The organism is Formosa undariae, from assembly GCF_042427615.1.
Classification (GTDB): domain Bacteria; phylum Bacteroidota; class Bacteroidia; order Flavobacteriales; family Flavobacteriaceae; genus Formosa; species Formosa undariae.
Genome location: NZ_JBHMEZ010000013.1, coordinates 115,344 through 173,014, shown reverse-complemented (window position 1 = coordinate 173,014; position 57,671 = coordinate 115,344). Strand labels below are relative to the sequence as shown.

Sequence of the window (57,671 nt, the reverse complement as noted above, 5' to 3'; positions counted from 1 at the left end):
TTTTCTTTTGAAGTCGTTTCTCCTATTAGATATTTCTCTAAAAGATCAGAATTTAAAAATGTAGTTATTTTATCATTCATGACTGTTATTTATTCTGGATCGTAAATTTTTCTTAACTCGCGAAGTCCTATTTTTAATCTCGATTTTATAGTGCCTAACGGAATGTTTAATTCGTCGCTAGCCTCTTGCTGGGTCATGCCTTCAAAGAAAAGGGCATTAAGTACAATTTGATACTTCAGGTCTATGGACTTTAGGTGTTTTTTAATGTCCATGACATCTTGATTTAAACCTTTAGCCGATATATTATATACGTTTGAATTCTCGATTTGGACTTCTTTATTTTCTTTATTCGATACAGATCTTACTTTATCGATAGCAGTATTGTAAGAAATTCTGTATAACCATGTAAATAGCTTTGCCTTACTTGAGTCGTAGGACTTTGCTTTCTTCCAGACTTTTATGAAACTTTCCTGAAGCACATCTTGTGCTAAATCTTCGTCGGTGATTACTTTAGAGATCACACCTAATAGCGTGTCGGCATAGTGCTGGTACAGTAAAGCAATGGCTTTTTTATCGCCATGCTTTAATAATTCCACAATCTCTTGTTCGATAGGTGCAATCAAAATATCAGTTTTAGTTTGGTTAATTACAAAAGGAGGCAATTAACCAAAGTTATATAAAAAATTGCGAATTATAAGATATTAACCTCGGATTCGATGGTTATATTGAAGATTCTTTTAATTGTAGTCTGTATAATTTCGGATAATCTCAAAATCTCATAACCAGAGGCTCCGCCGTAGTTCACTAAGACTAAAGCTTGTTTTTCATGAACACCGTAATTTCCCAATCGTTTTCCTTTAAATCCAGCTGTTTCTATAAGCCAACCCGCAGGAATTTTGACTTGTGTTTCCGAAACGGGGTAACTTGGAACATTTGGAAACTGATTTAAAACCTCAAGATACACAGATTTATCTACGACAGGGTTTTTGAAAAAACTCCCACTATTACCTATTTCCTTCGGATTAGGTAATTTACTTTCTCGAATGGCTATTACAGCTTTAGAAACCTCTTGAATAGTAGGGTCCGTAATTTTCATAGTGTCTAACTCCGAAATTATAGCGCCGTAATTGGTGTGAAGTTGGTGGTTTTTAGTGCTTAATTTAAATGTTACCGAAGTTATTATATATTGTCCTTTGGCATGTTGTTTAAATATGGAATTTCTATAACCAAAGGCACATGCTGCTTTGTTAAATGTTGTGATTGTATTGGTTTCTATTTCTAGAGCTTCGCAAGATTCAAACGAGTCTTTCAATTCTACACCATATGCACCAATATTCTGAATAGGAGAGGTGCCGACATTTCCAGGAATTAGAGATAAGTTTTCTAATCCTCCAAAATCATGTGCTAAGGTCCAAAGTACAAAGTCGTGCCAATTTTCACCTGCATTGGCTTTTACTAAAACCGTATTATCCGTTTTAGATATAATAGATATACCTTTTAAACGGATAAGAATGACTAAAGCATCTACGTCTTTAGTTAATAAAAGATTGCTTCCACCACCTAAAACAAGTTTGTTAGGGTAGTTCTTAAGTGTTAAAACCTCCTTTAAATCTTCCAGAGTAGATATTGTTACAAAATGTTTTGCAACAACATCTATTCCAAAAGTATTGTATGGTTTTAAAGAAACATTGTGTTGTATAGTCACTAGTCTTTATAAACTTTTAAAGCTTCTTTTAAAAGATGTACAGCTTTAATTAAACTTTCTTTATTTAAAACGTAAGCAATTCTAATTTGGTTTAAACCCATATTAGGTGTCGAGTAAAATCCTGCTGCAGGAGCAACCATTACGGTTTCTTTGTCTACATCAAACTCTTCTAATAACCATTGTGCAAACTTATCTGCATTTTTAATAGGTAGTTCTACGATACAGTAAAATGCACCTTTAGGGACTCCTATTTTAACACCTTCGATAGTTTGTAATTCAGCGATTAAAGTATTTCTACGGTCTACGTATTCTGTTATTACCTCATCGAAATAACTTTGTGGCGTGTCTAATGCAGCTTCACTTGCTATTTGTGCTAATGTTGGCGGACTTAATCTTGCTTGCGCAAATTTTAAGGCTGTTTTAATAACGTCTTTATTTCTAGAAACAAGACATCCAATTCTTGCGCCACACATGCTGTAACGTTTCGAAACAGAATCTATCATAATGGCATAATCTTCTAAACCATCAATAGACATAATAGAATGGTGTTTTACGCCATCGTATGCAAATTCTCTATACACTTCGTCTGCAATTAAAAACAAATCATGTTTTTTAACCAACTCAGCAAGTTGAAGAATTTCTTCTTTTGAATATAAATATCCGGTTGGATTACCAGGGTTACAAATTAAGATCGCCTTGGTTTTAGGAGTAATTAGTTTTTCGAATTCAGAAATTGGAGGTAAAGCAAAATTATTCTCAATTTTAGAAATTACAGGAACCACGTTTACACCAGAAGATGTAGAGAATCCGTTATAATTAGCATAGAATGGTTCAGGTATAATAATTTCATCATCGGTATCCATGATGCTTCCAAAAGCAAAAAGTAAAGCTTCACTTCCTCCTGTAGTAACAATAATATCGTCGTGTTTTACTTCAATATCATTTTTATGATAGTAATTCGCAATCTTAGTTCTATATTCTTCAGAACCTTCAGAACGTGAATATTCTATTGTTGTAAGGGTGTTGTTTTTTACTGCGTCTAAAGCGACTTGAGGTGTTTTAATATCGGGTTGTCCAATATTTAAATGATACACTTTTTTTCCAGCTTTGTATGCTTTTTCTGAGTAAGGAACCAATTTACGAATTGGAGATTCGGGCATGTTGTGGCCCTTGTTAGATATCTTTGGCATAGTATAAAAATTATGGTACAAAGTTGATGAATTTTATGAGAAAGCGCTAATAATGATGTTATAAAATTAATTTCGTAAATTAAAGAGGGTAAATTCGGTGTATTCATGAAAAATCTGCTCTTTTTTTTCATTTTTCTGTTTTGTGTCCCTTTTTTAGTGGTTTCACAGACAAAATTTAAGCTTCAGAATAATAAGAAGTTCGATAAAGTACGCTTTAAACTGATTCATAATTTAATTATCATTCCTGTTGAAATTAATGGTGTAGAGCTGTCATTTATATTGGATACAGGTGTTGGAAAACCTATTGTTTTTAGTTTTTTAAATGAAAGAGATACTCTTAAAATTAATAATACAGAAGCATATATTTTACGGGGTTTAGGGGAAGGTGATTCGTTTGAAGCCTTAAAATCTAAGAATAATGTATTTAAGGTAGGAGCGGCCATAAATGCAAGTCAAGAAATATATGCTATTCATGATGCGAGTCTAAATTTTACGCCACAATTAGGAATTCCAATTCATGGTATTATAGGCTTCGATTTGTTTAAAGATTTTATAATCGAAATTAATTATAGCAAACGTTATATTAAATTACATGATCCCGATAGATATATTTATACTGTATGTGATGCATGCGAAACTGTAAATTTCGAATTCTATAATAATAAACCCTATGTAAATGCTCACGTAAAAATAAATGACATTTATGTGCCTGTAAAATTATTAATGGATTCCGGTGGTAGTGATTCTATTTGGATTTTCGAAAATGAAAATTTAGGCCTATATGAGAGCGAAAATTACTTTATAGATTTTTTGGGACATGGGCTTAGTGGCAGTGTTTACGGAAAGCGCTCGAAAGTGCAGGAACTTAAAATTAGATCTTTTACACTTAATCAAGTGAATGTCTCTTATCCTGATTCTAACGCAGTACATTTTGCTAAACGACTAAAAATACGAAATGGAAGCATTTCTGGGAATGTTTTAAAACGCTTTAATATGATTGTCGATTACAGAAACGCACGATTAACACTTAAAAAAAATAGATTCTATAAAGATGAATTTAGCTACAACAAGAGCGGTATTGAATTAGAACATCATGGAGAATTATTGGTTTTAGAAGGTGATAATTCTACTTCCAGTGCATTTACAAATACGACTATAAATTTAGATCTCGAATTAAAGCCATCTTATAATTTCCAAGTAAAACCAGCATTTACCATCGTGGAGTTGCGTGAAAATTCTCCTGCAGAACTCGCCGGACTTCTAGTTGGTGATATTGTATTAAGTGTAAATAATAGGAAATCTCATGAATATAAAATCCATGAAATTATTCGTTTGTTTTATGCTAAAGAAGGCGATGATATACGTATAAAAGTAAATAGAAATGGGGTGAAACATAGTTTTAATTTTCAACTCAAAGCACCATTAAAGTAGAGTCTAAATAAAAAGGAGATACAGCTGTTTTAAGCGTGTAGTGAAATGTACAGTGCATTTTATAACTATTTTTAATATGTTATTTGCCTAATCTTATATTTTATAGGTGTAGTATCTAAAAGCAGTTTTTTATATCCTAAAGTTAAAATATGAATAATTGGTTTATGTATTACAATTCTCTTAACCAAATGTTTTTGTAAAGAACAGGCAAGCCGTGATTTTGTAAAACAAGAGGCAGTTTTTCTTTATGGTACACATAATTACTTTCGCCAATAAAAATGGTTGGACCTTGTAGTTTAAAATGATTTTGAACTAAGACACCGTTGTGAAATACAGTAAGGTAGGCAGGCGATATTAGTTCTTGATTTTTATCGAATGTCGGAGCAGTAAAAATAAGATCGTAACTTTGCCAAACATCAGTAGGTTTCGAAGCATTTACAAGAGGTTTGCTTTGCTTATAAATAGAACTTGCCTGACCATTACTATAGGTTGGGTTTTTATAAGAATTAAGAACTTGTACCTCATAAAGTCCCATAAAAAAGATACCACTATTACTATAATCTTGGCCCGTCGCATTTTCTGCCTTGGGAGCTAGCCATTCAATATGCATTTGTACACTTCCGAAAGATTGTTTACTAGCCACAGAACCTGATTTTGGAGCATTTCGCATGGCTTGTTCTACAATCTGCCATTTTGTTGGTGTTCCTAAATAATCAGAAATCAATGCAGGAGAAATAACTTCTGCTTGTTCCATGTTTGCAGGAGTTTGAAGCTGAGGTGACTGCCAAGCATCTAGATTATTACCCGAAAAAAGAACTATAGCATCTTCAGGGACTCCATCCGAATTTACAGAGACTGTTTTTACTTCAGCCCAATCTTCGGTGTCTTTCCACGGTTCTTTGTCTTCTAATACCTTATAATCAATTTTAGGAACGGTAATACTCTGTTTTTTAGATGTCACATCTGTTTGAGCATTTATAAACAAGGGGGACAAACACATTATAATGATTAGCTTTAATTCAATTTTCATAATTTAATTTATTTAATAATATGTAAGGTATGTCGCTTGTTTAAGGAACTAATGTAGGAAATAAAAACCGCGTATATAAATCTAATTTTAGTTTTATGGATGACATGATTCTGATTTTTAAATGATAGCTCTCTACATTTTATATTTTTTTCTGAGAAGAATGATTAATAAATACTAAAAGAAATATAACCAATCATATCTATTTTTTTTCATATTTATAACTTGATGAGAACCACTTTCTCTAATTTTAAGTGTTAAAAAATAAGGTATTAAATGAAAAAAACACATTAGAAATGTGTTTTTTGAAGACGGTATAATCTATTTAAATTCTAAAATAAATTGGATTTTATTTCGATGCGCTATTTTGTTTTTTCCACAACTCGAAAGCCTCTCTATTCTCTTCTTTAGTAAGAGGATATAATCCAATTATCGTATGACCTGCTAATACTCTCTCGGTAACAAAATCTTCGTAAAGCGTCATGTTTATGGCTTCAGTAGCAATGTCATCTGCTAAATCTGCTGGAATAACAATAACACCATCATCGTCGCCTACCAAAACATCACCAGGAAAGACCGCAACATCTCCACAACCAATAGGGACATTTATATCCAAAGCTTGGTGTAACGTTAGGTTTGTTGGAGCAGAAGGTGTTTGGTGGTAAGAAGGCATCTCTAGCTTGGCAATTTCGCTAGAATCTCTAAATCCGCCATCTGTAACCATACCAGCAGCACCTCGAACCATTAGGCGCGATGCCAAAATAGAACCAGCAGAAGCGGCTCTACTATCTTTTCGGCTGTCCATAACTAAGACCGATCCTTTCGGGCAAGTTTCTACCGCGACACGTTGCGGATGTTTAGGATCTTTAAAAACGGTAATGGGATTTAGGTCTTCTCTAGCCGGAATATATCGCAATGTAAAGGCTTCTCCCACCATATTAGGTTTTCCTTCAGCAAGTGGTTTAACGCCTTGAATAAATTGGTTTTTTAGTCCTTGTTTAAATAAAGCTGTAGCTAGCGTTGCAGTACTAACTTTCTGTAATTTTTCACGAGTAGATGCTAACATTTTTTTTTTTTTTTTTTGCCATTATTAGACAGTAAATTGATTAAGAATACCTGTTGAAAAGATCTGGAATTTAGAGTCTAAGTCAATGGTAAAAGACTGTTTTTCTAATTTGCTATGGCACTTTTTTTATGCAATCTAAAATAAGCAATAATTATAAAGTAGAATTGTCTTTTAACTAAATAATTATTGCTTAATCAATTGATGTTTATCGCGGAATCACCTTAAGGATCTTATTCAATTAAGATGTTATTTTATAGGAAATCCACGATCTTTCATTAAGGCTTCAATCTTTGCATCGCGACCTCTAAATTTCTTATAAGCTTCTGCTGGATCCATAGCATTTCGAGGGGCAAATAAATACTTTACTAACTTCTTAGCAACGTCTTTATCGTAAAACCCACCTTCAGATTCTTTAAACGCTTCTGCAGCATCACTGGTTAAAACATCTGCCCACATATAACCGTAATATGCAGTAGCATAACCTTCGCCTGAAAACACATGACCAAATTGTGGTGTTCTATGGCGCATAGGCAGTTCTTTAGGCATTCCTAATGCATTTAAAGTTTCGCGTTCAAAAGTATCTACATCCATGTTTTCAGGATCTGCTAAGTGTATTTTCATATCAATTAAGGCAGAAGCTAAATATTCTGTAGTATTAAAACCTTCATTAAATGTAGCTGCTTTTTTTATCTTTTCAACTAAACTAGCAGGAATAGGTTCCCCGGTTTTGTAGTGTACCAAATAGGTGTTAATGACTTTGTCGGTAGATAGCCAGCGTTCTAATAATTGTGATTGAAATTCTGTGTAATCTCTAACACCTCCGTTTAAAGTCGGGTATTTTACATTCGCCGAAAAGAAATGAAGCGCATGTCCGAACTCATGAAAAAAGGTTATAGCATCATCCCAAGATACTAAAACAGCTTCTCCTGGTGCAGGCTTTACAAAATTAGAATTATTAGATGCTAATACATTGGTTTCACCCTCAAAAGAAGATGAACTTCTATACGTGGTAGCCCAAGCTCCAGAACGTTTACCTTGTCTTGCATAAGGATCCAGATACCATAGACCAATATGTTTTCCAGAGGTTTTATCTGTCACTTCCCAAACCTTTACATCTTCCTGAAATACAGGAACAGTCCCTTCTGGTACTGGAGTAAACTTATAATTAAACAATTCGCCGGCAACAAAAAACATAGCTTCTGTTAATTTATCTAATTGCAGATATTGTTTTACCTCGTCACTGTCTAAATCATATTTCTTTTTACGCACTTTTTCGGCATAATATCTATAATCCCACGGTTCTATAGTGATATTGTCTCCAAGTTCATTTGCTACGGTTTGCATATCTGTAACCTCTTCTTTTACTCTTGCAATCGATGCAGGCCAAACAGCCATCATTAAATCCATTGCGTTTTCTGGTGTTTTTGCCATACGGTCTTGTAAACGCCATTCTGCATAATTATCGTAACCCATCAGGCCAACACGTTCTTTGCGTAATTTTAAAATTTTGACAATAATCTCGTTATTGTCGAATTGATCTCCATTATCTCCTCTAGAATAGTAGTTTTCCCAAACGCGTTTACGTAATTCACGATGTGTTGAGTAGGTTAAAAACGGATCTATTGAAGAACGCGTATTTGTAATTGCATATTTTCCATCTTCTTCCTTATCTGTTGCAATTTTTGCAGCGGATTTAATAAAACCATCAGACAAACCGCCCAATTGGTCTTCGGTTAGATACGTGATGTAGTTTTCTTCGTCATGTAAAATATTGTTTCCAAAATCGGTATATAATGAAGACAGTTCCTTGTTTATTTCGGCATAACGTTTTTTCTTTTCAGCATCAAGATTTGCACCATTCATTTCGAATTGCTTATACGTTAATTCTACTACGCGTTGTTCTTGATCTTCTAGAGGATTCTCTAAAGCAGCTTCGTAAACGGCTTTTATCCGTTGGAATAATTTTTCGTTCTGTGAAATTTGAGATCTAAAATCTGAAAGTTTAGGAGCTAATTCTGCTTGCACAGTTCTAAATTCTGGGGTAGATACATTGGAGCTCATAATGCCGTAATAGGCAAAGACGCGGCCTAAAGGCTTTCCAGCACGTTCCATAGCCGCTATGGTGTTTTCGAAAGTTGGCGGTTCTTCATTATTAGCAATAGATTCTATTTCTATAAGGTTAAGAGCCATTGCTTCTTCTATTGCCGGTTTTACAGCTTCTATAGACATTTTGTCAAATGCCGGAACACCGTCATAGGGTCCAGTCCACTCTTGAATTAAAATATTCTCGCTCATGGTTTTTTTAGTCGTTTCAGAGGTGTTTTTTTTACAGCTAACAAAAATAACGAGACTGCAAAAAATGAAAGTTTTAATGAATTTTGATATCATAAATAATTACGTTTTGAACTTTTGAATACAATTAGAAGTATTGAGATTACAATATACTGCAATTACAATTAGTGGGATTGAAATTTATAATGATTTTAAGACCTTTATCTGTTAAGCAATTTTAGCTCAGAGAAATTAAAAGTAGATGAGATACCTATTTTAGTTTTATTCCATAAAAAAACCTCTTGAGTATGAACTCAAGAGGTTTAGTATATTATAAGTTGAATGAATTATTCAGCTTTTATTTTGTTGCACTCGGATCGATAACTTCACCTTTAATTTTTAAAGCTACTGTTGGTGTTTCTGCGTTAGAGATAACAGTAATTGTTTTTCTAATAGGCATTACACGGTTTGTATCATATTTTACAGAAATTTCTCCTGTAGCACCTGGCATAATTGGAGCATCTGGCTTTTTAGGTACAGTACAACCACAGCTAGAGGTTACTTTAGAGACAATAAGAGGGGCATCTCCAGTGTTTGTAAATTCAAAAACACGAACACCATCAGCTCCTTTATTAATAGTTCCGTAGTCGATAACATCTGTTTTAAATTCAATCTTAGCCACTTTGTTTTGAGCCTGAATTGAGAATGTTACTAATCCGATAAATAAAATAGTTATAATTTGTTTCATGGTAATTTAATTTAATTTAGTGTAAACGTAAATACTTTTTACTCATTATGCAAGATTATTAGTGTTATTGATATAGATATAACAATATATTAAGCTTGTAATTCTATAAACACTGAATATAATTTCACATCAAAAGAATAATAAGTACTTTTGCAACCTATATTCAAAAACTATTCCAAAGTGATTAAATAAACTTAAAATAATTGCCTTAAATAACTATTAATTAAGGCAGAGAGTTTTCACTTTAAGCAATACAAAGATTCAAAATTATGCCGATGGATATTCCTTCAAAATATGATGCTAATTCAGTAGAAAGTAAATGGTACGATTACTGGATGAAAAATAATTATTTTCATTCTACACCAGACGAAAGAGAACCGTATACTATTGTAATTCCGCCACCAAACGTAACCGGAGTGTTGCATATGGGACACATGTTAAACAATACCATTCAAGATGTATTGGTGCGTCGTGCGCGTTTGCTAGGTAAAAATGCATGTTGGGTACCTGGAACAGATCATGCCTCTATTGCTACCGAAGCAAAAGTAGTTGCTAAATTAAAGGAACAAGGCATAGATAAAAACGATCTTACTCGCGACGAATTCTTAGCACATGCTTGGGAGTGGACAGAAGAGTACGGTGGTGTGATTCTTGAACAACTTAAAAAATTAGGATGTTCTTGCGATTGGGATCGGACGAAATTCACAATGGACGACGACATGTCTGAAGCTGTAATTAAAGTATTTGTCGATTTACATAACAAAGGCTTAATTTACCGCGGTTACCGTATGGTAAACTGGGATCCAGAAGCGCAAACGACATTGTCTGACGAAGAAGTCATTCACGAGGAACGTCAAGGAAATTTATATTATATAAACTATAAAATTGATGGTAGCGACGATACGTTAACAATTGCTACAACACGTCCTGAAACTATTTTCGGGGATACTGCAATTTGTATTAACCCGAACGATGAGCGTTTTACACACTTAAAAGGAAAGAAAGCCATTGTGCCAATTTCTAATCGTGTCGTGCCTATTATTGAAGATGAATATGTCGATTTAGAATTCGGTACAGGATGTTTAAAAGTAACGCCTGCTCACGATGAAAACGATAAGAATTTAGGAGATAAGCACAATTTAGAAGTGATCGATATCTTTAATGCAGATGCGACTTTAAATAGCTTCGGATTGCAATTTCAAGGTCAAGATCGTTTTGAGGCTAGAAAAAACGTAGCTACAGAATTGGAAGCTTTAGGGATTTTAGTAAAAACTGAGGTTCACGTAAATAAAGTAGGAACTTCTGAGCGTACAAAAGCGGTTATCGAACCACGATTAAGCGACCAATGGTTCTTAAAAATGGAAGATTTAGTAAAGCCAGCAATCGAAGCAGTTTTAGGTGAAGATGCCGAAATTAAATTATTTCCTAAGAAATTCGAAAACACATACCGTCACTGGTTAGAGAATATCCGCGATTGGAATATCTCTCGTCAGTTATTATGGGGACAACAAATTCCTGCATATTTCTATGGTGATGGAAAAGAAGATTTTGTTGTTGCAGAATCTATTGAAAAGGCAGTAGCATTAGCTCAAGAAAAAACGGGTAAAACCGATTTAAAAGCGGAAGATTTAAAACAAGATACAGATGCTTTAGATACATGGTTCTCTTCTTGGTTATGGCCAATGAGTGTGTTCGATGGTATTCGTAATCCTGAGAATGAAGAAATCAAGTATTACTACCCAACCAACGATTTAGTAACAGGGCCAGATATTTTATTTTTCTGGGTTGCTAGAATGATTATTGCTGGTTACGAATACAAGGACGAAAAGCCGTTTAACAACGTGTACTTAACGGGATTAGTTCGTGATAAGCAACGTCGTAAAATGAGTAAATCTTTAGGAAACTCTCCAGACGCTTTAAAACTAATTAGCGATTATAGTGCAGATGGTGTTCGTGTTGGATTATTGTTGAGTAGTGCGGCAGGAAACGATTTAATGTTCGACGAAACACTTTGTCAGCAAGGAAAAGCATTCGGAAATAAAATTTGGAATGCCTTTAATTTAACCAATATTTGGGAAGTTAGTGATGCTATCGAGCAACCGCAATCTAGCAAAATTGCCTTAGAATGGTACGAAGCTAAGTTCCAGGATGCATTAGTAGAAATTGAAGACCATTTTAGTAAATACCGTTTAAGCGACGCTTTAATGAGTATTTATAAACTGATTTACGATGATTTCTGTGGCTGGTTACTAGAAATAGTAAAACCGGCTTATCAGCAACCAATCGATGCTACAACATATAATAGTGTAATGGCTCGTTTCGAAGATAATTTAAAAATTCTTCATCCATTTATGCCATTCTTAACTGAAGATATTTGGCAATATATTGCTGAACGTACTCCAGAAGAAGCGTTAATCGTTGCAAAATGGCCAGAAGCGAAACCGATAAATAAAGACTTAATTTCTCAGTTTGAATTTGCTTCTGAAGTGATTTCAGGAATTAGAACAGTTCGTAAAGACAAAAATATTGCGTTTAAAGATGCGATTGGTTTTTCTGTAATTAATAACGAAAACGCGAATACTGCTTTTGATGCTGTAATTTCAAAATTAGGGAATTTAGAAACTATCGACTACGTTACGGAACCTGTAGAAGGCGCTATGACATTTAGAGTGAAATCTAACGAGTATTTTATTCCTATGGAAGGCGCAATAGATGTTGAAGCTGAAATTGTAAAGCTTGCGGAAGAATTAAAATACACCGAAGGTTTCTTAAAATCTGTTCAAAAGAAGTTATCTAACGAACGCTTTGTTGCAGGAGCACCAGAGCAAGTTATTGCTAACGAACGTAAAAAAGAAGCAGACGCTTTAGCTAAAATTGAAACTATTACATCGAGTTTGGCTAGTTTAAAGTAAATAGGTCACTCTGAAATTATTTTAGAGTATCATTATAAATCAAAAACACCTCAGCAGTATATGTTGAGGTGTTTTTTTTATGTCTTGGATTGGTGTGATAGCATCTAGTGTGATGCGTTCTCGACTCCGCTCGAACACCAAGGAAACACAAAATGTTATTAGAATAAACTTCAGATATATTCTTGTTTTTGTAATATCTTATAAAATTCTAAACATCATTATAACGGTCTTCGAGCGTAGTCGAGAATCATATAGTATCCCATAAATAAATTTTAATTCTCGACTCCGCTCGAACACCATGGAAACATAGAACGTTGTAGTATGAATTAAATAGTATGATATAAACATAGTCTTTGAAAAGAATTCAGCATGATATGGCGAAATAGTTTTTCACTTTAAGTTGAGGTTTCGTCAACTAGAACTTGTTTCAAATTCTCATTATAACGGAAAGATTACGGCTATTGATTTTAGTTAAATATGAAGGGATGAATTTTTGAATGTATACTGAATTTATTTTTTTCCACTAACCACTAACCACTAACCACTAACCACTAACCACTAACTAAAATCCAAACTTCTTCAACATGCCATTCCATCGCAATTTTCTAATAAAATCACCTTGTTCTGGAGTGACTAAAGGTTCTGTATTTTCGTTTTTAGCTTTAAAATAGCCCGACATATAATCGTTAAAAAGAGAAAGGTTTTTTTTCTTTATGGCTAGTTTCAGTGCAGAAATAGCTGTAATAGAGAAGCCGTAGCGCATCTTGTACATGGCTTCACCTTGCATATATTTTGAAGCTTTATTATAACTTGCTCCAGTAGGTTTTAGGTGTTTTACGTGCAACGATTCATCGGTAAGAATTTCCCAATGATTAAACTTTGCTAGTAATTCGTCTATCGTGTCCCAACCCATGGCAGGTTTTAATTTTCCAATATCTAGAAAGCATTGTTTTCTGTAGGCTTTCAACGCGCCACGAATGTGATCTTTGTTGGTTAAGTCTTCTAATGCCCAATGCTCATCCTTTTTAATATAGCAAAAACCAGCGGCCATACCCAATGTTGGATTTGCTTTAAAATGATTAGAAATTGTTTCTAAATAGTTTTCAGGGAAGATTAAATCGGCATCAAACTTACACATGATGTCGTAATTATCGTCTAACGTATCTAATCCCTTGTAAAATGCATTTATAATTTTAGAACCCGGTAAATGTTTATCCGAAGATTGTGCGTTCACAATAGAAATCCATGAATGTTTTTCAATGTAAGATTCTACGATATGTTGGGTGTTATCTGTAGAATGGTCATTCACAATAACAAGCTGTTTAGGCAACAGGGTTTGTTGTGTTAACGATTCTAAAGTACGTCCGATAGAATCATCTTCATTATGTGCGGGAATGACGATGTAAAAATTCATGCAATGAAATTTAATATTTAAATTTTATATCGCAATTATTACGACAGAATTTTTTCAAAAAAAAGGATTTTATTTTGAAATCCGTTCAGCATAAATAATATAGTATCGCGGTGTAAAACGTCTAAGAATAGGACGGATACCAATTTTATTTGTGGGGTTAGTCCATTTATGGCGTGCCTTAATTTCCCATCCAGCTTTTTCTAACAACCAATCGAATTGCCAATCTTCAAATTCATGGTAATGTCTGTCTCGCATATCGGTTTTACTTCTATACGCCTCGGCAAACCATAATTTAAGAGGTACACTAGCCACCAATTTATCAGCTTTAATAGCTTTTAAAACGGTAAAAGGCGAGAGTAAGTGTTCGAAAATTTCGAAAGCAGTCACAACATCTGCATTAGAATTTTTTAATGCAGATGTGTCTATATCTAAATCTTCACCAGATGTATTTGTTACTTTAAAACCATGTTCTTCCATGACCGTTGTAAACGGATTTACAACACCTAAATCCAAAAGTTGTGACTCTTTTTGGACGTGTTGCTCTAAGAATTCAATGGTATTTTTATAACGCTTATGCGGAAAATGGCTTTCGTACATACTATTCTATTCCCGCTTATGCGGTGCTATTTAATATTTGTAAACTATCGCATTAATGTGCATTCCTGCACCAACGCTCGCAAATATAATAACATCACCTGTGTTAAGACTATGATTTTCTAATTTATTATGTCTAACCATATCAAAAAGTGTAGGGACTGTAGCAACAGAGCTATTTCCTAAGTTACCAATGGTCATTGGCATCACGTTATCGGGGATAGGCATTTTAAACTGACGGTAGAAACGCTTTAAGATGGCATCGTCCATTTTTTCATTGGCTTGATGAATAAAAATCTTCTTTACTTCTTTTATATCTACGCCACTTTCATCTAAACAGGCTTTCATGGCGGCAGGAACATGCTTCAATGCAAATTCATAAATTTTGCGACCATCCATTTTAATATATTTCGTATTAGGATCTAAGTCTGGATTAAAAGATTTTCCTGATGATAAATGAAAGGCATTATCGAGAGTGTAGCTTTCTGTAATGTGAGAAAAGATACCACTAGCTTCATTGGTTTCTTCAAGAATACATGCACCAGCACCATCGGAAAATATCATCGCATCTCGGTCGTGTTTATCTACAACCCTAGAAAGCGTTTCAGAACCAATTACTAGACATCGCTTGGCAATACCTGCTTTTATAAACGCTTGGGCTTGAATAACACCTTCAATCCATCCTGGGCAACCAAAAAGTAAATCGTAAGCGACACATTTTGGGTTTTTAATGTGCAGTTTGTTTTTAACGCGAACAGCTAAGCCTGGTAACATATCACTTTGGATAGTTCCAAATTTGATGTCTCCAAAATTATGAGCGAAAATGATGTAATCTAAAGTCTCTGGATCTATATTGGCGTTATCGATTGCTTTTTGAGCAGCAAAAAAACCAATGTCCGATGAAGTGTATTCTTCCTTGACATAACGACGTTCAGAAATACCAGTTATGGATTTAAATTTATCAATTATGACAGTATTGTCATTTTCGAAGGGAGTTCCATCATTATTTAGGAAAGAATGATTAAGAAAACTGTCGTTTTTTTGAACAATAGAAGGTATGTAACTTCCTGTTCCTGTGATTTTTATGTTCATTAAATAAAGATTGCCTCTACAGCATGTTTTATATCAATGAAGATACTGACATTTACTATAAAGGCAATCTTTTTTTAGAGGTAATTTACGATGTCCAAACCGTGATTCTGTTACATATAATCCTCTATAGGCGCACATGTACAAATTAAATTTCTATCACCAAAAGCATCATCTACACGACGTACAGTTGGCCAAAATTTATTGGTACGTACGTGCTCTATAGGATAAGCTGCAATGTCTCTAGTGTATGGTAATTCCCATGTATTGGCAGTTAACATTTCTAAAGTATGTGGTGCATTTTTAAGTACATTGTTAGGTTCGTCCTTAGAGGCCTCATCAATTTCCTTTCTAATAGAAATTAGTGAGTCACAGAAGCGATCCATTTCTTGTTTACTTTCACTTTCTGTAGGTTCAATCATTAAAGTTCCTGCAACAGGGAAAGAAACCGTTGGTGCATGGAATCCGTAATCTATTAAACGTTTAGCGATATCTGTAACTTCGATTCCGTTTTCTTTAAATGGTCTACAATCTACAATCATTTCGTGTGCGGCACGTCCACATTCTCCAGAATATAAAGTATCAAAATGACCTTCTAAACGGCTTTTAATGTAATTCGCGTTTAAGATGGCTGCTTTAGTAGAATCTTCCAATCCTTTTGCACCTAACATCTTAATGTATCCGTAAGAGATTAAACACACTAAAGAAGAACCATAAGGTGCTGCTGAAATAGATTTAATAGCTTGCTCGCCTCCAGTTTTTATAATAGGATTTCCAGGTAAAAATGGAACGAGTTGTTTCGCAACACAAATTGGTCCAACACCAGGTCCACCACCACCGTGAGGGATAGCAAATGTTTTGTGTAAGTTAAGGTGACAAACGTCTGCTCCAATATTTCCAGGATTTGTTAATCCAACCTGAGCATTCATATTTGCACCATCCATATATACTTGTCCGCCGTTATCGTGTATAATTTGAGTAACTTCTTTAATGGCAGATTCATAAACACCGTGAGTAGATGGGTATGTAACCATTAAACAAGATAAGTTTTCTTTATGCAATTCTGCTTTTTCACGTAAATCGTCAACGTCGATATTTCCTTCAACAGTCGATTTTGTTACCACGACTTTCATCCCTGCCATAACAGCACTTGCAGGATTAGTACCATGTGCAGACGATGGGATTAAACAAATATTTCTATGACTATCGTTACGCGATTCGTGGTATGCTCTAATTACCATTAAACCTGCATATTCTCCTTGTGCCCCTGAATTAGGTTGTAAAGATGTTGCAGCAAAACCAGTAATTTCTGTTAATTGATCTTCTAATTCTTTTAATACCGTTTGGTAACCTTGTGCCTGTTCGATCGGTGCAAACGGGTGAATAGTTCCCCATTTGGCATAACTTAAAGGCAACATTTCTGCAGCAGCATTTAATTTCATTGTACAAGAACCTAAAGAAATCATCGAGTGATTTAATGATAAATCTTTACGTTCTAACATTTTTATATAACGCATTAATTCAGTTTCTGAATGGTGCGTATTAAATACATCTGAAGTTAAAAATTCGGTTGTACGTTGTAAGTTTTCGTTAATGTTATTGGATTCAGGAATAGTATCCAAAACAATAGGCTCTACTTCTATAATTTCAGCAAAAACAGAAATGATGTCATTTATATCTGAAAGCGATGTCGTTTCATTTATTGAAATCGTTACTGAATCAGCATGCGGATAGTAGAAGTTAATAATTTTAGCTTCGGCAAGAGGTTTAATTTTATCTGCATCTGCTTCGATGTTTAAAGTATCGAAAAAAGTATCGTTTTTTTGTTTAAATCCAAGAGATTTTAAAGCTTCTGATAATGCTGATGCTTTATCGTGAACTGAATCTGCAATAAACTGTAACCCTTTTGGTCCGTGGTATACGCCGTACATACCTGCCATAACAGCAAGTAAAACCTGTGCAGTACAAATATTAGACGTCGCTTTATCACGCTTAATGTGTTGCTCACGAGTTTGTAAAGCCATACGCAAGGCACGGTTTCCATTCATGTCTTTAGTCACACCAATAATACGACCAGGAAGATCACGTTTGTAAGCTTCTTTGGTTGCAAAATATGCAGCATGAGGACCTCCATAACCCATCGGGATTCCGAAACGTTGTGTTGTTCCAACAACTACATCTGCTCCAAATTTACCAGGAGCTTCTAATTTTACTAAACTTAAAATATCGGCAGCAACAGCAACTTTAATATCAGCAGCATTAGCTTTTTCAATGAATGTTTTAATATCACTAACTAATCCGTCTTTTCCTGGATATTGAAGAATCGCACCAAAGAATTCTGAAGAAAAATCGAAAGTTGTCTCGTCTCCAATGACTAATTCAATGCCGATTGGATTCGAACGGCTTTGTAGTAAAGCTAAACTTTGAGGTAATATGGCATCGGAAACAAAGAATTTATTAATTCCTTTTTTCTTCTGATCACGACTTCTTACAGCAAATAATAAGCTCATGGCTTCGGCAACCGCAGTACTTTCATCTAAAAGTGATGCGTTTGCTATTTCCATTCCCGTAAGATCTGTAATCATGGTTTGGAAATTTAACAAGGCTTCTAAACGACCTTGAGCAATTTCTGCTTGATACGGTGTATATGCCGTATACCAACCCGGGTTTTCTAAAACGTTACGCTGAATAACTGCAGGAAGAATAGTTGGGTGATACCCTAAACCGATATACGATTTGAAAATGTGATTTTGTTTTGATAATTCGTGAATGTGAGTTAAGTACTCATACTCTGTCATTGGTGCATCTAAGTTAAGAGGCTTTTTTAAACGGATACCATCAGGAATAGTTTCGTATATTAGTTGGTCTAAACTGTCTACACCTATAGTTTGTAACATTTGCTGTTGGTCCGCATCTCTAGGACCAATATGACGCAATGAGAAAGCATTTGTATTCATCGAATTATAATTGTGTTTTGTGGCGCAAAAGTAAGGAATTTAGGGTGTTTGACGATATGATTCTCCTAAGAATTTTGTTAAAGATTGCTGTTAATTTTTGTTTATCTACTTTTGTGGCATGACGATATTTCAAAAGCTCTTCAAATTTTATCTAAATGCAAGTATTCATGTCGCTATATCGGTGTTTTCATTGGCATGGATTACACTATTGAAATTCGAATTGCCTTTCGATAAAAATGTGCTGTGTTTTATCTTTTTTGCAACTATAACAGGTTACAATTTTGTGAAGTACTTTGGACTAGCGAGAAATCACCGTAGAGCCATGGCTAGCTGGTTAAGAGCTATTTTAATATTTACTTTAGTCAGTTTTATTTTGATGAGCTATTTTGCATTAAAACTAGAACTGAATACCATTTTAATATTATCTGGTTTTGGGGTGGTTACTTTTATGTACGCGATCCCATTTTTGCCACATCGTTTTTTTGTGGATAAACATCAGAATTTAAGAAGTATAAGCGGATTAAAAGTCTATGTAATCGGATTGGTATGGGCAGGTGTAACTGTGTTATTACCTTTAATTAATGAACACTATACTTTCGATTTCGATGTATTTCTTACCTGTATGCAGCGATTTATATTTATAATCGCTTTGATGTTGCCTTTCGAGCTTCGGGATTTAAAATACGATAGTTTGAAGTTAGGCACTATTCCTCAGAAAATTGGCGTACAACGTACTAAGAAGTTAGGCGTTGTACTTTCTCTAATGTTTTTCTTTCTAGAATTGTTTAAAACAGAACTGATAGGGAGTTTTATCTTGATCCAACTAATAGTGGCGTTAATTTTAATTGGATTTCTTTACTTTTCAAAGGAATCTAGGAGCGATGTGTATACGTCGTTTTGGGTAGAGGGGATTCCTATTATTTGGCTGGGATTAGAAATTTGCCTTATCCTTTAGTATTTTGATTTTTTAGTTCTTCCTCAAAACATTTCTTCATTTCCGATTTCGATTTAGCATCTAAACATTTTATATTAGATTGTTTAATCGACTCAGTCAGTTTCATATTGGTAAACATATGTTTCTTACATAGTGTACAAATAGTGATATGCATTTTAAACTTCAAGCGCTCAAAAAATGTAGACTCGTTGTATTGAAACTTGTCACAGATGTGAGAAGCTTCTTCGCATGACAAAAATAATTTACTCATAATTAATACCAGTTTTTTTCTAGACAGCTTGAAAGAGATGTTCTCGCTCGATGTATAATAACCCATAAATTAGACGGAGTAATATTTAATTCATTACAAATAATATCTGTCTCAAAATTTTCGATAGTTTTCATCTTAAAAACTTGGGCTTGTTTAGTTGGTAATTTATCTAAACAATTATAAATAGCTTCGCTAAGTTCTGTGTTTTCTAAGACGTCTTCTGCGTTTTTGTATGAGCTGTCTGCCACGCGTTCTTCTAACCAATCGCCTTCGTCTTCGCTTTCTGCAGTATAGGACATGCGGACTTCAGCTTTACCTTTTTTAGAATTTATTTTTCGGTAATGATCAATTATTTTTCGTTTCAGAATAGAAATCAACCACGTGCGTTCACTAGCTTCTCCTTTAAAGTTTTTCATAGATTTTAATCCTGCGAAAAATGTGTCCTGAACCAAATCTTTAGCAATTTCAGCGTCACTAACTCTAGAAATAGTGTAGTTGTATAGATAGTCGGAGTATGAATCTATCCATTTGGTTGCATCAATCTTGTGTTCTGGCATAAAGTGAATTGTCGGTTTAACTCATCAAAAATAGGAAATCTATTTTATTAAAATATTAAAGTTTTTATAAGGTTTTAAAAATTAAAATGAAATTTCCTATAGTATTGGCCTTGTTCTTTTGTTACTAATCACAATTTTTCAGTAAGATCAATAATTTCTTGTTTGTAAATCAATGCGCCTTCCTGATTCATGCCATTAACAGTTAATAGAATGTTCTTGTGTTGACCTTTGTAAATTTTTAAAATAGTTTCTCGGTTCGGTGCTAACAATACATTAGGTTTCCAGTCTAAAGCCTCGTAATATATCTTGGATTGTGTACTAATAAATTGCATGGGGAAATTAGAATACATTTGGTTAGCTGCAGTAAATCCTATATCTAAGGTGCTTTCTTGATAAAGTGGAGGGACAATGCTATCTGAGCCTCCTCCCTTTTTAGTATTTACATGAAGCACGCCATCTGTTCCTCTAAAACCATACCCGGCTCCCAGACTGTTAAAACTAACATCTTCCACCTGACTCATTCTTAATCCGTATAGAACATCATGGTCTATCATGGGTTGACCATCAAATATAAGTAGCATTTTTGGTGTAGGTGTATTTCCAGTACTATCAACTTGAGTACCATATCCACCTAAAAAAGAGCTAGAACCTCTTGTTGAATTTACAATAACGGACGCGTTAATTACAGAAGCTGATATACCAGCTTGTCTGTTTAGGAAGTCTACAAGTGTTGAAAGGCGTTTGTCTTGTTCCTCAATAATATATTGTTTTGTAAATCCAGCGCCTAGGGTATGTGGCTTATTGGAGTGTAAATCTACAAACTTAGGTTGTTTATTTTCTTTACCATAAAGTTTAACTTCTTCTAATTGTTCTGCATCTTTAAGAAATAATGGTTTTTGGGGATGATAAAAATTTTCGTCATTGCTTTTTAGAATTCGAGGTGTATTAGAATTATAATTTAAAACAATTTCATCTTTATAATTTATTTGAGTATTGTACACAAAGAAACGAGCTTTTTGAATGCTTCCTGTTTTATCAATTAAAGCTAGGTTATACTTGGAATCTTTTTGCATCACTAAATTGTCGAACACGAACTTATTATCCTGTTTGAGGTCTACGACTTGTAAAACTGAACTAGTGGTAGAGGTTAACATGACTTTATAGCTTTCGTTTGCTATTAAATTAGCATTTACAGAACCCGCTATTTTAATGCCAGTTTCTGGTTGAAAAAGTGGTTCAGCAGATTTAAAAGGATTTCGAGTTGTTTTTGTGGCATAAATTTGCGTAATCAAATCAAGAGTCTGCTTACTTAATGTGTCTGTATTATATGTAGGAAGAACATCTAAGTATGGTTCTAGCAAAAGGGATTCGCTAATATTTTTATTATTCTTATTTAATTTGCTTCCTTCAGGCACAATGGCAATACTTAAACGTGCAGGCCCCATACTTTTAGGCATTTTCACAGCGAGTTCCATGCTGTCGCCTACCACAGCTTGGGGTAAAATAGTTATTTCAAGGTTTTGTTTGGTTTTGCTAAAAAAATGGCGCTCTGCTACAGGTTGATTGTTTTTATTAAAAATACTAAGCGTGTTTACGCCATTAAAAAAATGATCTTCCGAAAAAGGTAATTTGTATTTAGTGTATTTTTTGTTAATGACAACGGGTAACACATAACGTGCTTTTTGGTTTCTGTGTATTATGGCAAAAAACGTGTCGTTATGATATTTAGATATCAAATCTTTAGAAAAATGTATGGTAAATCCAGCTTCTACATCAGAACCTTTCAGATCATCATGCTCTTGAATGATAATTCCTGATGTATTGGCAGAAGGAAGATCGAACTTAACAGCTTTATTTTTGTAATTTATTTGGGCGGTGTAGCTGTGTTTTGGCTGGTACACAAAACTCACAGAACCTAATCCTAAATGATTTGTGGATGATCTTGCAATGGCTTGACCTGACGTATTATCTATAATAAAAACAGGCAAGGCTTCATGCAGACTCAGGGCTTCACTGTTTAGTTTAAAGTTTATAGTATTTTTTATACCATTTAAAATCGTACCACTTTCGGGATAAAAGTCAATATTTAAGTCACCGATTTCACTAGTCAGTTCATTATCTGATGACGTGTTTTCTTGAACACCTTCGGGTTTTATATTAATAATTTGTAGTTCTCTGATGTATTTGGATTTAAAATTTTTGCTCCATTGGGTATCTACACTTAAATAATAAGTTCCAGAATTTAGAGAATCAGAAAGTTTTAAATCGCCATAAGCAATACCATCATTAGAATAAAACATGGTTTTCTGCAAAAGTGTTTTGTTAGAGTCGTAAAGGGCAATATGTAGGTTTACGGTTTCCAACATGGGTTTATTACTAAAATCGCTAACCACGTAAGCTTGCCACCATATTTTTTCTCCAGAGAAATACATGGTTTTATTTGTATGTAAGAAGAATTTTTCTTGTGCGTAGGTGTTGAAATATTCTGGATTGTCTGAAGCTAAATCGGAATTAGACTTTTCTTGAGCAAATAAGCCTAGAGCGAGTAATGTAAAGGCAAAATTTATGACGTATTGAAAGATTCTTTTTTTTGCGAGCATAGCGGTGTTTTTTGCCGTGTGTTTATCTAATTTAATAAAATTCATAATAATTTTATTAAATTATTTAAGTTAATCGATTAAAAGCAGCTATTTGTCAGAGGTTTGTTAGTAAAAGGCAGGAGAGTCGTTTGTTTTATTTAATAGGGTTTATAAACATAAGAGCCAAGAATTTATATAATGAATGCATTCTTAGCTCTTCCGTCTATAATATGTATGGTGTGTAACTAGAAAATTATAAGGTTTACACCAAAATGTAAAAGGGTGTAATTATTTTTTAATTAAACCCGCACGTCTTAATAACGCTTCGGGCTGAGGTTCTTTACCTCGGAAGCGTTTATATAATGTCATTGGATCTACAGTACCACCTTGCGATAGTACATTGTCTTTAAATTTTGTAGCGACTTCTTTGTTGAAGATACCAGCTTCTTTAAAATATTCGAAAGCATCAGCATCTAAAACTTCTGCCCACTTATAACTGTAATATCCTGCAGAATAGCCACCTTGGAAAATATGAGAAAATGCTGTGCTCATGCAGTTCTCGGCAACATCTGGATATAATTTTGTGTTTTCGAAAGCTTCCGATTCGTGAACTTTTACATGTTCTATTGCTGAAGGGTCTTGTCCGTGCCAGCTCATATCTAATAAACCAAAACTAATCTGACGTAAGGTTTGCATCCCTTCGTGAAATGTAGCTGATTCCTTTATTTTCGAAACCAATTCCATAGGGATCACTTCGCCAGTTTTATAATGTGTTGCGAATAATTCTAGCGCTTCTTTTTCGAAACACCAGTTCTCCATCACCTGACTTGGTAGCTCTACAAAATCCCAAAATACGCTCGTTCCTGAAAGGCTAGGGTAGGTGGTGTTTGCCAACATGCCGTGTAATGCATGGCCAAATTCGTGAAATAAAGTGGTCACTTCGTTAAACGTTAATAAAGACGGTTTGCTTTTTGTAGGTTTTGTAAAGTTGCACACTATAGAAATATGCGGACGACTATTTTCGTTGTTTTTAATGTATTGAGATTTATAAACCGTCATCCATGCGCCGTTACGTTTTCCTGCTCTTGGAAAAAAATCGGCGTAGAAAATAGATACTAAATCACCATTATCGTTAGTTACTTTATATGTCGAAACTTCCTCATGGTACTTATCTATAGTATCTACTTCCTCGAAATGTAAACCATATAATTTTTCGGCAATTTTAAACGCACCGTTGGTTACATTTTCTAATTGAAAATAGGGTTTCAGTTTTTCGTCGTCTAAATCGAATAACTTCTGTTTTAGCTTTTCAGCATAATAACCAGAATCCCATTTTTCAAGGCGGTCAATATTATCTAATGCTTTAGCGAAATCTTCTAGGTCTTTAAGTTCACCTAGTGCAGCCGGTTTCGCTTTATCTAATAATTCGTTTAAAAATTCTGAAACGTTTTCTGGCGTTTTAGCCATGCGTTCTTCTAATACAAAATTAGCATGGGTTTTATAGCCTAATAAATTAGCGCGTTGATAACGTTTTTTTACAATGTTTAAAACAATGTCTTGATTATCGAATTCGTTATTACCAAATCCCCTTTGACCAAAAGCAATAGCCAGTTTTTTTCTTAACTCACGATTGTCGGCATAAGTCATAAACGGAATATAACTTGGGTAATCTAAATTAATTAACCAACCATCTTTGTCTTTCGACTCCGCTAATTGCTTTGCAGCTTCTTTAGCACCTTCAGGAAGTCCGCTTAAATCGTCTTCATCGGTTATAAGCATTTCGAATGCATTGGTTTCTGCCAATACATTTTCGCCAAAACTTAGACTTAGTTTGCTTAAGTCCTTATCTAAATCACGAAGAGTTTGTTTTTTGTCTTCCGCTAAAAGGGCTCCGTTTCTAGAAAAACTTTTATACTGTTTTTCTAAAAGCATCATTTGTTCCGCATTTAGACTTAAAGAGTCTCGCGTATCGTAAATTAATTTTACACGCTTAAAAAGTGCTTCGTTTAGTGTAATGTCATTTCCGAATTCAGATAATAGTGGAGATACTTCTTGAGCTATTTTTTGGATAGCATCATTTGTTTCTGCAGAATTTAAATTAAAGAAAATACTAGTCACGCGATCTAGCTGTACACCTGAGAATTCTAAGGCTTCAATTGTGTTTTTATATGTAGGTACTTCAGGATTAGAAGTAATGGCGTTTATTTCAGCTTTGGTCTCTTCAATTAAAGATGTAATTGCAGGTAAAAAGTCTTCGTTTTTAATCTCTGAAAACGGTGCAGTGGTAAATGGCGTTTGAAAGGGATTTAATAGAATGTTCATTTTTTGAGCTGTTTTTCGTAAATAAATGTTAAAAATTGTGTTAAAGCGCTATATGACTAGGAAATAATCATACATTTGTGCAGATTTTTTTTCATAAAAGAGCTGGTTACTCTGAAAAAATTTATTGATTAATAGCGATAAAAAGCCTCTATTTATAGAGGCTTTTTTTGTGCTTATAAGTTTTTAGCAGTCTCTAATACAGCCTGTTTTAAACCTTCTTTATATTTTAGAATTTTTTCGAGTACTACAGGATCCGAACTTCCAATAATTTGAGCAGCCAGTATTCCCGCATTTTTAGCACCGTTAAGTGCTACTGTTGCTACAGGTACACCTCCAGGCATTTGTAATATAGATAATACAGAATCCCATCCATCTATAGAGTTACTGCTTTTTACAGGAACACCTATAATAGGAAGCGGAGATAAAGACGCGACCATTCCAGGTAAGTGAGCTGCACCACCAGCACCGGCAACAATAACTTGTATACCACGTGTATGTGCATTTTTTCCGTAATCGAATAATTTTTCTGGAGTACGATGCGCCGAAACGATATCTACTTCCACTTCTATATCAAATGTTTTTAAAATGTCTATTGCATCTTGCATAACAGGAAGGTCACTTTTACTTCCCATAATAACGCCTACTTTACTCATAATATATATGTGTTTTGCATTAGTAATAAATGCTTTGTTTTTTATTCGGTAATAACTTGAATGCTGTTTTTTACGTTTTCGGCAATTTTTCGTGCCTCAACAATATCTTCATTTACTATAGTAACATGCCCCATTTTTCTAAACGGACGCGTTTGTTTCTTACCATAAATGTGAGGTGTTACACCATCCATAGCCATAATATTTTCGATGTTTTTATAAACCACATCTCCGGTATGTCCTTCTGCTCCCACTAAATTGACCATAATACCGTTTAATTTATTTGCAGTATTCCCTAATGGTAAATCTAAAACGGCTCTAATGTGTTGTTCGAATTGAGAGGTGAAACTCGCTTCGATGGTTTGATGACCCGAATTGTGAGGCCTTGGAGCGACTTCGTTAATAATAATTTCGTCGTCTTCAGTCTGAAACATCTCTACAGCTAATAAACCCACGTGATTAAAAGCATGTGCAGCTTTTAAGGCTACTTCGGTTGCTTTTTTAGTAATATCTTCGCTAATTCGTGCAGGACAAATTACATATTCTACCTGATTGGCTTCTGGATGAAATTCCATTTCTACCACAGGATATGTTTTAACTTCTCCAGATGGATTTCGTGCAACAATCACTGCCAATTCGTTTTTAAACGGAATCAGTTTTTCTGTGATACAGGCTACATTAGGTAAATTTTCAAGGTCTTTTAATTCACGCACAATTTTTACGCCTGTTCCATCATATCCAAACTGAGCACTTTTCCAAACAAAAGGATAATCTAATCCACCGTTAGAAATGGTATCTTCAATCTCAATGGTGTAAGCAAATCGAGAAAATGGTGCTGTTGGTAAATTATGGTCTACATAAAATAATTTCTGCGTTGCTTTATTCTGAATGGTGCGTAATGTTTTAGAAGACGGATACACGCGTACACCTTCTTTTTCTAAATCTTCAAGGGCATTAACATTTACATTTTCAATTTCGATAGTTAAAACATCAACATGTTTCCCGAAGTTAAAAACCGCATCGTAATCCATTAAATCACCGATTTGAAATTCGTTACTACCCACTTTGCAAGGGGCCTCTTCACTAGGATCTAAGACACAAGTGTGAATGTCGAATTTTCTGGTTTCATTAAGTAGCATTTTACCTAATTGACCACCACCTAATATTCCTAATTTAAAATTTGAAGAAAAATAATTCATTATATTGCTTTTTTACTCGTGTTTTAGACGTGACAAAAATACGTTTTAATATGAAATTAATTCTAAAATTAAGAAATCAATAGTATGAAACCTTTTTCTAAAATTAGATTATAGGTCTCATTTGATTATCTTTGCCAAGAATTAACGAAAATCAGGATATTTTATGATTAAACTTCATGACAAATATTTTAAGCCATTTATTACAGCAAAGCAAATAGATGATGCTATTACTAGAATGGCAGAACAAGTAGCTGTCGATTTTGCCGATGAAGTTCCTGTTTTTGTAGGGGTTTTAAATGGTTCGTTTATGATTGTAAGCGAGTTTGTTAAGAAATATCCAAACCCTTGCGAGGTTACTTTTATTAAATTAGCGTCTTATGAAGGTGTGAAATCTACAGAAGACATTCAGCGTTTAATAGGTTTAACTCAAGATTTAAGTGGGCGTTCAGTAATTATCCTTGAAGATATTATAGATTCAGGGCGGACGTTAGCCGAAATTCATCGTATTTTTAAAAATGAAAACGTTAAATCGCTTACTATTGCGACCTTATTTTATAAACCAACAGCCTATAAAAAGGATTTCAAACTGCACTATGTCGGTATAGAAATTCCAGACAAATTTATAGTTGGTTTTGGTTTAGATTACGATGGATTAGGTCGGAATTTACCAGAAGTATATCAAATAAAAACAACTCAACATATGACAAATTTAGTCTTATTTGGACCTCCAGGTGCAGGTAAAGGAACACAAGCAAATTTTTTAAAAGAAAAATACAATTTAGTACATATTTCTACTGGCGATGTATTTCGTTACAATATAAAGAATGAAACCGCTTTAGGAATGCTAGCCAAATCTTTTATGGATAAAGGCGAATTGGTTCCAGATAAAGTTACTATTGATATGTTGAATGCTGAAGTTGAAAAAAACGCCGGTGCTAACGGATTTATTTTCGATGGTTTCCCAAGAACCAACGCACAAGCAGCAGCTTTAGAAGAATTAATGAAGAGTAAAGATTCTGAAATTAATGCCATGATTGCATTAGAAGTAGAAGACCAAATATTAATAGAACGTTTATTAGAACGTGGTAAAACTAGTGGGCGTTCAGACGACGCAGACGAGTCTATTATCGCGAACCGTATTAAAGAATACTATTCTAAAACAGCGATTTTAAAAGATTACTATTCTGCACAAGACAAATATTTTGGCGTGGACGGTGTAGGTTCTATCGAAGATATTACAGTGCGTTTAAGCCAAGTAATCGATAAGCTATAATTGAAATATTTCAATTAGATTTTTATAACATTTTAAAGACTTCATATAAGAAGTCCAAGTAATTATGACTGAAGGAAATTTTGTAGACTATGTGAAAATCCAATTAACATCCGGGAACGGAGGTAAAGGATCTACGCATTTACATCGTGAGAAATATATTACAAAAGGAGGTCCCGATGGGGGAGATGGTGGTCGAGGAGGTCATGTTATTATTAGAGGAAACGATAATTTATGGACTCTTTTTCATTTAAAATTTAAACGTCATTTACGTGCGGGTCATGGAGGACATGGAAGTAGTGGACGTAGTTCTGGTGCCGATGGGGAAGACGTGTATTTAGATGTGCCGTTAGGAACTGTGGTTCGTGATACTGAAACTGATAATATACTTTTCGAAATCACAGAAGTTGGAGAAGAGCGTATTGTGAGCCAAGGAGGAATGGGTGGTCGTGGAAACTGGCATTTTAAAAGTTCCACAAACCAAACGCCTCGTTACGCACAACCGGGTATGCCATTAGAAGAAAAATATGTGACTTTAGAGTTGAAACTACTTGCCGATGTTGGTTTAGTAGGTTTCCCTAATGCAGGGAAATCAACGTTATTGTCTGTAATTACTTCAGCAAAACCGAAAATTGCAGATTACGAGTTTACGACGCTAAAACCTAACTTAGGTATCGTTGAATATCGTGATTTCCAAACCTTTGTAATGGCCGATATTCCTGGTATTATTGAAGGTGCTGCAGAAGGAAAAGGATTAGGATATTATTTCTTAAGACATATAGAACGTAACTCGACGTTACTGTTTTTAATTCCTGCTGATGCCGACGATATTAGCAAGCAATATGAAATTTTATTAGACGAACTTAGACGTTATAATCCTGAGATGTTAGATAAAGATCGTCTTGTTGCTATTTCTAAATGTGATATGTTAGATGATGAGTTACAAGCAGAATTACGCATGGAACTTGATAAAAATTTAGGTGTAGAATATATCTTTATTTCATCGGTTGCCCAACAAGGGATTACAGAATTGAAAGATAAACTTTGGAAAATGTTGAACGTTTAAGTCGAAGTTTTTCAATATAGAGTATAAAAAAAGGAGCTGTTAAGGCTCCTTTTTTTGTTTGTAAAGTTTTCTATGAGTTAGTTGTGGGATGCTGAAACGAGTTCAGCATGACGCTAGTTTGTAATTTAAGTTCTAATTTTAATTAATGCTGTTCGTCACCCTGAATTTATTTCAGGGTCTCATTCGAGTAATCACATTCGAGTAAGTGGTGGGATGCTGAAACGAGTTCAGCATGACGCTAGTTTGTAATTTAAGTTCTAATTTTAATTAATGTTATTCGTCACCCTGAATTTATTTCAGGGTCTCATACGAGTAATCACATTGGAGTTAGTAGTGGGATGTTGAAACGAGTTCAGCATGACGCTAGTTTGTAGTTTTAGTTCTGATTTTAATTAATGTTGTTCGTCACCCTGAATTTATTTCAGGGTCACACCTGAATAATCACATTGTAGTTAGTTGTGGGGTGCTGAAACGAGTTCAGCATGACGCTAGTTTGTAATTTAAGTTCTAATTTTAATTAGTGTTGTTCGTCACCCTGAATTTATTTCAGGGTCCCATCTGAGTAATCATATTGGAGTTAGATGTGAGATACTGAAACAAGTTCAGCATGACCTTAATTAATGATTCTAGCTTTCTTTTTAACTACTCTACCGAAATGCGAACTCCTTCACTATGACTACTAAATTCAGGAGCATACATGCTTTGAATGGTCGAAACGCCGTTACTCATTTTTCCGGCGTTATTTACGCGTAAATCGTATTCGAATACATATACCCCTTTTTGGATGTTATCGAAAAAGAAGTGCATTGCCGCATCTTTTGTACTTTGGTAGTAACCCAATCCATCTTGCCATTTGTATTTAGAAATAACGTCTATGGGTTCTAAACCGGAAGCTCTCATATCTTTCATATGCAGAAACTCCATATCACGGTCTGTTTTTAATGTGATTCTTACTCGAATTAAATCACCTACTTTTAAAGTGGTTTCAGAAATAACTTCGGTTAATACTTCACCTGTATCAGTATTAGATTTAAGGAATAACTTTTTGGTTAATTGTAAAGGGGTTTCTGCGGAGGTAATGGCATCTAAATCTTCAAAATATTGCCAGTACAAACTTCCCCAAGCCATACCCTTATCTTTTTTAGTTAAGGTGATTTCTGACAATTCAGGTGTAATCTCATCGGCAGTCCAAGTGGTTTTAAAGTAACCTGTGCCTGCTTCAACTTTAGTATCTTTTAATTTATCTTCAGGAATTGGTTGTCCGCCAACCGTGATATCTAAAGATTCTGTAACCGATAACCAGTCGCTACCTTTTAATAAAATAGCATATACAGCATCTGTGGTAGATTTTGTAGTAGACCAACGATTGGTCTGTTTGTTTTTTAATAACCATTTTGTTAAATTATCTATGGTTTTCGTGTCCTTTTCAATTTCCGAAAAGGCTTCAATTAATAACGATTGAGTTTCGATTGGCGATTCGTACCAATACCACGATGCTGTGTTGGCTTTCCAATACATACCCAATTCATTATTGGTGATACTATTTTCTTTTAAAGATTTAATAATGGCAGTTGCAGTTTTTTTATCTCCTGAACGCTGCGCTATTAAAGCCATTAAGCCTTTGTTATATAACGAACCTTTTGTCCAATATGTTTTAATTTGAGTGCTATAATAATTAATGATATTTTGAAGCTCTTCAGAAGGTTTGTTTTCAGAATAGAAACTCCTCATATATAAATAATGCAACTGTATGTTGTTTAAATGATAAGCGTCATAATCTGGTTTTGCATTGTATTTAGCAATGTCTTTATAGGTTTCTATAAATTCGGCATCGGTGAATTTAAGAGCCTTAGATATCATGTTTTTCGAATCTTTAGTATCTACACCCAAGTGTTGTAAATGTCCGAAACCTGTAACGATATGTTGTGTGATGTATCTGTTTTCGCGTCCGCCAGCAAACCAAGGCCAAGCGCCAGAACCTAACTGATTACTTTCCAGTTTTTGAAGCGTGACTTGCATTTTAGCACTCATGGTATTCATATCGAATAATAAGCCAATACGTTTCTTTTGCTCCGTTTCACTTTGGGCGTCACGCAGCCAAGGCGTTTCCTCAATAAGAATCGATTTTAATTCGTCGTTCTTCTCAAGATTACTTATCAACGCATCTTTTGAAGCCCATAAATTAAATACCTCTTGAATCCTCGGATTAGAATTCACTATGTGACTCGCTAAGGCATTCCCATAAAAACGAGAAAATATTTGTTCGTTACAGTCAAACGGATACTCAATAATATACGGTAAGGCTTGAATGGCATACCAAGCTGGATTAGACGTAATCTCTAAAGTAAGTTTGTGATGTTTTAATGTCTTAGACGTGTTGTTTTTTAATTTATCTAATTGGAAGGTACGCGATTCATTGCCGTTTACCCACATGGGTATACTTTCGGTAACCAACATACGGTTAGATAACACGGGTAAAACATTTTGCTCACCATCGCTAAATGTTCCTGCTTTGGCAATGATTTTATATTGCACAGCATCGACAGTTTCTGGAATTTTAAGAGTCCAAGAGACTTGTGTATTGTTGTTGGTGTCTACAGTAAAAGATTTTACTGCATTTGTGTTTTCTAAATTTATATCTATAGGTGCATTGGTAACCGCATCGAAAAGTTGTAAAATGGCTTCACCTTCTAATTGTTTGTCAGACAGATTTATTATTTTACTACTAATGGTAATTGCATCGCCATGACGTAAAAATCGAGGAGCATTTGGCTGAACCATCAATTCTTTTTGAGTTACGGTTGTTAATGTGCGTTCTGCACTTTGCATAGTCGATGTATGCGCCAAAAGTTGTAGTTTCCATTGGGTTAATGCTTCAGGCGAAGTAAAACTAAAACTAACTTCGCCGTCGCTATTGGTTTGTAACTGTGGAAAGAAGAAAGCGGTTTCTTTTAGATTTTTTCTGATTTTTACGTCGTTAAATTTAGAACCGTTTTTGGTTGTAATGATAATGACGCCGTTTGCTCCTGCAACTCCATAAAGAGCAGTTGCTTCATTTGGTTTTAAGACTTCAAGCTTTAAAATGTCGTCTTTATTAAGATCATTTGTTTCAGAAACTACGCCATCAATAATATAAAGTGGTGCTATGCCTTCGTTATCTTCTGAACCAATACCACGAATAGAAAATGGTACTTGTACCTTTTCCATTACAGTTTCATCAATTTCCGTTTCATTGGACACATTTTCTACATCAGAGACTGACCCAGTTATACTTTTTTTGCGTTGAGTACCATAACCCATTACCACAACTTCATCTAAAGACGCACTATCTTCTGCCATGCGAATTACAAATGTGTTTTTATGATCTACATTAAATTCTGAGGTTAAAAACCCAATATAACTTAGGGTAATAGTGTCTTTATCATTTGCTTTGATGACGAATTTTCCATCAAAATCGGTTTGTGTGCCTTCAGTACTTCCTTTAATAACGATGTTTACACCTGGAAGAGGCGAGCCCATAGCGTCTAATACTGTACCGTGAATATATCCTGCGGGAATAGAATCATTATACTCTGCTATATTTTTTATTTGAATACGCATTAAATATTGCCTATTCGCCCAATTGTTTCCGTTGAAATTAAAACCAAATGCATCTAAGGAATCAAAACCTTGAGGGATTATGTTTAAGTCTGATATATTAAAATTTAAATTTGAATAATTAGTCCCAAAGGCCTCGTTAGCTCTCCAGTTGTTGTAAGAATAATACATAGGTTTATAAGTCGAGTTTATACTCCAACTGTGCGCAATAAACTGATCTAAAGAAGTATCGTACATGCTTGCAAGAACTTCTGCCGTTACCTTTTCGCCTTGAGGTCCAGATATTTTAAAACTCCATGTTTCTTTTTCTCCCGGCTGTATTTTGTCTCGGAATGTTTTAGTTTCAATCTGTAAATCTGTTTTCGGATAGGGTACTCTTATATTTACTGTGCCGGTTTTAAACGTATTAAAGACAGCATAGCTATAATGAATTGCAAATCCGCCTAAATCTGATTTCGATACGGGAATCTTAATTGTTTTCTTATCCTGGTTTAGGGTAATAGTATGTCGCTCAAAAACCTCGTGATTCTTCTCAACCTCTAAAGTAATAACTATGTTTTCTGCAGCAGAAGCTAAGGTTATTTCTGCAACATCATCAGGATTATATTCGGACTTATTAGTTTTTATTTCAAATATTCCATGATCTGAAACAGTTTTATCATCTAAGCTATATAACTCAAAAGGTGTTTCATCTTCTATAATCTGATTATGTTTGTCTTTACTTTCAAAAATAGCCGTGTATTTTCCTGATTCCCATCGCCTTGTTTTATTAAGAAGAATCGATTTCGTATTTGCCGTATTTATAGTCTCTTCTAAAACAAGAGTTCCTTTTTTCCAATTTTCAGGTTTGTCTTCATTGGTATAGGCCTCGTTAGGGAAAAGTGAGTTAAAAGTGGTTTTATCAATAACTTGATAATCTGGTGCAGACCATGGGCGTTCACGTAACACCTGATTTGGAGCTTGTAATTTATATATTTTTAGAGTTCCTGTAACAGGTGTAAATTGTCCATTTAAATTAGTTGTATATATACTAATTTGATTGGTTTTAGCTTTTTTGTCTAATTTGTTATCAACCTGTAATTGCACTTTTACTGTGTGGTAACCTACAGAAATAGTAGTTGAGGTAGAACGTGTTTCTCCATTAATATCTGTGATATCGGCTGTGACTTCATAACGAAAAACAGGTAAGTCTTTTTTACTGAAGTCCAGGTTAGCTATCGCTTTAAAATGGATTTTGAAATTTCCAGAATCATCTGTTTGGCTTTCTCCATGCGCGATTTCTTGCGGTTCACTGTAATTTATAGGTTGCGTTCTGTAATACCTATATGGTAAATCTACCATCCGTTTTACGCGATATACAACATTAGCGTTTGTAATGTTGCTCCCTGTAAATGCAAGCGCTTCTCCGTTAATTGTGATCGAATCGTTTACGGTATAGGTTTCAGTTACAGGCTTGAAATTAGCTTCAAACGTTGGCCGTTTATAATCTTCTACATTAAAATAAGCTCTAGAAAGCATGTTAATGCTATTAGAACCTGTGTTTATTTGAATATGATACTGTCCGTTTAAACCTGAGTTTGGCAAGATAAACTCCCCATGAATTGAACCAAATGCATTCGTTGTAAAGCTTTGTTTATTGACTTCTTCGTAATTATTATTGTATAATGTGGCGGTTACATTTTTGTTCTCTAAAACGGCATTCACCCCATTTTTTGTTTTCATACCAATGGCTTTAAAATACACGGTTTGGCCTGGACGATATATACTTCGGTCGGTAAAGACAAAGGAATTATAAGTTGTTTTGTTAGTGTTTTTCTCTCTGTTATCGTAATAATTTAAATAAAAATTATCGAAATAGGCTGTGTCATTTCCAGTATTAAAAACTAAATCAAAACGTGCATATTCGCGTCTTGTCGTTTTCCGAATTTTTACATTTCCGTAGGCATCGGTATATTCTTTTTCTGTTTTTTTCTTAACGTTATCGAATCTGTAATTTATAGTCACTTCAGCATTAATAAATGGCTTTCCCATATTTCTATCAATAGCCTGAAAAATAATATATTTAGAATTTTCTTTTCTTACAATCGCAATATTAGAAACCTGTAGCGTTGTGTATTCTATAGTTTTTGAAGCAGTATCTGTAATCGTAATTAAGTAAATACCATTATCAAATTCGGGAGTTATAATCTCGGTTTTGTGTTCTTGGTAGTCGTTTTCGGTTTTTAAATCGGCTGTCCACGTTTTATTAAATTGTAAGGTACTTGCAAAACTGTCCTTGTCTTTTGTGGTATAATAGTCATTGAAGGTTTCAAATGCATTATGACTTATTTTTGCAGCTTTAAAATCTAAGTGCTCAGTGTTTTTATATGTGATTAAGAATCTAGATTTAGTACAGGTAGGTAGTATTAATTCGTTTCTAATAGAAACTTTAGGACGTAATATTTCTGATTTTAAAAGTTTACAGTGTTCTGCTATTTTACTGTTAGGAAATTTAGAAATAACAGAATCGCACAACGCTAGGGCGTCTTTTAATTTCCACCTTACCTCTGTATTCGATTCTGGACTGTAGCTGTCTCCTTGGGTTTTTATCATTTTGGCTAGTTCGAAATCGTAGTATGCACTTGCCAATGTATTGTTATACTTTTTACTGTAATCACGTAAGACTTGCATAAATAATTCGTCAGATTTTTCGAAAACAGCTTTGTCTTTTATAAATAATAAGCGTTCGATATCTACAGTTACTAAGGCTTCTGTGTTTTTATCTTTTAGATGAAAAATGATTAAATTTTGATAGATTTTTAATGCCTGAAATTCTAGCGACAATGAGTCCTTTGTTTCTAGTTTTGATTTAGAAAACTCATGAGCAGGACTTAGTAATTTGGAGTCATCTATTTCAAATTTATAAGCAGGTTTAGTAATGTTACGATCTGTGCTTTTAAAAAAGGCTAGTGCATTATGGTTTAGTAAATCGTATAGTGTTGGACGAAAAATTTTAGAATCTTTCTGTTCTAATAATATATCGGAAAAATCATCTATAGGAGTTTGTTTTAAGACCGTTTCATTAGCTAAACTATTTTGAAAATGTAACTGAATATCTTCATAAAGGGTGCTTAAATCCCAAGTTCTAAAATCAGTTTTATCTATTTTTTCTTCAGTTCTCGTCCGGTTGTAAAACTTATAGCGGTTTTGCTTAAAGTAATCCCAATATAAATTGGCCAACATGCTTTCTAATATGTTTTTTGTTGGCGCTTTGCTTTTGGCTATTTCAGATTTAAAGTTGTTTATAATACTAAGTTGAGCGTCTTCTTCGAGTACCAAAGCAAATTTGCTCTTGTACAACATCGACTTAATGTGCTGAGGTTGATTGTTGTATTTAATTGCAAGTTTGTCAATATTTTCAACCTTCTCCAATGCCGATTTTGGTAAATCTGTAAGCTCTAATTTTTCGACTTCATACCATAAGCTTTCAAAATTGGGTTGTTGTGCCAGTATGCTATTTGTGAAAATTAGGCTTAAAATTAGGGGCTTTATAAATTTCATATCGAGATATTGGTTAATGCGTATGCTGTTTGATTATTAGGTTGAAATCAAAAACAGTTCCAATTTGAGTTTAAATGAGAAAGTTACTCTTTTTTTAGTGGTTTGTGTTTTAAGAATTAGATAAAAGGAAGCGATTAATCGTTATTTTTGCGTTATGAAATTTCGTTACGTTTACTCTTTTGTAATTCTTTTAGGACTTCCGCAGTTGCTGTATTCGCAAACGCGTTTCTCTGAGGCGCAGACGTATTTTGATAAAGGAAACTACACTAAGGTCATTTCAATTTTAGAACCACTAACTGATGGATTCTCGGAAGACCAATCTAAGTCGGTCGAATTGTTAGGCGATGCCTATAGCCATACAAAAGATTGGGATGCTGCAATTACTCAATATAAAGGTTTAGTTGATTTATATCCTGAAGTTGCTAATTATCATTATAAATATGGAGGAGCTTTAGCAATGAAAGCTTTATCGGTAAATAAACTTATGGCTATTCCGTTGATTTTGGAGGCGAAATCAGAATGTATTGAAGCCTCAGAATTAGATGCAAATCATATAGAAACCCGTTGGGCTTTAGTGAAAATTTATATGGAATTACCCACTGTTCTTGGTGGGAGCACTTCAAAAGCCATAATGTATGCCAACCAATTAGAATCATTGTCTAAAGTAGATGGCTATCTCGCAAAAGGCTATCTCTACAACAAAGATGAAGACTTTAAACAAGCAGAACAGTTTTACAAACAAGCTGTAGCTATTGGCGGTTCGAAAACCTGTTATATGGCTCTTACTGAATTTTATTTAAATCGAGACCAGAAAGATAAAGCTATTGTTGTTTTAGAGATGGGGTTTGAACGATTAAAAGCCGAAGAACTTCAGCAAAAATTAGAAGAGATTACCCAATAATCTTTCAGAAAAACGTACTAAAACGTGTATATTTACGGTCTTCAAAATAAGTTTATGAATGTACATTTTATAGCCATTGGCGGAAGTGCGATGCACAATTTAGCCTTGGCCTTACATAACAAAGGATATCAGGTAACAGGAAGTGACGATGTGATTTTCGAACCTTCTAAATCAAGATTACAAACAAAAGGATTATTACCGGAATCTTTCGGGTGGTTTCCAAAAAAAATTACAACCGATTTAGATGCTGTGGTTTTAGGAATGCATGCCAAAGCCGATAACCCGGAGTTGTTAGAAGCTCAAGAATTGGGGATTAAAATTTACAGTTATCCTGAATTTTTATACGAACAATCTAAAAATAAAACGCGTGTAGTTATTGGTGGAAGTCATGGAAAAACAACAATTACCTCAATGATTTTACATGTTATGGAATATCATGACCGCGATGTCGATTATATGGTTGGTGCGCAATTAGAAGGTTTTGATGTGATGGTAAAACTTACCGACGACAATGATTTTATAGTGTTAGAAGGCGATGAGTATTTAAGTTCGCCTATAGACCGACGGCCTAAATTTCATTTGTACAAACCAAACATTGCCCTGTTAAGTGGTATTGCTTGGGATCATATTAATGTGTTTCCAACGTATGAGAATTACGAAGAACAGTTCCAGATTTTTGTAAATAGTATAGTAAGCGGAGGAAGCATTACTTATAATGAAGAAGACGAAGCTGTAAAACGTGTTGTTGAAGCGTCTGTGAATCCGATTAGAAAATTACCTTATCATACACCTGAGTATACTGTTGAAGATGGGGAAACCTTATTAGAAACAGCAGAAGGTCCGTTGCCAATCGAAGTGTTTGGAAAGCATAATCTAAATAATTTGGGAGGTGCAAAGTGGATTTGTCAGCATATGGGAATTGATGAAGACGATTTCTACGAAGCCATTTCTACATTTAAAGGGGCAAGTAAGCGTCTTGAAAAAATAGCGGAAGGGCAAAATAGTATTGCTTTTAAAGATTTTGCACATTCGCCAAGTAAAGTGGAAGCGACTACCAAAGCTGTAAAAGAACAGTTTGAAAACAGAAAACTAGTAGCATGTCTAGAATTACATACCTATAGCAGTTTAAATGCTGAATTTCTAAAGGAGTATAAAGGGACTTTAGATGCTGCCGATGTCGCTGTGGTATTCTATTCTCCGCATGCCGTAGAGATTAAAAAATTAGATACTGTAACCGAAGCACAAATCGCTTCAGCTTTCGAGCGAGACGATTTAATTATCTACACCAATCCAGAAGATTTTAAAACCTTTTTATTCGAGCAGAATTTCGAGAATACATCCTTGTTATTGATGAGTTCAGGGAATTATGGTGGGTTAGATTTCGACGATGTGAAGTCTCTGATTAAATAGATTCAAGAACAAAGATTGCTTCGCTTTTAGAATCAAGAATCAAGAATCAGGAAGATAGGGCTTTGTTTAAACTACCATTAAATTCAGTTTTAAAAAATATAACAAAGAAGCGAGATTTGGATAATTCTAAATCTCGCTTTCTTTATGCCTAGAATTGTATTCTATTTACTGTCGTCGGTTTTAGATGAATCATCAGAATCTACATCTGTTTTTACAGGTTCGATAAATGGTTTTTCTAAATTCTTATTTAAAGGTTCTTCAGTAATAGGTGCTTTAAACTCATTTTGAAACGATTTAAAATTCAAATTTTCAGGTATATTTCTCACATTTAAATCACGTTGTGGGAACGGAATTTCAATGCCTTCTTCTTTAAATTTGTTGTAAATATTAATAGAAATATCACTTTTAGATTGCATACCAATTTCGTAATGTACCCAAAATAATAATCTAAAATTTAGCGAGCTATCCCCAAAATTGCTAAAAAGCGCTTTGGGAGCAGGGTCTTTTAAAGTAAACTGATAATCTTTTGCAATTTCAGTAAGAATTTCAAGGACGCGGTTGGGATCTGAATCGTATGAGGTTCCGATTAAGATTTCGATACGTTTAATATTGTTGGAGAGTGTCCAGTTTATTAAGTCGTTAGAAATTAAATTGTTATTGGGTACTACTACTTCGGCGCCATCGAAGGTGCTAATGCTCGAAGATCGCACACCTATGCGGTTTACAGTTCCTAATAAGTTATTGACTTCTACGGTATCTCCTGGTAAAATAGGACGTTCAAAAACTAAAATTAAACCAGATACAAAATTGGAAATTACTGTTTGTAATCCGAAACCAATACCCAAACCTAAGGCTCCTGCCATTAAATTAAATTTGCTTAAATCGATACCTAATGCACCAAGGGCTAAAACCGCACCAAATGCCATAATAAAATATCTTATAACTAACGAAATAGCTGCAGGAATTCCTTTTGGTAATTTTAAGAGACGAAGAACACCATCGCCATCATTTATTAAAAATGAAATGATTTTTGTTATCGTATATGTTAGTATTAAAGTAAAAATAAAACCTAGAATACCTTCTAGCGTAAAGGTTAAACTACCTATTTGGTAGGGTTCTGTAATCGTATCCTGAATAATATCAATCATGGGTCTTAATACATCTAAAATATTAAGAAAGTATAATGTCCAAATAATTGCAATAAGGGTTCTAGTAACTTTTAAGGTTATTTTTTCGATATCCCAGCGTTCTGTAGGGATATACGTTTTTTTTACTCCAAAATGACGGTTTATTAGCCCTAACGAAATGCCATTGAAGACCATTAATAGACTGTAGAAAAAAGTAGTGCTTATTCCACTTTGTGTACTAATCTTTAAAGTGATATCCGTTAGATTAGTATATCCGAAAATATTAGAAATTATAGAGATTATACATAAAATATAGATTACCGGCGTTAAGCGAATGAGTAATTTTCCAAAACCATCTATTATTAATTTTTTGGTTTCTAGATATGGATTTGTATATCTGTAAAGCATATAGATTAATAGTGAAGCTTCAAATAAGATATAAATTCTGTAAACCGAAGACGAAAACCATATATAAGATTTAGTGGCATTTATTATAAAGAATATAATGACAAAGAAAATAATGTCTTTAAATTTCTTGTGCATATAGGGTTTTATTAACGGGACAGCACAGATAAGTATAAGAAGCGTAGTTATATCTATAAATAACTTAGGTGTATTCGAGAACATCGATTTAGAAACCAAAAGAGATAAAAACACTATGCAAATGGTGCTTTTATTTAGAATAATGTCCTTAGCTTTTTTATAGGTTTTTGATCTTTCTTTAAACGGAAAATTCAAATATCCAGCTTTTAATCGCGTAATAAAAAGGGTTATAATACCAATAAAAATGAAGTAAAAAAAGAGTACCCCAGTACGATCTCTTAAATAGTTGTACGTAGTGGAAATATTGTTTTTAATAGATTCTACATCGTCGCTTTCACTTGGTACTTCGCTTTCTCCGGTAAAAGAGATGTGCCATAACGCTGCGTGGCGTTGATGAAAAATATCGTAAACATCGGAGTTCTTTAATGTCAACAACTCATCCATTACTTGCTCTATAATGCTAATTTGTTCGTTTATTTTAGTTTCGAGTACGAGGTAGTAGTTATTGTTTTTAAGAATAGCTGCTTTAGTATCTTTTGTTTTCTCCCATACAGTATTAATTGACGTTAAAATTTCTTCAGGAGCACTGGTGTCTAAAGCATCTTGATAACTTAACCCCCAAATTTTTTCCTTATTAATAATATCGCTTACAAATCTTGAATTACGAACTTGCTGATCGTTTACAGAGGTTTGCCATGCCGTTAATGTTTTTTTATAACCGTTCCATTTGGTAATAAGGTTGTTTATTTTTTGAAGGTTGGGATTAGCCTTCATAAAATTTTCGACCGTATTAGATTCCTGTAATATAAATTGATAATGCTTGATATGCGCAGAATCAATTTTTATTATGCTAGTTGGAATTTGCGTTTTTTTCTGAATTAGCTTAAGTTCACTATTCGCATTGTCTATTTCCCGAACAAGATTAACAGAAGAAATCGCCTTTAGTTTCTTAACGCTTAACGAATCTAAATTTTGAGAACTAGGTTCTATGCCATTAAGTAAATCTGTTTGTGCATTGATTGTGAATACAGATAAACACAGTAATAGTGATAAGAAGTATTTTATACGAAGACTGTTAAGTTTCATGTTGGGCGATATAAATTTATATTATAAATATAGTTTTTTAGACGTTTATGTTAACCTAAAATTAAATAATCCGGTCTAAAAAGGGCGTAATACTTGATTCGTTTTTCGAGATTAATTGCTGCTTGGCAATGTCTCGAGCTTCTGGTGTTTTATTTTGCGATAGTTTAAACTTTCCTTCCCATTGCCGGATGTCTATTTCAAATCCCTTGACGTAATTAACAAACTTATCCATGCTTGGGTTGTTGTAATCTAAGACGTAAGCCTGTTGTGAGGCTTCTAAAAACGACGTCATATCGACCATAGATTGCTTTACTTCATTTTCATTTTTAATTTCAGAAACGGTTCCTTGTAAGTGCACTTTTATATAGTTCCAAGTAGGCAGTTCTGCTTTTTCGAAAAGGCTAGGAGAGATATAGCAATCAGGACCCGAAAAAATTATAGTAACAGGTGTGTTCTCTTTTAATAAGGATGCATGTGGATTACTTTTATCAATATGACCTATCAATTTTCCTGACTTGTAAATAAGTGGTAAATGCGTAATAAATGGTAGATTGTTTTCTACAGAAATAACCGTTGCTAAGGGATATTGCTTAATCACTTCAATCATGCGATCTTTATTGTCGTCTTGATGAATATTTGGAGGATAACTCAATGATAAAATTATTTAGTTAGACATTAAATTGGGTTAAATGATGATCCAAATGTTTGTATTGCATTTGACCCCATTGTTCGGGTGTAAAATAACCAAAAAGTGGATGATTAGGCCAAGTTTTTACATCGGTTTTTTTAGAAAAAGTTTCTATACGTAGTTTTAAGTTTTTTTTCTCTTCTAAGAATATTTGTGGCGTTGTTATTCTAAACTCTTTTGCTGTAGGTAAGTTTTGTTTCCAAGGTTTGTCGTTAAATAATAATGGTTTATAAATAGATAGCATTATTTTTTGAAAAAAGTTGAGTTTCGTATGTAGAACCTGGTTGCCTAAAGCAATATCTAATGGGCCTTGACAATGTTTTAGCATTTGCCCAACATCCATCTTTCCCCACTTGGCAATATTGGTTTCCGTTAAATTATCGAGTCTCCTCAGAATGGTCTCTGCAGATTCAATATTAAATAAAGTGTTCATTTTCAGTGGTTTTAATTGTTTCAGAAATTTACAATTTTTATATTTATAGTATGTTAGATAAAAAGATTCCTTTTTCAATTAAAAATTGGTCGCAAGACGATCGGCCTCGGGAGAAGTTGCTTTATAAAGGTCAAGCAGCTTTAAGCGATGCAGAATTGGTAGCTATTCTTATAGGAAGTGGCAATCGCGAAGAAAGTGCTGTAGATTTATCCAAGCGTATTTTAGGTAGCGTAGATAATAATTTACGGGCTTTAGGAAAATTATCTATTAAACAATTAATGACATTTAAAGGGATTGGAGAAGCGAAAGCCATAACTATTGCTGCGACTATGGAACTCGGTAGAAGACGAAGAGGAGAGGAGGCTGTAAAGCAAAATAAAATCACCTCGTCTGCCTCTGTATTTGACGTTATGCAACCCGTTTTAGGAGAACTACCACATGAAGAGTTTTGGATTATTTACCTAAATAATTCCAATACCATACTACAAAAGCAACAATTAAGTAAAGGCGGCATTACGGGGACGTTAGTCGATGTGCGCTTAACCTTAAAAATGGCTTTAGAACTAGGAGCAACAGCACTAATTTTGGTTCATAATCATCCTTCAGGGACTTTAAAACCTAGTGTGGCCGATAAACAAATCACTCAAAAACTAAAAACTGCTGCTTTAAGTTTAGACATTAAAGTGCTAGACCATATAATTATAACCGAACGTGCGTATTTTAGTTTTGCAGACGAAAACGAAATGTAAGATGCTTTAAGTAGTGTTATCTGTGTTCTTAACTGTAAAATCATTACTTTTATTACTTAAAATCAATGTGTGCTTCTAGTATATACTCATAAAATAACACCACGTATAAATTTTACGTTTAAACATCTCTGTACCAGAATTCTTGGTATCCCGGTGCGGTTTACTACAACTATAGAAGAGTTTATTGCTCACGATAGTTTTAAAATGTCGTACACTAAAAAACCATTAGGGAATGAGGTGTTTATACGTAGTCACGATTTATTATTTGAGCAAGGATTATCAGATCCAGATTTAAATGTAACCAAATGGGAGGATACTAAATGCTTCTTTTTTACTGGAGATAAAAGCGCGATTCCTTTTGATGTTTTTGCAGCGTCATTTTACCTGTTAAGCAGATACGAAGAATATTTACCTCATGTAAAAGATGAGTATGGACGTTACGGTGCTCATGAAAGTTTAGCGTATAAACATAACTTTTTAAAAGAGCCAGTGGTCGATATTTGGGCCTACAAGTTTAAGTCTGTTTTAGAAGCGAATTATCCGAATGTTGAATTTCCAAAACGAAAATATAGTATAAAACCGGTTATAGATGTGCCGGCACCTTACGATTTTAAATTGAAAGGATTAATGCGAACTTTAGGAGGAAACATTAAGGATTTATTTGCCTTTAATTTTAAGAAATTGTACTACCGCCAAATGGTTTTGTTTGGTTTAAAACGCGATCCATACGATACGTTTAAATATATATTAAACAAACAAAAACAAACAGGTTTTAAGTTTCATTTTTTCTTTCTAATTGGAGATTTTTCAACTTACGATAAAGGGATAAGTGCCCTTAGAAAAGACTATGTGTCTTTAATAAAATCTGTTGCAGATTATTGTAGGGTAGGGCTAAAAGTTTCTTATTTTGCTATTGAAGATAAATCTATTTTAAAGAAAGAACAACAACAAATGGAAGGTATAATTAACACGTCTCTTTTAGAAACGCGTAATTCCTTTTCCAAACTAAATTTACCGGATTTATACCGGAATCTTGTAGAATTGGAGGTCCAGGACGATTATACCATGGGATATGTAAACGAACTCGGGTTTAGAGCAGGAACGTGTACTCCTTTTTTCTTTTACGATTTAGATTACGAGGTGCAAACACCACTGCGTATTAATTCCTATCATGTTATCGATTCTGCATTATTAAAGAATGTCTCTTTATTAGATAAAAAAGAATCGCTTCAGTATATTATTAATCAGGTAAAGCGTGTTAATGGAGAATTCGTTCCTGTGTTTCATAATTACACGTTTAGTGGCATGGGGCAGTGGAAGCATTTTAAAGAATTATTCAATATTATTTTAGATTCAACAGAAAATGACAAATAAAATAAAGGATGTGTTTTTCGATTTAGACCATACACTTTGGGATTTCGAAAAAAATTCGTCTTTAACCTTGCAAAAAATATTCGAAGTCAATCAATTAGAAATCGATTTAGATGTGTTTTTAGAAGCTTATGTTCCTATTAATTTCGAGTATTGGAAGCGCTTTAGAATGGGTGAGGTCGATAAAGAAACCTTGCGTTTTGGAAGGTTAAACGATACTTTTAATCAGTTAGAAACTCCTGTATCTACCGAGGTTGTAAATAAATTATCTGATGATTATCTGGCGTATTTATCCTCATTTAATTATCTTTTTGAAGACACTATTTCCATATTAAATTATCTAGAACCTAAGTATAATCTTCATATTATAACCAACGGATTCGAGGAAGTTCAAACTTCAAAATTAACAAATTCCAATATTCTTAAGTATTTTAAAACAGTGACTAATTCTGAAGAGGCAGGTGTTAAAAAACCGCATCCAGATATTTTTAATTATGCTTTAAACAAGGCAAATGCTGAGGTTAATACCAGCATAATGATTGGGGACAACCTGGAAGCCGATATTCTTGGAGCCATTAATACAGGGTTTCAAGCAATATATTTTAATGAAATTCGTTTGACAGAGCATCGTCATATAACTCAAATTGATAAATTAATCGATTTGAAAAAATATTTATAAAACTTAATTACCTTTACTTAAAATAATTTAACCCATGAAAAAAATAATTTTATTGTTAGTTGTGAGTGTTTGTTTTAGCTCTTTTGCGCAATCAAACTTAAACGATTATAAATATGTAGTTGTCCCAAATAAATATGATTTTTTAAAAGAATCTAATCAATATCAATTAAACGAATTGACTAAATTTTTATTTGAAAAGAAAGGCTTTTCTGCAATGATGGAAGGCGATGAAATGTCGGTTGAACAAGAATTTAATAGATGTTTAATATTGCGATCTGACGTTAAGAATGAATCCAATATGTTTACAACAAAACTAGTTGTTGTTTTAAAAGATTGTAAAAACAAGGTTGTTTTTGAAACAGCTATTGGAGTTTCGAAAATAAAAGAATTTAAAAAGGCGTATCATGCAGCATTACGCGATGCGTTTAATTCTTTCGATGCTGTAAATTATAAATATACAGAATCTTCTGCTAATTTAGGAGTCGCAATTCCGGCTGCCGAGGCGGCTGTAACAACTGCTGCAGTACCCTCTAATGCTGTATCGAAAGCTGTGGTTCCGACATCTAATGTATTATATGCGCAACCTACTGCTAATGGTTATCAACTAGTAGATAGTACACCAAAGGTCGTTTACAAGTTAAAAAAATCTAGTGTAGAAGACATGTATTTTGTTGAAGGAAAGCAAGCCACAGTTCGTAAAAAGGGAGACCAATGGGTAATCGAATATTATGAAGGTGATACGTTAAAAGAAGAGGTTTTAAACGTTAAGTTTTAACAACTCGTTTTTCATATTTGAATAAAATAAAAGTGAGATTCTGATTTATATCGGAATCTCACTTTTACTTTTATATATGTCTAGTGTGAATTTTAATCAGGTATAGAACAACCCTGTACACACATCAAAAATTTAGATACGGTAGAAACGTTTAATATCCATATTTAGTTTTCCAACGTTGTTTTAAAAAATTACGATCGGAATTCTCTCTGGGATTTGCTCCAGGCTCGTAGAGTTTTGTATTCTTTATCTCGTCTGGTAAAAACTCTTGTTCTGCAAAATTATTAGCATAACTGTGCGCGTATTTATAGTCTTCTCCATACCCTAATTCTTTCATTAATTTGGTGGGTGCATTTCTAATACCTAAAGGCACAGATAAATCTCCAGTAGCACGAACCAACTGTTGCGCTTTTCCAATGGCTTCATAAGCCGAATTGCTTTTAGCCGAACATGCTAAATAGGTTGTGCACTGACTTAAAGTAATTCGAGATTCTGGATATCCAATTGCAGAAACTGCCTGAAATGTATTATTAGCTATTACGAGTGCTGTCGGATTTGCATTTCCGATATCTTCACTCGCTAGAATTAAAAGGCGACGTGCAATAAATTTTACGTCTTCACCACCTTCAATCATACGTGCTAAATAGTATACCGCAGCGTTTGGATCGCTTCCTCTAATCGATTTTATAAAGGCCGAAATAATATCGTAATGCTGCTCCCCAGTTTTATCGTAGCGTGCAGTGTTATTCTGAATTTTTGCCAGTACAATCTCGTCGGTAATCACAATATCTTCTCCTTCGAAACTATTCACTAACAACTCGAATATATTGAGTAATTTCCGACCATCACCTCCCGAGAGACGCAATAAAGCAGCTGTTTCTTTTAGTTCTATGTTTTTTTCGGATAAGTACTTATCTTTTGCAATTGCACGGCTTAAAAGGTTTTCTAAATCTGTTTTATCGAAGGCATTTAAAACATAAACCTGACAACGCGATAATAGCGCGGGTATAACTTCGAAACTTGGATTTTCTGTGGTTGCTCCAATTAGCGTAACCCATCCTTTTTCTACCGCTTGTAAAAGAGAATCTTGTTGCGATTTACTAAATCTATGAATCTCATCGATAAATAATATCGGGTTTTTTGTTGTAAAAAGGCCTCCACTTTGTTTGGCTTTGTCTATAACCTCACGAATATCTTTTACACCGGAATTTATGGCACTTAATGTATAAAAAGGTCTGCCGGATTGCGAAGCGACAATATTGGCTAAAGTCGTTTTTCCTGTGCCCGGAGGTCCCCAGAATATCATAGAAGAAATTAAACCTTGTCTAAGTTGTATACGCAATGGCCCTTGCGGTCCCACAAGATGTGATTGACTAATATAATCGTCTAAAGTTTCTGGTCGTAAACGTTCTGCTAAAGGTTCATTCATACTGCAAAATTACTTTATTTTTTAGAGCTATTTAATAATTAGCGACTGACATTTTATCATATTAAATAAAATGGTTTACAATTTGATTATCTTAAGGAAATTTAATTCATGAAAGAACACGACCATTTTAAATTTTCTAACGGCGTCATTGCGTACCCGCTAGCATTTATTTTAATATTATGGTATGTGTTTTGGTTTGAAGTGGAAACGAATATATTTTTTAATAAACACGGTATTTATCCGCGTACATTAGAAGGTTTACAAGGCATAATTTTTAGTCCGTTTATTCATTCGGGTATTTCACATTTATATCATAATACCATTCCGCTTTTTGTGTTAAGTGTTGCTTTATTCTATTTCTACAGACCCATCGCTTGGAAAGTGTTAGGTTACGGTATCTTAGTTTCAGGATTTTTAACGTGGTGCATAGGGCGACCATCGTATCATATTGGAGCGAGCGGGTTAATTTATGTTTTGGTAAGTTTTATTTTCTTTAAAGGTGTATTTGCGAAACATTTTAGATTAATTGCGCTTTCACTTTTAGTTGTATTTTTATATGGGAGCATGATTTGGTATGTTTTACCTATGGAAGAAGGAATTTCTTGGGAAGGACATCTGTCTGGGTTGTTAACGGGTTTGTTTTTTGCACTTGTTTTTAAGAGAGAAATTGCCAAACCCAAAAAGTATGCTTGGGAACAACCCGATTATAATGAAGATGATGATGATTTTCTAAAGCAGTTTGATGCCGATGGAAATTTTATAGAGCACAAGCCTGTCGAAGAAGAAGTCACTGAAGAAACCCAAACCCCTACAAATGTATCTATAACCAACTATCATTATATATTTAAAGAAAAAAAGTCAATAGATTAATTTTTATATTAATCTATTGACTTTTTTAAATAAAGGATATAAAAAAAGGAGATTGATTTAAAATCAATCTCCTTTTAGTATCTATAATTTATTTAATTACTCGAAAACTTGAAATGAAGTTGAAGTTGAATCACCAAAATCTCCTCCACCCGAAGCATATTCTTTTCCATTTAATGTTAAAGAGAATTCTCCAGGAGTAGCTAATCCGTCTCCGTATACATCGTAAACTACTAAACTATAACATCTTCCATCACATAAAGTAACAGGAATACTTGAAGAAGCGGTACCGTCTGCAAAAGCTTCACTAGGCCCAGAAGTAACTACGTTTCCTTCAACGTCAAGAATTTCATAAGATATTTCACTAGCATAACTATCAAAAGTAAAATCAAGAGTACCACTTACTTCTAATTCACAAGTGTCACTTGGTTTTTGATAATATGTTAAAATAGATGTATTACCAGGATTTACTCCTTCATAAGGCATCAATTTAAGTCCTACATAATTGAAGCAATCTAAATTAACATCGGCTAAATTAATGGTAAAAACACCTTTGTTGCTATTTGCTGGTATTGTAACAGATGTAGGAACTTCATAAGAATTAACATCTCCTGTTGTTTCATCTAAATCTACAACAATGTCAAATACACGATCTGTACTAGATATTGATGTACTATAAACTGTAATATCTTTAGAAGCTGTACTACTAGGATCTACAGAAGAATTATAAGTAACATCACTAAATGATACATAATCTAGAGACGATTCAAACTGATCTTCTTCACAATTAAGCAATAGAGTTGATGAGAATAATATTAAAAAAATATGTGCTATTTTTTTCATGAGTTTTTATATTTTTTGATTCGTAGTATAATGCTTAGTTTTGATCAGCATCTGTCATGTAAGGATTTGCATCAATTTCTCTTTGTGGAATTTTAAAAATCCAATCATCATTAACAGATGGTTTTGCCTGTATGAAGCCGGCTTGATATAGCGTTGAAGATGCCCCAGAATTTGTTTGGTCAATACCTTCATCCCATCTAATATTGTCATGGTAGCTAAATCCTTCACCCCATAACTCAACTCTTCTTTGCCATTTAATTTCATCCATTAAAGAGTTTTGACTTGTAAATGCCGTTTTATCAAAAGCACTATCTCTTGCCGAACCTAAAATATTTAAAGCATCTTGTGCACCAGGAATATCATTTAACATTGCTTTAGCTTCAGCTTCAATAAGAACCATTTCTGAAGATCTCATGTAAATTACATCATCAGGATCAATAGAACCAGGATTCTTTGGTTTAAACTTCACATTCATATATGGGTGCGTGTTGTGTCCTGTTGTAGCACCATAAGTTTCAATTATATCTTCCCATGCTGCATCAAAATCTGCTTTATTATCATAGTTAGGGTCTGTTTCATAACTACCTCCTTGGTCGTTAGACGCTGCAGAGTTTGTGTTAGGAGCTAAAGGTAACCACCCTTGTGTTCTGTAATCTGTAGCAGGAAGTCTATCGTATAATTCTTTACTAATAATTTTTGGATTACTTCTGTTTAAACTTCCGTTAAATGAAAATGCAATAAAATAGAAGTATGATTGGTAGTAATTTGTTTCTGTATCAATAACAGTACCTCCCCAAATAACTTCTGGTAAGATATCAGAGTCTGCAGAGTTGAAACCAGTTAACCATTGCGCTTCTGTTAATATAGGGTAACCTTCTCTTGCTAGTGCAGCACTTTCTGCAGCTGTAGCCCAATCTCCTTTAGATAAAGCAATACGTGCCTTAATACCATAAGCTGCATTAAGAGAAATGTTAGAATTATTATCTGCAGCACTCCCGTTTTTTAAATAAGTTATAGCTGCGTCAATATCGCTTTCCATTTGTGTATATACTGCTTCTACAGTGCCACGCGGGCCTCCTTCGTAAGGTGCTCCTGCTTCAGTTAATACTGGTACTCCTGGATCTGTAGATGGAGTTCCTATAATGTATCCTTTAGAGAAAGTACTTACTAATTTTAAATATGCCCATGCACGGTATGCATAAGATTGCCCTAAGACTTTATTTAAATCTTCTGTTTCAACAAAATCACTTACAGCAACTTTATTAATTATTGTATTTGCTGTTTCTACAAAGTGGTAACGTTGGAACCAAAGATTAAAATTGGTTGTTGAACTTGCGTTTGTGTGAGTTGTCCATTTTAAATCAGATGTCATCCAACCATTTCCTGGAGAAGAGTGAATTGTATTCCCTCCAATAGCATCAAACGAAGGGATAAAGTAGCTCTCTCCAGATCTACTAGATTCTGCTCCTTCTAACACATTTTGTGCGTACATCATTCTGTGAAGACCATTTAATACAAGATCCATGTTTTCGGTACTTGAAAGCGCATCTTCTTCTGATATTGAATCTGTAGGAGTTGTTTCTAGGTAGTCTTCACTACAGCCTACAAATACGACCATTGATATGGCAAGTAATAATAGAATTTTATTTCGTATCATTTTGTATATTTTTTTAATTAAGAATTATAATTTAAAATGCAACGTTTAAACCAACAGAAATCACTCTACTTGGATTATAGTCATTACCTTCAGGTGTTCCTGCTAGATTGTACTGAGGATTTAATCCTTCTCTTTTTGCAAACGTAAATAGGTTTTCTCCTGTAACAAATAATCTTAATTTATCTAATCCTATTTTTTCTGTCGCACTATTACTTAAATTATAAGCAATATTTACATTTCTAATAGCCAAGTAAGAAGCATCTGTTAACCATCTAGAAGATAAGCTTGGACTTAAATTTGTATTTCCATTTTCTAAACGAGGTACATTAGTAATATCTCCTGGGTTTTTCCATGCATTAAGCGCATCTGGGTGTAATGAAGAACCGTAATCTCCTTCATGCATCATTGCAGCATAACCGTAATCTAAAATATCTCCCCCAATTTGGTAAGATAATAATACGCTAAGTTCAACTTTTTTGTAAGAGAAAGTGTTAGATATAGATCCAATTAAATCTGGTACAGCACTTGCTCCTGTAAAACCTTTACCAGCATCTGCCCAAGCGTTAGTTGTTGCATGAGTACCATTCTCATTTAAAACAGGAATTCCTACTTGTCCGTCTATTTCTTCATACATGTAGAATAAAGCATCTCCATTACTAGCATCTACACCAGCATAATCGTATAAAAAGAAATCGAATCTAGATCGTCCTTCTTCCCAACGTTTAGATCCTGTAGTAAAAGGGTCAGGAAGTGAAGTAATTTCATTTTTAAGTGTAGAAGCTTGTATTCCAAAATTCCAGTTAAATTTATCAGATTGGATGATAGCCGCATTTAAACTAATTTCAAATCCTTCATTGTATAAGTCTCCTACGTTATCTGGAGCTTCAATTTGACCTTCAGAAGCAGGAATTGGTACATTGTATAACAGGTCTGAAGATATCTTTTTATAGTATTCAAAAGAACCTGATAAACGATTATTAAGTACACCGTATTCTAGAGCAAAGTCATAACTTTCTGAAGTTTCCCATTCTAGGTCTTCGTTTCCTGTTGTATTCCAGTAAATACCTGGTTCTCCTGCATTAGAATAAATGGCGTATAAGGGTTGAGAGATGTAATAATTCCCTAATTGATCATTACCAACTTCTCCATAAGATGCTCTTAATTTTAAACTATTAATGAAAGATACGTTATCCATAAAATTTTCTTGATCAATTCTCCAAGAACCACCTACAGAATAAAAACTACCCCACTTGTTGTTTGTGAAAACAGAAGATCCATCTCTTCTTGCAGAAGCACTTATGTAATATTTATTATCGAAATTATAATTTAATCGTCCTAAATAACCTTCTAGTCTGTAATCAGTACTACTACCAGAAGCATCTAATACTACAGAGAAATTGTCTAATTCGTAAATTCCTGTTACTGTTTGTGTACTTTTAAATGCTCTGTTTTCAGAAAAGTTTCTGCTGAAACTTTCATGTCCTACCATCACATCAAAATTATGCAAACCAAAAGATTTGTCGTAAGATAATATCTGATTAAAGTTTTCTGTTGTTCTTTGGTATCTGTTGTCGTCAAACCTTGCTGTAGGTGCACCATCTCCAACTTCTGCATTTTCATAACTTTGGTTTACACCGTCCTGATAATCTTGCCCGTAAATTAAGCTAAGTTTAAGCCCCTCTAAAGGTTTAATATCTGCATTAAATCTATATCCATAATTATCTGTAGTTGTTAGCTCGTTGTTTAAAATAGCTTCTTCAAGAGCGTTACGACCTACATTTGTTGGTCTAGATTGAATTCCTAATGAAGAAATACTTTCACCACGATCCCAAATTACATCACCTGCTTCGTCTCTTAAAATTTGACCACTTGTTGGGTCTAGCAAATAAGGAGAATAAATAGATCCCATATTTTTAGCAAAACCAAAAACGTTTGCAGTTGAATTATCTCTTGAAGGTGGACCATGTTGTTTTTCGTTAGAAATGTTTACGTTACCACCTAAAGAAAGCCAGTCTGTAGCATCGAAACTACCACTTAAACGGCTAGTTACTCTTTTGTAATCACTTTCTATAACATAACCCTTTTCATCTAAATTAGAAACAGATAAGAAGACAGTGTGTTTTTCTCCACCACCAGATACATTTAAAGAATTACTAGATCTTGATCCTGTTCTTTCTAATGCATTATACCAGTCTAAATCTTGTGCTATAACTTGGGCATTAGGGTTTAAATTTCCATTAACGTCAACGATTTGATCGTTTGCAACATTAAACGGGTTACGTCCTAAACGATTAAAGATAGATGAAGAAGCCTCTATAGCCGCATCTGCATCACCTCCTAAAGAGTTTTTGTATGATTGCCACATTAGCTCATAGTATTCTCCTGGAGAAACAGCGTCGTATTCATTGATTCCTTTAGTTACCACTCCATATTGACTAGTTACATTTACTGTAACGCCAGTACCTTTTTTTCCTTTTTTAGTTGTAATTATAACAACACCGTTCGCTGCACGAGAACCGTACAATGATGTAGAAGCAGCATCTTTAAGTACAGTCATAGATGCTATGTCATCTTGGTTTAAAGTACCTAAACCACCTTCGTATGCAATACCATCTACAATAAATAAAGGATCTGTGTCCCCGTTTAAAGTACCAACACCTCTAATAACAATTTCAGGAGAAGATCCTGGTTGCCCTGAAGATGATATGAATTGTACGCCAGATACTTTACCTTCTATTGCAGAAATAGGTGAAGTTAATGGTCTTAATTCTAAATCTTCTGAACTTACAATACCTGCAGATCCAGTAAATGCTTCTTTTGTTGTAGTACCAAACGCAACAACTACAACTTCGTCAAGAGATGTAGCATCTTCTTCTAAAGTAACTTTTAAAGTGTTTGAAGAACCAACAGTAACTTGTTTAGATATAAAACCTATGAAGCTAAATTTAAGCTTGCTGCCTACTTTTGCTTCAATGCTGAAGTTACCATCAAAATCTGTCGATGTACCAGAGGTTGTTCCTACAACCGAAACAGTTGTTCCTGGTAAAGGCAAACCGTCATTACCAATTACATTACCTGAAACTGTTTTTTGTTGTGCGAATGTAAGTTGCACAACAAATGCTAGAAATAGTGTTAGAATTCCACTAAACTTTGTTTTCATATTTATTTTATTTGAATTAGTCTGCTGCAAAATCATACTAATATGTTAATAAAACAATAATATTTTATTAAAAAACCTACCACTCGGGTTTTATTGTTAATAATGAAATAATTTGGTGATTTTTAATAGAAAACTTGATAATATATCTAAGATCTTTGCAACTTGTTAAGGTTTATATCCTATGCGACTACTAGGGTTTACGTCTTTTTCGCTATTTACAGCTTTTATTTTGACACAATTGTCTCTTTTTTTTGATGGATAGCGCAGGATGGGGGCTAAACGTTGTTTTTTTCCTGTTTTTTTAACGTTAAAAAGTACGTTATTAGAGGTACTATTTTATGAATCTTGGTCGTTTTAAATGGCATGAAATTTTGGGAAGAAGAATAGCTATTTAAATAGTTGTGAAACGTAATTGAAACATCAATAAGGCAATAATATAATGTGGTGTATATACTGAGAAAGAGATTTAAATTAAAATACCTCTATCTTACTTTTAAAAAAAGTAAGATAGAGGTATAGAGTATACTTATAAAAGGTTTGCAGTGGCGATTAACGTCTTTGTCGTACCGCTTCGTATAAAAAAGCACCACAAGCTACAGATACATTTAAAGACTCAATCTCGCCAAGGATAGGCAGTTTGGCTTTAGCATCTACAAGTTTTAAAACTGAAGGATTTATTCCTTTTCCTTCAGACCCCATAATAATAGCACAAGGTTCTTTAAAAGATACATCGTATAATACATCTTCTGTTTTTTCTGTAGCAGCAATTACTTTTATCCCTGACGCTTGCATAAAAAACATAGCATCTTTAATATGATCTACTTTACAAATAGGCATTTTAAACACGGCTCCGGCACTTGTTTTAATTGTATCACCGTTTACAGGAGCTCCTCCTTTTTTTTGGATAATTATACCATCGACACCTGTACATTCTGCAGTACGAATAATGGCACCAAAATTACGGACATCGCTTAATTGATCTAATAAAAGAAATAGGGGAGTCTTTCCAGATTCTGTTACTTTTGTAACAAGTTCTTCTATGTCCCAGAAGGTGATTGGTGCGATTTGTGCAACAACACCTTGATGGTTTTTAGAGCTTAACTTGTTTAGTTTTTCTATTGGAACATAAGAAAAGTTTAATCTTTGTTTTCGTAAGACACTTTCAAGTTCTTGAGATAGTTCTCCTTTTAGTCCTTTTTGAACAAAAACTTTATCTATATTTTCTCCGGCCTGAACTGCTTCTATAACAGCACGAATTCCAAAAATCTGAGTTTCTTTTTCCATGCGTCAAAAGTACAATAATTTATGAATAGGTAAATAAAAGTTGGGCATAAAAAAACCACCTCGTAAGAGGTGGTTTTTAAAATTATAAAATGCTATCGAAAAATTATTCGTAAGGCGTTACAACAATACTTGTTCCACCTTCGCTAACTATTACAGTTGCTACAGGGATCTGTGTACCAGCTTGAGTAGATAATAATAATCCATCTATTGTAATTGTACCAGAAGAATCTTGATTAGCTACGCTCCAGTCAAGTGTTAATGGAATAGGCTCGTCAAGGAAAAGGTTAGCGTCGTTGTTTTCATAAATATCGGCTAATATAGTCCATTCTCCGTCAGGTAATCCTTTACCTCCTGCTTCGAAAGCAGAGTGCTCAGGGCAATCTCCTGTTGCACCTCCTCCAAGGTTGTATGTACTACCTTGGAATACGTATGCGATATCAATATCGATATCACAGAAATCTACAGTTACTTCAGCATTAAAACCATCTGGAGTGTAAACGTAAGTTCCTTCCCAAGATAATGTTAAATCTAGAATTTGAGAAACGTAATCATCAATAATATTAATTTGTACAGAAAAATCTGCTAAATTAAAATTAGCTCTTGATGTTGCTGATATAACAAGTGTTTCATCACCTTCTTCATAATCATTAGCATCAATAAAAATTGCTCCAGTTGCTGTTGTTGATCCAGCAGGTACAGTTACACTTGAAACATGGAAATCGTCAGCATCTGCTGTTCCTCCTGTTTGTGCTAAGTCTATTACAGCATCTGCTGTAGATGGCTCTGCTAAAGTTACAGTGAAAGGAATAGATAATCCGTCTTCAGCTAAGTAAGCATCTATTTCACTAACGTCAAAACTAGAAGCTGTTGTTGAAACTGTAGCGTTAATTTTTGTATAGTCTATCGAAGATTCCCCCGTATTATCATCGTTATCGTCACACGCGGTGAAAACAAATCCAGATAAAGTTAATAGACATAATGTTTTATATATATTTTTCATTATCAACTTTTTTATTAATTTTTAAACATAGTATAAGGTGTATCTGTGTAAACACCGTCTACTGTCATTTTTTCCCAAACTAAGTTTCCGTCTGCATCTACATAACCTTCTCCTGAAATAGGGTTACTATATACCCAGTCATCAATTAGTGCTAATTGCCCACAAGTATCGGTAAACATAACAGTAAAACCATCTCCTGGCCATCCTAACATACTATCGATAGCGTATAAACCTGGAGAAACTTCTGTTACAACATGAACGCCTGGAGTTTCGTAGTTAACAGTATAACTTCCTACTAAGTCGGAAGAACAGTTTACTACTAAATTCACAGTTCCTAATGATGAACTGAAGTATAATACTTCACCATCTGTTTTAGTTATTTTAGTACGAAATGTAAATGTATCACCAATTCTTAAATCGTCTGAAACTAAGCCAGATCCATCTAATAAGCTTTCTAAGTCATTAATTACAAAATTGTAACTTAATGTTTCTGTAGTTGCTGCTACGGTTTCTTCTCCTCCATTGAAAGATCTTAATATTTCTAATTTTTCAATGTCGTCTAAATTTCCAGATTTAAGTTCTATAGTCATATCGAAATATACACTTACGATATCTACAGTAGCGTCTTCTAGTGCTACTGAACCATCAGGATTTCCAAGAATAGAACTACTTGATGTAGCCGATGCGTCAATAATTAAACCTGCGGTTTCAAGTCCTTCTAATACTTCAGCTTGTTCGTCAGACTCACAGGCGAAGAATACTGTTACAATTGTAGCTAGTAACAGTAAATATTTTATATTTTTCATTTTTTTCATTTTTATTAGTTAATATCCCACCAAACTTTTGTTGTCAATGCGTCTGGACCTTGATCGGCAACAGCTGCATCAACATTAGAGGCGTTTAAAGAAATTTCGTCATTTGGATACGTATATCTTGTAGGAATACTATTTACTCCTGGTTGAGGGTCTACTGCTAATGGTAAGTCTGCTGGTATGTCAGATCTTTTCCATTCTGCCCATGTTTCGTAACCTTGCATGAATGTAGAAACCCATAATTGTTGTGCAATAGAGTTGTATCCAGTATAAGGAGCTGAATAGCTACCAGAAGCTAATCCATTTTGTATTAATGAAGCATCTACACCATCATTAAAGTACGTTGCAGCATCTCCGTTAATGTAATTTTTTACAGAAGCTTCTGCTAATAAAAGGTTTATTTGAGATGCACTAACAAAGTATAAAGGTGCATCTGATGCAAGGTATGCATCTCCTATTTGAGAAATA

General features: G+C 34.1%; 41 protein-coding genes (2 of these 41 cut by a window edge). 12 read left to right on the top strand and 29 right to left on the bottom strand.

Features of this window, described 5'->3' with window-relative positions; translation table 11 throughout:
- The 4 genes from ACFFVB_RS15390 to ACFFVB_RS15375 form a co-directional block, all read right to left on the bottom strand.
- Window positions 1–80: the start of an anti-sigma factor domain-containing protein gene (locus ACFFVB_RS15390; protein WP_382384111.1), read on the bottom strand. 724 nt of this gene lie to the left of the window's left edge; 80 of the gene's 804 nt are visible here — the first part of the coding sequence; its start codon is at window positions 78–80; its stop codon lies off the left edge, out of view.
- A 9-nt stretch (window positions 81–89) separates the two neighbouring features.
- On the bottom strand, window positions 90–623 hold the full coding sequence (locus tag ACFFVB_RS15385) for an RNA polymerase sigma factor (protein ID WP_382384110.1): 534 nt from the start codon (window positions 621–623) through the stop codon (window positions 90–92).
- Between the two features lie 68 nt (window positions 624–691).
- Complete coding sequence (murB, locus tag ACFFVB_RS15380) at window positions 692–1,705, bottom strand: UDP-N-acetylmuramate dehydrogenase (RefSeq protein ID WP_382384109.1); 1,014 nt, start codon at window positions 1,703–1,705, stop codon at window positions 692–694.
- Window positions 1,705–2,895: a pyridoxal phosphate-dependent aminotransferase gene (locus tag ACFFVB_RS15375; protein ID WP_382384108.1), complete on the bottom strand. Its 1,191-nt coding sequence runs from the start codon at window positions 2,893–2,895 to the stop codon at window positions 1,705–1,707. Before ACFFVB_RS15375 ends, murB begins: the two co-directional genes overlap by 1 nt.
- A 105-nt stretch (window positions 2,896–3,000) precedes the next feature.
- On the opposite strand from ACFFVB_RS15375, the gene ACFFVB_RS15370 reads away from it, so the two are divergent.
- Window positions 3,001–4,326 carry a PDZ domain-containing protein gene (locus tag ACFFVB_RS15370; RefSeq protein WP_382384107.1) on the top strand — a complete coding sequence of 442 codons (1,326 nt, stop codon included), beginning with the start codon at window positions 3,001–3,003 and terminating at the stop codon, window positions 4,324–4,326.
- Window positions 4,327–4,495: 169 nt separating this feature from the next.
- Here the strand turns inward: ACFFVB_RS15370 and ACFFVB_RS15365 are convergent, their stop codons facing one another.
- The 4 genes from ACFFVB_RS15365 to ACFFVB_RS15350 all read right to left on the bottom strand — a co-directional run bounded on the left by ACFFVB_RS15365 (window position 4,496) and on the right by ACFFVB_RS15350 (window position 9,438).
- On the bottom strand, window positions 4,496–5,356 hold the full coding sequence (locus ACFFVB_RS15365; protein WP_382384106.1) for a 3-keto-disaccharide hydrolase: 861 nt from the start codon (window positions 5,354–5,356) through the stop codon (window positions 4,496–4,498).
- A 346-nt stretch (window positions 5,357–5,702) separates the two neighbouring features.
- Window positions 5,703–6,419, bottom strand: a complete 717-nt coding sequence (locus tag ACFFVB_RS15360; protein ID WP_382384105.1) for a ribonuclease activity regulator RraA — start codon at window positions 6,417–6,419, stop codon at window positions 5,703–5,705.
- A 246-nt stretch (window positions 6,420–6,665) separates the two neighbouring features.
- Window positions 6,666–8,807: a M3 family metallopeptidase gene (locus tag ACFFVB_RS15355; protein WP_382384104.1), complete on the bottom strand. Its 2,142-nt coding sequence runs from the start codon at window positions 8,805–8,807 to the stop codon at window positions 6,666–6,668.
- 241 nt (window positions 8,808–9,048) lie between these two features.
- Window positions 9,049–9,438 (bottom strand): DUF1573 domain-containing protein, encoded by a 390-nt coding sequence (locus ACFFVB_RS15350; protein WP_382384103.1) that lies wholly within the window; start codon window positions 9,436–9,438, stop codon window positions 9,049–9,051.
- Window positions 9,439–9,713: 275 nt separating this feature from the next.
- On the opposite strand from ACFFVB_RS15350, the gene ACFFVB_RS15345 reads away from it, so the two are divergent.
- Window positions 9,714–12,350, top strand: coding sequence for a valine--tRNA ligase (locus tag ACFFVB_RS15345; RefSeq protein WP_382384102.1), 2,637 nt, complete (start codon window positions 9,714–9,716; stop codon window positions 12,348–12,350).
- A 562-nt stretch (window positions 12,351–12,912) separates the two neighbouring features.
- Here the strand turns inward: ACFFVB_RS15345 and ACFFVB_RS15340 are convergent.
- From ACFFVB_RS15340 to gcvP, 4 genes are all read right to left on the bottom strand, one after another.
- The gene (locus tag ACFFVB_RS15340) at window positions 12,913–13,764 is read right to left on the bottom strand and encodes a glycosyltransferase family 2 protein (protein ID WP_382384101.1); all 852 of its coding nucleotides are present in this window, start codon (window positions 13,762–13,764) and stop codon (window positions 12,913–12,915) included.
- A 69-nt stretch (window positions 13,765–13,833) separates the two neighbouring features.
- Window positions 13,834–14,361, bottom strand: coding sequence for a class I SAM-dependent methyltransferase (locus ACFFVB_RS15335; RefSeq protein WP_382384100.1), 528 nt, complete (start codon window positions 14,359–14,361; stop codon window positions 13,834–13,836).
- Window positions 14,362–14,391: 30 nt separating this feature from the next.
- On the bottom strand, window positions 14,392–15,450 hold the full coding sequence (locus ACFFVB_RS15330; RefSeq protein ID WP_382384099.1) for a 3-oxoacyl-ACP synthase III family protein: 1,059 nt from the start codon (window positions 15,448–15,450) through the stop codon (window positions 14,392–14,394).
- Window positions 15,451–15,560: 110 nt separating this feature from the next.
- Window positions 15,561–18,404 carry an aminomethyl-transferring glycine dehydrogenase gene (gene gcvP / locus ACFFVB_RS15325; RefSeq protein WP_382384098.1) on the bottom strand — a complete coding sequence of 948 codons (2,844 nt, stop codon included), beginning with the start codon at window positions 18,402–18,404 and terminating at the stop codon, window positions 15,561–15,563.
- A 118-nt stretch (window positions 18,405–18,522) separates the two neighbouring features.
- On the opposite strand from gcvP, the gene ACFFVB_RS15320 reads away from it, so the two are divergent.
- Window positions 18,523–19,359 (top strand): UbiA prenyltransferase family protein, encoded by an 837-nt coding sequence (locus tag ACFFVB_RS15320; RefSeq protein ID WP_382384097.1) that lies wholly within the window; start codon window positions 18,523–18,525, stop codon window positions 19,357–19,359.
- A 252-nt stretch (window positions 19,360–19,611) separates the two neighbouring features.
- Here ACFFVB_RS15320 and ACFFVB_RS15315 read toward each other — a convergent pair whose 3' ends face one another.
- From ACFFVB_RS15315 to ACFFVB_RS15295, 5 genes are all read right to left on the bottom strand, one after another.
- Entirely contained in the window at window positions 19,612–20,166 is a 555-nt protein-coding gene (locus ACFFVB_RS15315; protein ID WP_382384096.1) for a sigma-70 family RNA polymerase sigma factor, read from the bottom strand.
- Window positions 20,167–20,294: 128 nt separating this feature from the next.
- Window positions 20,295–22,811: a hypothetical protein gene (locus ACFFVB_RS15310; RefSeq protein ID WP_382384095.1), complete on the bottom strand. Its 2,517-nt coding sequence runs from the start codon at window positions 22,809–22,811 to the stop codon at window positions 20,295–20,297.
- 222 nt (window positions 22,812–23,033) lie between these two features.
- Window positions 23,034–25,067, bottom strand: a complete 2,034-nt coding sequence (locus ACFFVB_RS15305; protein WP_382384094.1) for a M3 family metallopeptidase — start codon at window positions 25,065–25,067, stop codon at window positions 23,034–23,036.
- 173 nt (window positions 25,068–25,240) lie between these two features.
- On the bottom strand, window positions 25,241–25,720 hold the full coding sequence (gene purE, locus ACFFVB_RS15300) for a 5-(carboxyamino)imidazole ribonucleotide mutase (RefSeq protein ID WP_382384093.1): 480 nt from the start codon (window positions 25,718–25,720) through the stop codon (window positions 25,241–25,243).
- Window positions 25,721–25,761: 41 nt separating this feature from the next.
- Complete coding sequence (locus ACFFVB_RS15295) at window positions 25,762–26,916, bottom strand: 5-(carboxyamino)imidazole ribonucleotide synthase (protein ID WP_382384092.1); 1,155 nt, start codon at window positions 26,914–26,916, stop codon at window positions 25,762–25,764.
- A 163-nt stretch (window positions 26,917–27,079) separates the two neighbouring features.
- On the opposite strand from ACFFVB_RS15295, the gene ACFFVB_RS15290 reads away from it, so the two are divergent.
- Both ACFFVB_RS15290 and obgE read left to right on the top strand, forming a co-directional pair.
- Window positions 27,080–28,189 carry an adenylate kinase gene (locus tag ACFFVB_RS15290; protein WP_382384091.1) on the top strand — a complete coding sequence of 370 codons (1,110 nt, stop codon included), beginning with the start codon at window positions 27,080–27,082 and terminating at the stop codon, window positions 28,187–28,189.
- A 64-nt stretch (window positions 28,190–28,253) separates the two neighbouring features.
- Window positions 28,254–29,252: a GTPase ObgE gene (obgE, locus tag ACFFVB_RS15285; protein WP_382384090.1), complete on the top strand. Its 999-nt coding sequence runs from the start codon at window positions 28,254–28,256 to the stop codon at window positions 29,250–29,252.
- A gap of 642 nt (window positions 29,253–29,894) precedes the next feature.
- Here the strand turns inward: obgE and ACFFVB_RS15280 are convergent.
- Window positions 29,895–36,389: an alpha-2-macroglobulin family protein gene (locus ACFFVB_RS15280; protein ID WP_382384089.1), complete on the bottom strand. Its 6,495-nt coding sequence runs from the start codon at window positions 36,387–36,389 to the stop codon at window positions 29,895–29,897.
- A 154-nt stretch (window positions 36,390–36,543) separates the two neighbouring features.
- Between ACFFVB_RS15280 and ACFFVB_RS15275 the strand changes: the two genes are divergently transcribed.
- Together ACFFVB_RS15275 and ACFFVB_RS15270 are read left to right on the top strand one after the other, a co-directional pair.
- Window positions 36,544–37,290: a tetratricopeptide repeat protein gene (locus ACFFVB_RS15275; protein WP_382384088.1), complete on the top strand. Its 747-nt coding sequence runs from the start codon at window positions 36,544–36,546 to the stop codon at window positions 37,288–37,290.
- A gap of 54 nt (window positions 37,291–37,344) precedes the next feature.
- Window positions 37,345–38,700: a UDP-N-acetylmuramate--L-alanine ligase gene (locus ACFFVB_RS15270; RefSeq protein WP_382384087.1), complete on the top strand. Its 1,356-nt coding sequence runs from the start codon at window positions 37,345–37,347 to the stop codon at window positions 38,698–38,700.
- A gap of 161 nt (window positions 38,701–38,861) precedes the next feature.
- Here ACFFVB_RS15270 and ACFFVB_RS15265 read toward each other — a convergent pair whose 3' ends face one another.
- The 3 genes from ACFFVB_RS15265 to ACFFVB_RS15255 form a co-directional block, all read right to left on the bottom strand.
- Window positions 38,862–41,456 (bottom strand): mechanosensitive ion channel family protein, encoded by a 2,595-nt coding sequence (locus tag ACFFVB_RS15265; RefSeq protein ID WP_382384086.1) that lies wholly within the window; start codon window positions 41,454–41,456, stop codon window positions 38,862–38,864.
- 61 nt (window positions 41,457–41,517) lie between these two features.
- The gene (locus ACFFVB_RS15260; RefSeq protein ID WP_382384085.1) at window positions 41,518–42,108 is read right to left on the bottom strand and encodes an FMN-binding negative transcriptional regulator; all 591 of its coding nucleotides are present in this window, start codon (window positions 42,106–42,108) and stop codon (window positions 41,518–41,520) included.
- A gap of 16 nt (window positions 42,109–42,124) precedes the next feature.
- A complete protein-coding gene (locus ACFFVB_RS15255; RefSeq protein WP_382384084.1) occupies window positions 42,125–42,577 on the bottom strand; it encodes a DUF1569 domain-containing protein in 453 nt (150 codons plus the stop codon).
- Window positions 42,578–42,627: 50 nt separating this feature from the next.
- Between ACFFVB_RS15255 and radC the strand changes: the two genes are divergently transcribed.
- The 4 genes from radC (at window position 42,628) to ACFFVB_RS15235 (ending at window position 46,151) form a co-directional block, all read left to right on the top strand.
- Entirely contained in the window at window positions 42,628–43,326 is a 699-nt protein-coding gene (radC, locus tag ACFFVB_RS15250) for a RadC family protein (protein WP_382384083.1), read from the top strand.
- 69 nt (window positions 43,327–43,395) lie between these two features.
- Complete coding sequence (locus tag ACFFVB_RS15245; RefSeq protein WP_382384082.1) at window positions 43,396–44,700, top strand: polysaccharide deacetylase family protein; 1,305 nt, start codon at window positions 43,396–43,398, stop codon at window positions 44,698–44,700.
- Complete coding sequence (locus ACFFVB_RS15240) at window positions 44,690–45,376, top strand: YjjG family noncanonical pyrimidine nucleotidase (RefSeq protein ID WP_382384081.1); 687 nt, start codon at window positions 44,690–44,692, stop codon at window positions 45,374–45,376. The genes ACFFVB_RS15245 and ACFFVB_RS15240 overlap by 11 nt, the downstream gene beginning before the upstream one ends.
- A gap of 34 nt (window positions 45,377–45,410) precedes the next feature.
- A complete protein-coding gene (locus tag ACFFVB_RS15235; RefSeq protein WP_382384080.1) occupies window positions 45,411–46,151 on the top strand; it encodes a hypothetical protein in 741 nt (246 codons plus the stop codon).
- 151 nt (window positions 46,152–46,302) lie between these two features.
- On the opposite strand, the gene ACFFVB_RS15230 is transcribed toward ACFFVB_RS15235, so the two are convergent.
- Window positions 46,303–47,580: a replication-associated recombination protein A gene (locus ACFFVB_RS15230; protein ID WP_382384079.1), complete on the bottom strand. Its 1,278-nt coding sequence runs from the start codon at window positions 47,578–47,580 to the stop codon at window positions 46,303–46,305.
- A gap of 108 nt (window positions 47,581–47,688) precedes the next feature.
- On the opposite strand from ACFFVB_RS15230, the gene ACFFVB_RS15225 reads away from it, so the two are divergent.
- On the top strand, window positions 47,689–48,450 hold the full coding sequence (locus ACFFVB_RS15225; RefSeq protein WP_382384078.1) for a rhomboid family intramembrane serine protease: 762 nt from the start codon (window positions 47,689–47,691) through the stop codon (window positions 48,448–48,450).
- A 96-nt stretch (window positions 48,451–48,546) separates the two neighbouring features.
- Here the strand turns inward: ACFFVB_RS15225 and ACFFVB_RS15220 are convergent, their stop codons facing one another.
- The 7 genes from ACFFVB_RS15220 to ACFFVB_RS15190 form a co-directional block, all read right to left on the bottom strand.
- The gene (locus ACFFVB_RS15220; protein WP_382384077.1) at window positions 48,547–49,290 is read right to left on the bottom strand and encodes a hypothetical protein; all 744 of its coding nucleotides are present in this window, start codon (window positions 49,288–49,290) and stop codon (window positions 48,547–48,549) included.
- Between the two features lie 34 nt (window positions 49,291–49,324).
- Window positions 49,325–50,947 carry a RagB/SusD family nutrient uptake outer membrane protein gene (locus ACFFVB_RS15215; protein WP_382384076.1) on the bottom strand — a complete coding sequence of 541 codons (1,623 nt, stop codon included), beginning with the start codon at window positions 50,945–50,947 and terminating at the stop codon, window positions 49,325–49,327.
- 31 nt (window positions 50,948–50,978) lie between these two features.
- On the bottom strand, window positions 50,979–54,107 hold the full coding sequence (locus ACFFVB_RS15210) for a SusC/RagA family TonB-linked outer membrane protein (protein WP_382384075.1): 3,129 nt from the start codon (window positions 54,105–54,107) through the stop codon (window positions 50,979–50,981).
- Window positions 54,108–54,656: 549 nt separating this feature from the next.
- A complete protein-coding gene (gene rlmB, locus ACFFVB_RS15205; protein WP_382384074.1) occupies window positions 54,657–55,391 on the bottom strand; it encodes a 23S rRNA (guanosine(2251)-2'-O)-methyltransferase RlmB in 735 nt (244 codons plus the stop codon).
- 103 nt (window positions 55,392–55,494) lie between these two features.
- Entirely contained in the window at window positions 55,495–56,391 is an 897-nt protein-coding gene (locus ACFFVB_RS15200; RefSeq protein ID WP_382384073.1) for a hypothetical protein, read from the bottom strand.
- 14 nt (window positions 56,392–56,405) lie between these two features.
- On the bottom strand, window positions 56,406–57,197 hold the full coding sequence (locus ACFFVB_RS15195) for a hypothetical protein (RefSeq protein WP_382384072.1): 792 nt from the start codon (window positions 57,195–57,197) through the stop codon (window positions 56,406–56,408).
- A gap of 14 nt (window positions 57,198–57,211) precedes the next feature.
- A protein-coding gene (locus ACFFVB_RS15190; RefSeq protein ID WP_382384071.1) for a SusD/RagB family nutrient-binding outer membrane lipoprotein crosses the window boundary here: on the bottom strand, window positions 57,212–57,671 show its final stretch. 965 nt of this gene lie beyond the right edge of the window; the window shows 460 of its 1,425 coding nt (coding positions 966–1,425); the start codon falls outside the window, past its right edge — the gene reads right to left on this strand; its stop codon occupies window positions 57,212–57,214.

Bases quoted from the DNA above. Each gene is read 5' to 3' on its own strand.
- ACFFVB_RS15375 (WP_382384108.1), bottom strand. From the start codon at position 2,895: ATGCCAAAGATATCTAACAAGGGCCACAACATGCCCGAATCTCCAATT.
- ACFFVB_RS15370 (WP_382384107.1), top strand. From the start codon at position 3,001: ATGAAAAATCTGCTCTTTTTTTTCATTTTTCTGTTTTGTGTCCCTTTT.
- ACFFVB_RS15365 (WP_382384106.1), bottom strand. From the start codon at position 5,356: ATGAAAATTGAATTAAAGCTAATCATTATAATGTGTTTGTCCCCCTTG.
- ACFFVB_RS15360 (WP_382384105.1), bottom strand. From the start codon at position 6,419: ATGTTAGCATCTACTCGTGAAAAATTACAGAAAGTTAGTACTGCAACG.
- ACFFVB_RS15355 (WP_382384104.1), bottom strand. From the start codon at position 8,807: ATGATATCAAAATTCATTAAAACTTTCATTTTTTGCAGTCTCGTTATT.
- ACFFVB_RS15350 (WP_382384103.1), bottom strand. From the start codon at position 9,438: ATGAAACAAATTATAACTATTTTATTTATCGGATTAGTAACATTCTCA.
- ACFFVB_RS15345 (WP_382384102.1), top strand. From the start codon at position 9,714: ATGGATATTCCTTCAAAATATGATGCTAATTCAGTAGAAAGTAAATGG.
- ACFFVB_RS15340 (WP_382384101.1), bottom strand. From the start codon at position 13,764: ATGAATTTTTACATCGTCATTCCCGCACATAATGAAGATGATTCTATC.
- ACFFVB_RS15335 (WP_382384100.1), bottom strand. From the start codon at position 14,361: ATGTACGAAAGCCATTTTCCGCATAAGCGTTATAAAAATACCATTGAA.
- ACFFVB_RS15330 (WP_382384099.1), bottom strand. From the start codon at position 15,450: ATGAACATAAAAATCACAGGAACAGGAAGTTACATACCTTCTATTGTT.
- gcvP (WP_382384098.1), bottom strand. From the start codon at position 18,404: ATGAATACAAATGCTTTCTCATTGCGTCATATTGGTCCTAGAGATGCG.
- ACFFVB_RS15320 (WP_382384097.1), top strand. From the start codon at position 18,523: ATGACGATATTTCAAAAGCTCTTCAAATTTTATCTAAATGCAAGTATT.
- ACFFVB_RS15315 (WP_382384096.1), bottom strand. From the start codon at position 20,166: ATGCCAGAACACAAGATTGATGCAACCAAATGGATAGATTCATACTCC.
- ACFFVB_RS15310 (WP_382384095.1), bottom strand. From the start codon at position 22,811: ATGAATTTTATTAAATTAGATAAACACACGGCAAAAAACACCGCTATG.
- ACFFVB_RS15305 (WP_382384094.1), bottom strand. From the start codon at position 25,067: ATGAACATTCTATTAAATCCCTTTCAAACGCCATTTACCACTGCACCG.
- purE (WP_382384093.1), bottom strand. From the start codon at position 25,720: ATGAGTAAAGTAGGCGTTATTATGGGAAGTAAAAGTGACCTTCCTGTT.
- ACFFVB_RS15295 (WP_382384092.1), bottom strand. From the start codon at position 26,916: ATGAATTATTTTTCTTCAAATTTTAAATTAGGAATATTAGGTGGTGGT.
- ACFFVB_RS15290 (WP_382384091.1), top strand. From the start codon at position 27,080: ATGATTAAACTTCATGACAAATATTTTAAGCCATTTATTACAGCAAAG.
- obgE (WP_382384090.1), top strand. From the start codon at position 28,254: ATGACTGAAGGAAATTTTGTAGACTATGTGAAAATCCAATTAACATCC.
- ACFFVB_RS15280 (WP_382384089.1), bottom strand. From the start codon at position 36,389: ATGAAATTTATAAAGCCCCTAATTTTAAGCCTAATTTTCACAAATAGC.
- ACFFVB_RS15275 (WP_382384088.1), top strand. From the start codon at position 36,544: ATGAAATTTCGTTACGTTTACTCTTTTGTAATTCTTTTAGGACTTCCG.
- ACFFVB_RS15270 (WP_382384087.1), top strand. From the start codon at position 37,345: ATGAATGTACATTTTATAGCCATTGGCGGAAGTGCGATGCACAATTTA.
- ACFFVB_RS15265 (WP_382384086.1), bottom strand. From the start codon at position 41,456: ATGAAACTTAACAGTCTTCGTATAAAATACTTCTTATCACTATTACTG.
- ACFFVB_RS15255 (WP_382384084.1), bottom strand. From the start codon at position 42,577: ATGAACACTTTATTTAATATTGAATCTGCAGAGACCATTCTGAGGAGA.
- radC (WP_382384083.1), top strand. From the start codon at position 42,628: ATGTTAGATAAAAAGATTCCTTTTTCAATTAAAAATTGGTCGCAAGAC.
- ACFFVB_RS15240 (WP_382384081.1), top strand. From the start codon at position 44,690: ATGACAAATAAAATAAAGGATGTGTTTTTCGATTTAGACCATACACTT.
- ACFFVB_RS15235 (WP_382384080.1), top strand. From the start codon at position 45,411: ATGAAAAAAATAATTTTATTGTTAGTTGTGAGTGTTTGTTTTAGCTCT.
- ACFFVB_RS15230 (WP_382384079.1), bottom strand. From the start codon at position 47,580: ATGAATGAACCTTTAGCAGAACGTTTACGACCAGAAACTTTAGACGAT.
- ACFFVB_RS15225 (WP_382384078.1), top strand. From the start codon at position 47,689: ATGAAAGAACACGACCATTTTAAATTTTCTAACGGCGTCATTGCGTAC.
- ACFFVB_RS15220 (WP_382384077.1), bottom strand. From the start codon at position 49,290: ATGAAAAAAATAGCACATATTTTTTTAATATTATTCTCATCAACTCTA.
- ACFFVB_RS15215 (WP_382384076.1), bottom strand. From the start codon at position 50,947: ATGATACGAAATAAAATTCTATTATTACTTGCCATATCAATGGTCGTA.
- ACFFVB_RS15210 (WP_382384075.1), bottom strand. From the start codon at position 54,107: ATGAAAACAAAGTTTAGTGGAATTCTAACACTATTTCTAGCATTTGTT.
- rlmB (WP_382384074.1), bottom strand. From the start codon at position 55,391: ATGGAAAAAGAAACTCAGATTTTTGGAATTCGTGCTGTTATAGAAGCA.
- ACFFVB_RS15200 (WP_382384073.1), bottom strand. From the start codon at position 56,391: ATGAAAAATATATATAAAACATTATGTCTATTAACTTTATCTGGATTT.
- ACFFVB_RS15195 (WP_382384072.1), bottom strand. From the start codon at position 57,197: ATGAAAAATATAAAATATTTACTGTTACTAGCTACAATTGTAACAGTA.